This is a genomic window from Hydrogenophaga sp. (genome assembly GCF_048549895.1).
Classification (GTDB): domain Bacteria; phylum Pseudomonadota; class Gammaproteobacteria; order Burkholderiales; family Burkholderiaceae_C; genus Hydrogenophaga.
In genome coordinates, this window is the sequence record NZ_JBLYYB010000102.1 from 1 (window position 1) to 55,216 (window position 55,216).

General features: G+C 66.7%; 51 protein-coding genes, 1 pseudogene and 1 riboswitch (1 of these 53 cut by a window edge). Of the genes and pseudogenes, 37 read left to right on the plus strand and 15 right to left on the minus strand.

The genetic code is table 11. The annotated features are described in order from the left end of the window. From ACN4F8_RS10545 to ACN4F8_RS10575, 7 genes are all read left to right on the plus strand, one after another. Window positions 1–799: isocitrate dehydrogenase kinase/phosphatase-domain containing protein (locus ACN4F8_RS10545; RefSeq protein WP_419473549.1), on the plus strand; the 799-nt coding region annotated here is incomplete at its 5' end. Window positions 800–828: 29 nt separating this feature from the next. Next, on the plus strand, window positions 829–2,013 hold the full coding sequence (locus ACN4F8_RS10550; protein ID WP_419473550.1) for an acetyl-CoA C-acyltransferase: 1,185 nt from the start codon (window positions 829–831) through the stop codon (window positions 2,011–2,013). 65 nt (window positions 2,014–2,078) lie between these two features. After that, a complete protein-coding gene (locus ACN4F8_RS10555; RefSeq protein ID WP_419473551.1) occupies window positions 2,079–2,330 on the plus strand; it encodes a hypothetical protein in 252 nt (83 codons plus the stop codon). Then, window positions 2,327–2,614 carry a type II toxin-antitoxin system RelE family toxin gene (locus ACN4F8_RS10560; protein ID WP_419473552.1) on the plus strand — a complete coding sequence of 96 codons (288 nt, stop codon included), beginning with the start codon at window positions 2,327–2,329 and terminating at the stop codon, window positions 2,612–2,614. Before ACN4F8_RS10555 ends, ACN4F8_RS10560 begins: the two co-directional genes overlap by 4 nt. 32 nt (window positions 2,615–2,646) lie before the next feature. After that, the gene (locus ACN4F8_RS10565; RefSeq protein ID WP_419473553.1) at window positions 2,647–3,771 is read left to right on the plus strand and encodes an acyl-CoA dehydrogenase family protein; all 1,125 of its coding nucleotides are present in this window, start codon (window positions 2,647–2,649) and stop codon (window positions 3,769–3,771) included. Between the two features lie 255 nt (window positions 3,772–4,026). Beyond that, window positions 4,027–5,418, plus strand: coding sequence for a Trk system potassium transporter TrkA (gene trkA / locus ACN4F8_RS10570; protein WP_419473554.1), 1,392 nt, complete (start codon window positions 4,027–4,029; stop codon window positions 5,416–5,418). An 11-nt stretch (window positions 5,419–5,429) separates the two neighbouring features. Then, complete coding sequence (locus ACN4F8_RS10575) at window positions 5,430–6,890, plus strand: TrkH family potassium uptake protein (RefSeq protein ID WP_419473555.1); 1,461 nt, start codon at window positions 5,430–5,432, stop codon at window positions 6,888–6,890. Window positions 6,891–7,004: 114 nt separating this feature from the next. Here ACN4F8_RS10575 and ACN4F8_RS10580 read toward each other — a convergent pair whose 3' ends face one another. Beyond that, window positions 7,005–7,709: a glutathione S-transferase N-terminal domain-containing protein gene (locus tag ACN4F8_RS10580; protein ID WP_419473556.1), complete on the minus strand. Its 705-nt coding sequence runs from the start codon at window positions 7,707–7,709 to the stop codon at window positions 7,005–7,007. 138 nt (window positions 7,710–7,847) lie between these two features. Here ACN4F8_RS10580 and ACN4F8_RS10585 point away from each other — a divergent pair, with 138 nt between their 5' ends. Both ACN4F8_RS10585 and ACN4F8_RS10590 read left to right on the plus strand, forming a co-directional pair. Beyond that, on the plus strand, window positions 7,848–8,222 hold the full coding sequence (locus ACN4F8_RS10585; RefSeq protein WP_419473557.1) for a YchJ family protein: 375 nt from the start codon (window positions 7,848–7,850) through the stop codon (window positions 8,220–8,222). Beyond that, entirely contained in the window at window positions 8,219–8,887 is a 669-nt protein-coding gene (locus ACN4F8_RS10590) for an HAD family hydrolase (protein WP_419473558.1), read from the plus strand. The genes ACN4F8_RS10585 and ACN4F8_RS10590 overlap by 4 nt, the downstream gene beginning before the upstream one ends. Here ACN4F8_RS10590 and ACN4F8_RS10595 read toward each other — a convergent pair. Beyond that, window positions 8,861–9,913 (minus strand): AraC family transcriptional regulator, encoded by a 1,053-nt coding sequence (locus ACN4F8_RS10595; RefSeq protein WP_419473559.1) that lies wholly within the window; start codon window positions 9,911–9,913, stop codon window positions 8,861–8,863. The genes ACN4F8_RS10590 and ACN4F8_RS10595 overlap by 27 nt on opposite strands. 113 nt (window positions 9,914–10,026) lie before the next feature. On the opposite strand from ACN4F8_RS10595, the gene ACN4F8_RS10600 reads away from it, so the two are divergent. The 13 genes from ACN4F8_RS10600 to rhtB are packed head-to-tail and all read left to right on the plus strand — an operon-like array spanning window position 10,027 to window position 21,793. Next, window positions 10,027–11,649, plus strand: a complete 1,623-nt coding sequence (locus ACN4F8_RS10600) for a carboxyl transferase domain-containing protein (RefSeq protein ID WP_419473560.1) — start codon at window positions 10,027–10,029, stop codon at window positions 11,647–11,649. 42 nt (window positions 11,650–11,691) lie between these two features. Next, a complete protein-coding gene (locus ACN4F8_RS10605; protein ID WP_419473561.1) occupies window positions 11,692–11,979 on the plus strand; it encodes a type II toxin-antitoxin system VapB family antitoxin in 288 nt (95 codons plus the stop codon). After that, a complete protein-coding gene (locus tag ACN4F8_RS10610) occupies window positions 11,976–12,377 on the plus strand; it encodes a PIN domain-containing protein (protein ID WP_419473562.1) in 402 nt (133 codons plus the stop codon). The genes ACN4F8_RS10605 and ACN4F8_RS10610 overlap by 4 nt, the downstream gene beginning before the upstream one ends. Further along, the gene (locus tag ACN4F8_RS10615) at window positions 12,365–12,880 is read left to right on the plus strand and encodes a DinB family protein (RefSeq protein ID WP_419473563.1); all 516 of its coding nucleotides are present in this window, start codon (window positions 12,365–12,367) and stop codon (window positions 12,878–12,880) included. Before ACN4F8_RS10610 ends, ACN4F8_RS10615 begins: the two co-directional genes overlap by 13 nt. 31 nt (window positions 12,881–12,911) lie before the next feature. After that, window positions 12,912–14,132: an acyl-CoA dehydrogenase family protein gene (locus tag ACN4F8_RS10620; protein WP_419473564.1), complete on the plus strand. Its 1,221-nt coding sequence runs from the start codon at window positions 12,912–12,914 to the stop codon at window positions 14,130–14,132. A gap of 2 nt (window positions 14,133–14,134) precedes the next feature. Then, window positions 14,135–14,926 (plus strand): enoyl-CoA hydratase/isomerase family protein, encoded by a 792-nt coding sequence (locus tag ACN4F8_RS10625; RefSeq protein ID WP_419473565.1) that lies wholly within the window; start codon window positions 14,135–14,137, stop codon window positions 14,924–14,926. Between the two features lie 6 nt (window positions 14,927–14,932). Next, a complete protein-coding gene (locus ACN4F8_RS10630) occupies window positions 14,933–15,565 on the plus strand; it encodes a DUF4126 domain-containing protein (RefSeq protein WP_419473566.1) in 633 nt (210 codons plus the stop codon). Window positions 15,566–15,585: 20 nt separating this feature from the next. Next, window positions 15,586–16,536, plus strand: coding sequence for an AAA family ATPase (locus ACN4F8_RS10635; RefSeq protein WP_419473567.1), 951 nt, complete (start codon window positions 15,586–15,588; stop codon window positions 16,534–16,536). A 1-nt stretch (window position 16,537) separates the two neighbouring features. Then, on the plus strand, window positions 16,538–17,167 hold the full coding sequence (locus tag ACN4F8_RS10640; protein WP_419473568.1) for a DUF3226 domain-containing protein: 630 nt from the start codon (window positions 16,538–16,540) through the stop codon (window positions 17,165–17,167). Window positions 17,168–17,196: 29 nt separating this feature from the next. Then, complete coding sequence (locus ACN4F8_RS10645) at window positions 17,197–19,251, plus strand: acetyl/propionyl/methylcrotonyl-CoA carboxylase subunit alpha (protein ID WP_419473569.1); 2,055 nt, start codon at window positions 17,197–17,199, stop codon at window positions 19,249–19,251. Between the two features lie 44 nt (window positions 19,252–19,295). Next, window positions 19,296–20,216 (plus strand): 2-hydroxyacid dehydrogenase, encoded by a 921-nt coding sequence (locus tag ACN4F8_RS10650; protein ID WP_419473570.1) that lies wholly within the window; start codon window positions 19,296–19,298, stop codon window positions 20,214–20,216. Window positions 20,217–20,228: 12 nt separating this feature from the next. Further along, window positions 20,229–21,137: a hydroxymethylglutaryl-CoA lyase gene (locus ACN4F8_RS10655; protein WP_419473571.1), complete on the plus strand. Its 909-nt coding sequence runs from the start codon at window positions 20,229–20,231 to the stop codon at window positions 21,135–21,137. Window positions 21,138–21,151: 14 nt separating this feature from the next. Beyond that, a complete protein-coding gene (gene rhtB, locus ACN4F8_RS10660; protein ID WP_419473572.1) occupies window positions 21,152–21,793 on the plus strand; it encodes a homoserine/homoserine lactone efflux protein in 642 nt (213 codons plus the stop codon). Window positions 21,794–21,826: 33 nt separating this feature from the next. Here the strand turns inward: rhtB and ACN4F8_RS10665 are convergent, their stop codons facing one another. Then, window positions 21,827–23,845, minus strand: a complete 2,019-nt coding sequence (locus ACN4F8_RS10665) for a hypothetical protein (RefSeq protein WP_419473573.1) — start codon at window positions 23,843–23,845, stop codon at window positions 21,827–21,829. Between ACN4F8_RS10665 and ACN4F8_RS10670 the strand changes: the two genes are divergently transcribed. From ACN4F8_RS10670 to ACN4F8_RS10680, 3 genes are read left to right on the plus strand one after another with little or no spacing between them, the layout of a single operon-like run. Further along, window positions 23,844–24,347, plus strand: coding sequence for a YbaK/EbsC family protein (locus ACN4F8_RS10670; RefSeq protein WP_419473574.1), 504 nt, complete (start codon window positions 23,844–23,846; stop codon window positions 24,345–24,347). The genes ACN4F8_RS10665 and ACN4F8_RS10670 overlap by 2 nt on opposite strands. A gap of 13 nt (window positions 24,348–24,360) precedes the next feature. Beyond that, window positions 24,361–24,600: a DUF1289 domain-containing protein gene (locus tag ACN4F8_RS10675; protein ID WP_419473575.1), complete on the plus strand. Its 240-nt coding sequence runs from the start codon at window positions 24,361–24,363 to the stop codon at window positions 24,598–24,600. Beyond that, window positions 24,597–25,277, plus strand: a complete 681-nt coding sequence (locus tag ACN4F8_RS10680; protein WP_419473576.1) for a 2-hydroxychromene-2-carboxylate isomerase — start codon at window positions 24,597–24,599, stop codon at window positions 25,275–25,277. The genes ACN4F8_RS10675 and ACN4F8_RS10680 overlap by 4 nt, the downstream gene beginning before the upstream one ends. Before the next feature lie 78 nt (window positions 25,278–25,355). Here the strand turns inward: ACN4F8_RS10680 and ACN4F8_RS10685 are convergent, their stop codons facing one another. Beyond that, window positions 25,356–26,429, minus strand: coding sequence for a substrate-binding domain-containing protein (locus tag ACN4F8_RS10685; RefSeq protein ID WP_419473577.1), 1,074 nt, complete (start codon window positions 26,427–26,429; stop codon window positions 25,356–25,358). 67 nt (window positions 26,430–26,496) lie between these two features. Between ACN4F8_RS10685 and ACN4F8_RS10690 the strand changes: the two genes are divergently transcribed. From ACN4F8_RS10690 to ACN4F8_RS10700, 3 genes are all read left to right on the plus strand, one after another. Continuing rightward, entirely contained in the window at window positions 26,497–28,212 is a 1,716-nt protein-coding gene (locus ACN4F8_RS10690; RefSeq protein WP_419473578.1) for an NADH-ubiquinone oxidoreductase-F iron-sulfur binding region domain-containing protein, read from the plus strand. Beyond that, on the plus strand, window positions 28,209–31,187 hold the full coding sequence (locus tag ACN4F8_RS10695) for a molybdopterin-dependent oxidoreductase (RefSeq protein ID WP_419473579.1): 2,979 nt from the start codon (window positions 28,209–28,211) through the stop codon (window positions 31,185–31,187). Before ACN4F8_RS10690 ends, ACN4F8_RS10695 begins: the two co-directional genes overlap by 4 nt. 93 nt (window positions 31,188–31,280) lie before the next feature. Then, window positions 31,281–31,718: a universal stress protein gene (locus ACN4F8_RS10700; protein ID WP_419473580.1), complete on the plus strand. Its 438-nt coding sequence runs from the start codon at window positions 31,281–31,283 to the stop codon at window positions 31,716–31,718. A 2-nt stretch (window positions 31,719–31,720) separates the two neighbouring features. On the opposite strand, the gene ACN4F8_RS10705 is transcribed toward ACN4F8_RS10700, so the two are convergent. Further along, complete coding sequence (locus ACN4F8_RS10705; protein WP_419473581.1) at window positions 31,721–32,854, minus strand: ABC transporter substrate-binding protein; 1,134 nt, start codon at window positions 32,852–32,854, stop codon at window positions 31,721–31,723. 131 nt (window positions 32,855–32,985) lie between these two features. On the opposite strand from ACN4F8_RS10705, the gene ACN4F8_RS10710 reads away from it, so the two are divergent. After that, window positions 32,986–39,306, plus strand: a complete 6,321-nt coding sequence (locus ACN4F8_RS10710) for an excinuclease ABC subunit A (RefSeq protein ID WP_419473582.1) — start codon at window positions 32,986–32,988, stop codon at window positions 39,304–39,306. A gap of 3 nt (window positions 39,307–39,309) precedes the next feature. Here the strand turns inward: ACN4F8_RS10710 and ACN4F8_RS10715 are convergent, their stop codons facing one another. Next, entirely contained in the window at window positions 39,310–39,771 is a 462-nt protein-coding gene (locus ACN4F8_RS10715; protein WP_419473583.1) for an Lrp/AsnC family transcriptional regulator, read from the minus strand. A 109-nt stretch (window positions 39,772–39,880) separates the two neighbouring features. On the opposite strand from ACN4F8_RS10715, the gene mdeB reads away from it, so the two are divergent. Together mdeB and ACN4F8_RS10725 are read left to right on the plus strand one after the other, a co-directional pair. After that, a complete protein-coding gene (gene mdeB / locus ACN4F8_RS10720; RefSeq protein WP_419473584.1) occupies window positions 39,881–42,451 on the plus strand; it encodes an alpha-ketoglutarate dehydrogenase in 2,571 nt (856 codons plus the stop codon). Window positions 42,452–42,460: 9 nt separating this feature from the next. After that, window positions 42,461–42,781 (plus strand): hypothetical protein, encoded by a 321-nt coding sequence (locus ACN4F8_RS10725; protein ID WP_419473585.1) that lies wholly within the window; start codon window positions 42,461–42,463, stop codon window positions 42,779–42,781. Here ACN4F8_RS10725 and ACN4F8_RS10730 read toward each other — a convergent pair whose 3' ends face one another. The 3 genes from ACN4F8_RS10730 to ACN4F8_RS10740 are packed head-to-tail and all read right to left on the minus strand — an operon-like array spanning window position 42,782 to window position 45,299. Continuing rightward, window positions 42,782–43,165 carry a hypothetical protein gene (locus ACN4F8_RS10730; protein WP_419473586.1) on the minus strand — a complete coding sequence of 128 codons (384 nt, stop codon included), beginning with the start codon at window positions 43,163–43,165 and terminating at the stop codon, window positions 42,782–42,784. Window positions 43,166–43,218: 53 nt separating this feature from the next. Further along, window positions 43,219–44,493 carry an MFS transporter gene (locus ACN4F8_RS10735; RefSeq protein WP_419473587.1) on the minus strand — a complete coding sequence of 425 codons (1,275 nt, stop codon included), beginning with the start codon at window positions 44,491–44,493 and terminating at the stop codon, window positions 43,219–43,221. Next, on the minus strand, window positions 44,490–45,299 hold the full coding sequence (locus tag ACN4F8_RS10740; protein WP_419473588.1) for an HAD-IIB family hydrolase: 810 nt from the start codon (window positions 45,297–45,299) through the stop codon (window positions 44,490–44,492). The genes ACN4F8_RS10735 and ACN4F8_RS10740 overlap by 4 nt, the downstream gene beginning before the upstream one ends. A gap of 89 nt (window positions 45,300–45,388) precedes the next feature. Continuing rightward, window positions 45,389–45,476, plus strand: a riboswitch (S-adenosyl-L-homocysteine riboswitch). A gap of 63 nt (window positions 45,477–45,539) precedes the next feature. On the opposite strand from ACN4F8_RS10740, the gene ahcY reads away from it, so the two are divergent. The 4 genes and pseudogenes from ahcY to ACN4F8_RS10760 all read left to right on the plus strand — a co-directional run. Next, window positions 45,540–46,973, plus strand: a complete 1,434-nt coding sequence (gene ahcY / locus ACN4F8_RS10745) for an adenosylhomocysteinase (RefSeq protein ID WP_419473589.1) — start codon at window positions 45,540–45,542, stop codon at window positions 46,971–46,973. A gap of 115 nt (window positions 46,974–47,088) precedes the next feature. After that, on the plus strand, window positions 47,089–47,856 hold the full coding sequence (locus ACN4F8_RS10750; RefSeq protein ID WP_419473590.1) for a TlyA family RNA methyltransferase: 768 nt from the start codon (window positions 47,089–47,091) through the stop codon (window positions 47,854–47,856). Between the two features lie 41 nt (window positions 47,857–47,897). Next, complete coding sequence (metF, locus tag ACN4F8_RS10755) at window positions 47,898–48,728, plus strand: methylenetetrahydrofolate reductase [NAD(P)H] (protein WP_419473591.1); 831 nt, start codon at window positions 47,898–47,900, stop codon at window positions 48,726–48,728. Between the two features lie 134 nt (window positions 48,729–48,862). Further along, window positions 48,863–49,123, plus strand: a pseudogene (locus ACN4F8_RS10760) (septal ring lytic transglycosylase RlpA family protein); the annotation flags it as partial. Between the two features lie 149 nt (window positions 49,124–49,272). Here the strand turns inward: ACN4F8_RS10760 and ACN4F8_RS10765 are convergent. From ACN4F8_RS10765 to ACN4F8_RS10790, 6 genes are all read right to left on the minus strand, one after another. Further along, window positions 49,273–50,385 carry a 2Fe-2S iron-sulfur cluster-binding protein gene (locus ACN4F8_RS10765; protein ID WP_419473592.1) on the minus strand — a complete coding sequence of 371 codons (1,113 nt, stop codon included), beginning with the start codon at window positions 50,383–50,385 and terminating at the stop codon, window positions 49,273–49,275. 155 nt (window positions 50,386–50,540) lie between these two features. Further along, window positions 50,541–51,065, minus strand: coding sequence for a 1,2-phenylacetyl-CoA epoxidase subunit PaaD (gene paaD / locus ACN4F8_RS10770; RefSeq protein ID WP_419473593.1), 525 nt, complete (start codon window positions 51,063–51,065; stop codon window positions 50,541–50,543). A 5-nt stretch (window positions 51,066–51,070) separates the two neighbouring features. Further along, window positions 51,071–51,997: a 1,2-phenylacetyl-CoA epoxidase subunit PaaC gene (gene paaC / locus ACN4F8_RS10775; protein WP_419473594.1), complete on the minus strand. Its 927-nt coding sequence runs from the start codon at window positions 51,995–51,997 to the stop codon at window positions 51,071–51,073. Continuing rightward, on the minus strand, window positions 51,997–52,356 hold the full coding sequence (paaB, locus tag ACN4F8_RS10780) for a 1,2-phenylacetyl-CoA epoxidase subunit PaaB (protein ID WP_419473595.1): 360 nt from the start codon (window positions 52,354–52,356) through the stop codon (window positions 51,997–51,999). The genes paaC and paaB overlap by 1 nt, the downstream gene beginning before the upstream one ends. Next, window positions 52,353–53,366 carry a 1,2-phenylacetyl-CoA epoxidase subunit PaaA gene (gene paaA / locus ACN4F8_RS10785; RefSeq protein ID WP_419473596.1) on the minus strand — a complete coding sequence of 338 codons (1,014 nt, stop codon included), beginning with the start codon at window positions 53,364–53,366 and terminating at the stop codon, window positions 52,353–52,355. Before paaA ends, paaB begins: the two co-directional genes overlap by 4 nt. A 75-nt stretch (window positions 53,367–53,441) precedes the next feature. Continuing rightward, the gene (locus tag ACN4F8_RS10790; RefSeq protein ID WP_419473597.1) at window positions 53,442–54,359 is read right to left on the minus strand and encodes a 23S rRNA (adenine(2030)-N(6))-methyltransferase RlmJ; all 918 of its coding nucleotides are present in this window, start codon (window positions 54,357–54,359) and stop codon (window positions 53,442–53,444) included. Window positions 54,360–54,563: 204 nt separating this feature from the next. Here ACN4F8_RS10790 and rplM point away from each other — a divergent pair, with 204 nt between their 5' ends. Together rplM and rpsI are read left to right on the plus strand one after the other, a co-directional pair. After that, complete coding sequence (rplM, locus tag ACN4F8_RS10795) at window positions 54,564–54,995, plus strand: 50S ribosomal protein L13 (protein ID WP_056267763.1); 432 nt, start codon at window positions 54,564–54,566, stop codon at window positions 54,993–54,995. Between the two features lie 12 nt (window positions 54,996–55,007). Then, a protein-coding gene (gene rpsI, locus ACN4F8_RS10800; RefSeq protein WP_069047945.1) for a 30S ribosomal protein S9 crosses the window boundary here: on the plus strand, window positions 55,008–55,216 show its 5' portion. Its footprint extends 184 nt past the window's final position; 209 of the gene's 393 nt are visible here — the first part of the coding sequence; its start codon is at window positions 55,008–55,010; its stop codon lies beyond the right edge, outside the window.

Below are 55,216 nucleotides of genomic sequence, written 5' to 3' on the forward strand. Positions count from 1 at the left end.
CATGGTCATGCTGGTGTTTGACCTGCCGAGCTTTCCGTTCGTGTTCAAGGTCATCAAGGACTTCTACCCGCCGCAGAAGGACACCACGCGCGAGCAGATCCGCGGCAAGTACCTGCTGGTCAAGCAGCACGACCGCGTGGGCCGCATGGCCGACACGCTGGAGTTCTCCGAGGTGGGTTTTCCGCGTGACCGCTTCACCGACGAGCTGATCGCCGAAATCCAGAAGTTTGCGCCCAGCCAATTGGAGATCAGCGACCGCGATGGCGACGGCACGACCGAGGTGGTCTTGAAGCACTGCTACATCGAGCGCCGCATGATCCCGCTCAACATCCACCTGCAGGAAGCCTTCGACGCCGGCGCGCGCGCGCAGATCGAGCACACGGTCATCGAATACGGCAACGCGATCAAGGACCTGGTGGCGGCCAACATCTTCCCTGGCGACATGCTGTGGAAGAACTTCGGCATCACGCGCCACGGCAAGGTGGTGTTCTACGACTACGACGAGATCGAGTACATCACCGACTGCAACTTCCGCCGCGTGCCCGCGCCGCGCACCGAAGAAGACGAGATGTCGGGCGAGGTCTGGTACACGGTGCGCAAGCACGACGTGTTTCCCGAAACCTTCGGCCCGTTTCTGCTGGGCAACCCGGTGGTGCGCGAGGTGTTCATGCAGCACCACGCCGACCTGCTCGATGCCGCGTTCTGGCAATCGCACAAGGAGCGCATCGCCGCCGGCCATGTGTTCGACGTTTTTCCCTACGAACGCGATCGGCGTTTTCTGTCGCACGCGCTCGCCTGATCTTTTTCACACCCTCCAGGAGATTCACCATGTCCCAAGACGCAATCGTCATCGTCGGTGCCGCCCGCACCCCCATGGGCTCGTTCCAGAGCGACTTCGCCAGCCTCTCGGCCCACGATTTGGGTGGCGCCGCCATCAAGGCCGCCATGGAGCGCAGCGGCGTGGACCCGGCGCAGGTCGACGAGGTGCTGTTCGGCAACTGCCTGATGGCCGGCCAGGGCCAGGCGCCCGCGCGTCAGGCCGCGTTCAAGGGCGGGCTGCCGAAATCGGCCGGTGCGGTCACGCTGTCCAAGATGTGCGGCTCCGGCATGAAGGCCACCATGCTGGCGCACGACATGCTCGCCGCTGGCAGCGCCACCGTGATGGTGGCCGGCGGCATGGAGAGCATGACCAACGCGCCGTATTTGCTGCAGAAAGGCCGCGGCGGCTACCGCATGGGCCACGACAAGATCTTCGACCACATGATGCTCGACGGCCTCGAAGACGCTTATGAGGCTGGCCGCTCCATGGGCACCTTCGGCGAAGACTGCGCGGCCAAATACAGCTTCACCCGCGAGCAGCAGGACGCGTTCGCCATTGCGTCCGTCACGCGCGCCAAGGCCGCCACCGAGAGCGGTGCCTTCGCTGCAGAGATCACCCCCGTGACGGTGAAAGACCGCAGCGGCGAGCGGGTGGTGAGCACCGACGAAGGCCCGGGCAAGGTCAAGCTCGACAAGGTCACCAGCCTCAAGCCCGCGTTCAAGAAGGACGGCACCATCACCGCCGCGTCCAGCTCGTCCATCAACGACGGCGCCGCCGCGCTGGTGCTGATGCGCGAGTCCACCGCGAAGGCCCAGGGCCTCAAACCGCTGGCGCGCATCGTGGCGCACAGCACCCACGCGCAGGAACCCAACTGGTTTGCCACCGCCCCGGTGGGCGCCACGCAGAAGCTGCTGGCCAAGACCGGCTGGAGCGTGAACGAGGTGGACCTTTGGGAGATCAACGAAGCCTTCGCGGTGGTGCCGATGGCGCTCATGACCGAGCTGAGCATTCCGCACGAGAAAGTCAACGTCAACGGCGGCGCCTGCGCGCTGGGCCACCCCATCGGCGCCAGCGGCGCGCGCATCCTGGTCACGCTGATCCATGCGCTGCAGGCGCGCGGCGGCAAGAAGGGCGTGGCTACTTTGTGCATCGGCGGCGGTGAGGCCACCGCCATGGCGATCGAGTTGGTGTGAAGCGGGCCAGCGACCAACATAAAAATCCACTAAAATTCAACGAAATTTCGTCGAAAGGAAACGCCATGGACGCCTTGTTAGCCCGCACCAGTGTCGGCATCTCGGAACTTCGGGAGGCGCCCGCGCGCGTGTTCGAGCAGGCCGGGGACGAAGCCATGGTGGTGCTCAACCACAACAAGCCCGCTGGCTACATCGTCTCCAATGCCTGGATGGAGCGCGTGCTTGACCAACTGGCTGATCGCGTGGTGGCCACCAAGGCTGTTGCCCGACTCGGCTCGCTGGACAAGGCTCGCCCGATCTCGCTTGAGGACCTGTGAGCAAGCCCTACGGTCTGGCCATCCACCCGGAGGCCGAGCGCGAATGGGCAAGGCTGGATGAAAGCATCAAGAAGCGCTTCAAGCAGAAGTTGGCCAAGGAACGGCTGAACCACCCCCGGGTGGTGAAGGACGCCCTGCATGGGGCGCCCGACCTCTACAAGATCAAGATCACCACACCCCAGTACCGGCTGGCCTATCACGTCAACGACCTCACCCGGCAGCTCACCATCGTGGCCATCAGTTCGCGCGACGATGTGTATGACTTGCTGCAGGGACGTGTTTGACACACGGCCCCCACCAGGAACGCCATCTCGCCATGCTCAACCAAGACCAACTCATGATCCGCGACGCGGTGCGCAGCTTTGCTCAGGAGCAGCTTTGGCCGCACGCGGCGAAGTGGGACAAGGAGCACCACTTTCCGACCGATGTGCACAAGGGCCTGGCCGAACTCGGCGCCTACGGCATCTGCGTGCCCGAGGCGCTGGGTGGCGCGGGGCTGGACTATGTGACGCTGGCCGTGGTGCTCGAAGAAATCGCGGCCGGCGACGGCGGCACCAGCACCGCGATCTCGGTCACCAATTGCCCGGTCAACGCGATCCTGATGCGCTACGGCAATGCGCAGCAACAAGAGCAGTGGCTGCGCCCACTGGCCGCCGGCCAGATGCTGGGCGTGTTCTGCTTGACCGAACCGCACGTGGGCTCGGACGCCTCGGCGCTTCGCACCACGGCGGTGAAGGAGGGTGACGAGTACGTGCTCAACGGCGTCAAGCAGTTCATCACCAGCGGCAAGAACGGGCAGCTTGCGATCGTGATCGCGGTCACCGACAAGGGCGCGGGCAAGAAGGGCATGAGCGCGTTTGTGGTGCCCACCAGCACGCCGGGTTATGTGGTCGCGCGTCTGGAAGACAAGTTGGGCCAGCACAGCAGCGACACGGCGCAGATCAATTTCGACAACTGCCGCATTCCGGCGGAGAACCTGATCGGTGCCGAGGGCGAGGGCTACAAAATCGCACTCTCGGCGCTCGAAGGCGGACGCATCGGCATCGCTGCGCAGAGCATCGGCATGGCGCGCAGTGCGTTTGAATGTGCGCTGGCTTATTCCAAAGACCGCTCCAGTTTTGGCCAGCCGATCTTCAACCACCAGGCGGTGGGGTTTCGCCTGGCGGACATGGCGACACAGATCGAGGCGGCGCGCGCGCTCACGCACCACGCAGCGGCCTTGCGCGATGCGGGTCAGCCCTGTTTGAAAGAAGCCGCGATGGCCAAGCTGTTTGCCAGCGAAATGGCCGAGGCGGTTTGTACCGCTGCCATTCAGGTGTTTGGTGGGTACGGTTATGTGAGCGACTTTCCGGTGGAGCGCATCTACCGGGATGTGCGGGTGTGCCAGATTTATGAAGGCACGTCGGACATTCAGAAGATCATCATTTCACGAGGGTTGTGACCCCCTGCGCCGCTGACGCGGCTTCCCCCTGAAAGGGGGACGATGCCAGTGGCCCGGCAAAGCCGGTTCCTCGGCATCTCCCGGTTCAGTCACGCGCTCCGGGCCCCTGGTTGGAAGGCATGCAGCGCGGCCACTACCCTGTCCGGCGCGACACGTTTTTTGTCCAGGATGCCGTGGAACCGGCTCTGCCGGGCCACAGGCATCGCCCCCGGGGGGGTGACGCCGCAGGCGGCGCGGGGGGTACCATCCCTCACCATGAACATCATCATCCTGGGTGCCGGCCGAGTCGGCGAGAGCGTGGCGGAAAGCCTGGTCTCCGAGCAGAACGACATCACCGTCATCGACATGGACCCCGCCCGGCTGCGCAGCCTGGAAGAGCGGATTGACCTGAGAGGCGTGGTGGGCAACGGCATCCAGCCCTCGGTGTTGAGGGAAGCGGGCGCCAAAGACGCCGACATGGTGATCGCCTGCGCCGCCAACGATGAGACCAACCTCGTGGTCTGCAAGGTGGCGCACGACATCTTCAACGTGCCCAGCACCATCGCCCGGCTGCGCTCGCCCGAGTTCACGGAAGGCGACGAGCTGCTCGGCAAAAACGGCTTTGCGGTGGACCACGTGATCTGTCCCGAAGAGTCGGTCATGCGTTACCTGCACCAGCTCATCAGCTACCCCGAGGCGCTGCAGGTGCTGGAGTTCGCCGACGGCCGCGCCAGCCTGATCGCGGTGCGCGCCACGCACGGCGGCTCGCTGGTTGGCCACACCATCGGCGAGTTCCGCGACCGGTTTCCCCATGCCGAGATGCGCGTGGTGGCCCTGTACCGGCTCGACACCGAGATGGAGGCCAACAAGAACACGCGCATCCTGGCTGGCGACGAGGTGTTCGTGCTGGCCGACACGCAGAAGATCCGCTATGTGCTCGGTGCCATCCACAACATCGATGAGCCGGTCAAGCGCATCATGATCGCCGGCGGTGGCAAGGTCGGTTTGCGCCTGGCGCGCTCGCTGCAGGGTCAGTGCCAGGTGAAGATCATCGAGCGCTACAAGTCGCGCTGCGAATACCTGGCCAGCCAGTTGCCGTCGAGCATGCTCATCCTCAATGGCGACGGCGCCGACGAAGACCTGTTGCTCGAAGAAAGCGTGGGCGAGATGGACATGTTTCTCGCGCTCACCAGCGACGACGAGGACAACATCATGTCGGCCATGCTGGCCAAGCGCATGGGCGCCGGGCGCGTCATGGCGCTCATCAACCGCCGCGCCTATGCCGACATGATGCAGGGCAGCACGATCGACATCGCGATCTCGCCCTCGCAAACCGTGATCGGCGAGCTGCTCACGCACCTGCGGCGCGGCGACGTGGCCGCCGTGCACAGCCTGCGCCGCGGCGCGGCCGAAGCGCTCGAAGGGATTGCGCGCGGTGATGTGAAGACCAGCAAGCTGGTGGGCCGAAAGGTCGAGGAACTCAAACTGCCCAAGGGTGTGCGCATCGGCGCCATCGTGCGGGGTGAGGGCAACAAGTCGGAAGTGCTCATGCCGCACCACGACACCGTGATCGAGACCGACGACCACATCGTCATGTTCATCCCCAACAAGCGCCTGGTGCGCGAGGTCGAGCGGCTGTTCCAGGTCGGCGCCACTTTCTTCGGCTGAGGCCTCACGCCGTGTACAGCCTGCTGCCCGTTCTTGCCGTGTTCTCGCGCATCCTGCTGGCGTTCGCGCCCGCTTTCCTGGTGCCGCTGGCCTGGGCCTGGTTCCTGGACGAGCGCCACCATGCGCTGGTGTGGGCCTACGGCTTCGCCTTCACCACCACCTGCGGTGTGCTGCTGTGGCGCGCCACCCACCGGTTCCGCCGCGAGCTGCAGGCCAAGGACGGTTTTTTGCTGGTCAATCTGGTGTGGACCTTGTTGCCCGCGTTCGCGGCGGCGCCGCTCATGTTCACCGTGCCCGACATCGGCTGGACCAAGGCCTACTTTGAATCCATGAGCGCGCTCACCGCCACTGGGGCCACGGCGCTCTCGGGGCTGGACAATTTGCCCGTGTCGGTGAACGTGTGGCGCTGCTTCCTGCAGCTGGTGGGCGGGCTGGGCATCATGCTGCTGGTGGTGGCGGTGTTGCCGTTGCTGGGGCTGGGCGGGGTGCAGCTCTACCGGGCCGAGACGCCCGGGCCCATGAAAGACACCAAGTTCACGCCGCGCATTTCCGAGACCGCGCGCGGGCTTTGGGGGGTGTATGTGCTGTTTTCGGTGGCCTGCATGCTGGCCTACCGCTGGGCCGGCATGAGCTGGGCCGACGCTTTCATGCACATGTGCACCACCATGGGTCTGGGGGGGTTCTCGTCGCACGACGCGAGCTTCGGTTACTGGGACTCACCGAAGATCGAGGCTGTGGCCACGGTCTTCATGGTGCTCGCCGGTGTGAGCTTCATGCGCTATTTCATTGTGCTGCGCCACCGATCGCTGCGCCCCCTCACCAACGACCGCGAGATCCGCACCTATGTGAGCGTGCTGGTCGTGTCGGTGCTGCTGGTGGCCATCCTGCTCAGCGCACATGGCGTGATCCCCGACTTCCCCGAGGCCTTGCGCACCAGTGCGTTCCATGTGGTGTCGGTGGCCACCACCACCGGCTATGCATCGACCGACTACGCACAGTGGCCGGTGTTTGCGCCGGTGCTGCTCATGTTCCTGGGGTGCTTCGTGTCGTGCGCCGGCTCCACCGGTGGCGGCATCAAGCTGGTGCGCATGGTGCTGCTGATCAAGCAGGCGCGGCGCGAGCTGGTGCGCATCGTGCATCCGCGTGTGGTCAACCCGGTCACGCTGGGCGGCGCCATCATGCCCACCTCGGTCATGACCGCCGTGCTGGGCTACATGCTGATCTACGGCGCGGTCACCATGGGCCTGACCATGGTGCTGCTGTTCACCGGACTGGACATCGTGACCGCGTTTTCCGCCGTGATCGCCACCGTCAACAACATCGGCCCCGGCCTGGGTGAGGTGGGGCCATCGAGCAACTTCGGCGTGCTCAACAGCTTTCAGATCTGGGTGTGCACGTTTGCGATGCTGCTGGGCCGGCTTGAGCTGCTGACGGTATTGGTTTTGTTCACGGGTCACTTCTGGAGAAAGTAGGCTCACCCCCGCGCCGCGCTTTCAGCGCGTCACCCCCTCAAGGGGGCGATGCCTGCGGCCTGGCAAAGCCAGTTCCGCGGCATCCGTGGTTGGAGGTGGCTCACTCGTTGCGCTTCAGCTTCTAGCGGGGATGGTCAGGCCGCGTTGCACGGCAGGCCGTGCGCCAAAGGCGTCCAGCACGCGCGGCAGCTCGGCAAACTCGCTGAACCCCACCAGATCGCCCGCGCCATAGAAGCCCACCAGGTTGCGCACCCAGGGCCAGATGGCAATGTCGGCGATCGTGTACTCCTGGCCCATGATCCAGTCGCGCCCGGTCATGCGCTGGTTCAGCACACCCAGCAAGCGTTTGGTCTCGGCGGCGTAGCGGTCGCGTGGGCGTTTGTCTTCAAAGTCCTTGCCGGCGAACTTGTGGAAGAAACCGAGCTGGCCAAACATCGGGCCCACGCCCCCCATCTGGAACATCAGCCACTGCAGCGTCTCGTAGCGGGCCGCCGGATCTTTGGGCAGGAACTGCCCGGTCTTTTCGGCCAGGTAGACCAGAATGGCGCCCGACTCGAACAACGCCAGCGGCTTGCCGCCCGGCCCGTCGGGGTCGAGGATGGCCGGGATCTTGTTGTTCGGGTTGAGCGAGAGAAAGGCCGGCGACATCTGGTCGTTGGTCTCGAAGCTCACCAGGTGCGGCTCGTAGGGCAGGCCGGTTTCCTCCAGCAGGATCGAGACCTTCACACCGTTGGGCGTGGGCAGCGAATACAGCTGCAGGCGGTCGGGATGCTGTGCGGGCCACTTCTGGGTGATGGGGAAACTGTCGAGCGATGTCATGTGGGTTCCTTCGTGAGCGAGAGCCGCATTGAACACCCGGCCCGCATGACCCGGGCGCTGCAAGGACATCGATAATCGGCTGCACATGCCCACGCCCTCGCCGTTCAAACCCGCTCCCGGCACCACGTCCCCCGCTTCATGAGAGACCCCTGCCCCTGCGGCCGCAGCGCCGGCTTTCAAACCTGCTGCGCCCGCTACATCGGCACCGGTGTGGCCGCGCCCGACGCCGGATCGCTCATGCGCTCGCGCTACACCGCGTTCGTGCGTGGCGATGCAGCGCACCTGCTGGCCACCTGGCATGTGAGCACGCGCCCGGCTTCCATCGAACTGGAGGTCGGCGTGAAATGGCTGGGGCTGGCGGTGAAGCGGCACACGCCCATCGACGACTCACACGCCGAAGTGGAGTTCGTCGCGCGTTCGCGGCTGCAGGGCCGTGGACAACGCCTGCACGAGCGCAGCCGCTTCGTGCGCGAAGGCGGACATTGGTTCTATGTGGATGGAGATCTTTTGTGACGCAATTCGAGGGTGTTCTGTTTGATTGCGACGGCGTGCTGGTGGACAGCGAGCCCATCACCAACGGCGTGCTGCGCGAAGTGCTCAACGAGAGTGGCTGGGCGATCACACAGGCGGAGTGCATGCAGATCTTCATCGGCAAGGCGGTGCGCGACGAGCGTGCTCGCATCGAGGCCGAGACCGGCCAACCGCTGACCGAAGCATGGATGCGGGCGTTTTATGCCCGGCGCGATGCGCGGTTGCGCGCCGAATTGCAGCCGGTGCAGGGTGCCATCGACGTGGTGATGGCCGCGCACCGCCACACCGGTGGCCGCATCGCTTGCGCTTCAGGGGCCGACCGGCCCAAGGTCGTGATGCAGATCGAGATGGCGGGCATGCAGCCCTACTTTGGCGACCGCATCTTCAGTGGGCACGACCAGCCCCGATCCAAGCCCGCGCCCGACGTGTACCTCGCCGCTGCAGCGCACCTGGGTGCCGACCCGGCGCGCTGCCTGGTGATCGAAGACACGGGCACAGGTGCTCAGGCTGGTTTGGCGGCGGGCGCAACCGTGTGGGGCTACTGCCCGGAAGGCCACGGCCGCGCGTTCGACGGATTGCCCGTGCACCGCGTGTTCCACCGCATGCACGACCTGCTCGGTTCACTGCCCTCGCCACTCGCCGGGTGATTGCCCCGTCCAGCCCTTGAAGGCGCGGATGAAACTCTTCTCGTTCAAAAACCCCGCCGCCTCGGCCACCTGCTTGATGGGCTTGTGGCTGCGCAGCAGCAGTTCGGTGGCGAGCTGCCGGCGCACCTCGTCCTTCAGGCTCTGCAGCGACGCGCCTTCGTCTTTCAGTTGCCGGTGCAGCGTGCGCGGTGAGGTGTTGAGCAGCGCGGCCAGGTCGTTGGCGTTGTGCGCGTCTTGCGGGCGGCTGGCCAGCAACTGGCGCACACGCTGCACCAGCAGGCGGTCGCGCCGGAACGAGCGCACGGTCAGGGGCAAGGCGCGCTGCAGCAGCTGGTTCATGGCGGCCTCGTTGCGCCGCACCGGCAGGCTCAGGTAGCGCGCGTCGAAGTGAATGGCGGCGTGGTCCGCATCGAACCGGGTCGGCCCGTCGAACAACACGGCGTAGGCCTCGGCGTGGCGCGGCGCGGCGTACGCAAACTGGGCGCCGAGCAGGGCGACGCGCGAGTCCACGTACCAGCTCGCCAGACCGTGGATGTTGCGCAGCAGCGAGACCGCACAGAGTTCGGCCATGGGGCCGGGATCGCGGTGCAGGCGCATCGCGATGCTGGCCACTTCGCCATTCACCTCCACCGTCAGCGTGGCGTCGGGCGCCAGCAGGCCGTGGTGGCGGCACCAGCGCTTGAGTGCCACGCCCAGCGCTGGGCTGGAGAGCGAGGCGCGCGCCAGCAGGCCGTAGCTGCCCCAGGGCAGGGGCCGGGCGAAACAGCCCAGGCCTTCGTCGTCGAGTTCGCGCATGGCGGCGCCCGAGATCACTTCCATCTGTGTCGCGGTGATGCTGGCACCGGGTTTTTTGAGTTGCGCTGGCGTTATTTGTGCCTGCTCCAGCGCGTCTGATGGGTCCATGCCACGCGCCTCGTAGGCCAGCACCATGGCCCGGATCAATGCCATGGGCGTGAGTGCCGGACCGCCGAGCAGGCGGGCAGCGTCGGGCAGCGGAGTTGAGCGGCGAAGAGCTGCTTGGGACATACCCGGATTTTCAGGGGCGTTGGCAGCATTTGCAACCCAAGTGACCGACACGGCCCCGGTGCAATCCGCCAGAATGATCCATTCCCCACAAGACAACCTGACAGGACCGCACCATGTCGACCCTGGAGACACAACTCAACGCCCGCTCTGCCGACTTTCAGGCCAACGCCGCCGCCATGCGCGCCGTGGTGGAGGAGCTGCGGGCGCAGGTGGCCAAGTCCACCTTCGGCGGCGGCGAAGCCGCGCGCGCCAAACACACCCAACGCGGCAAGCTGCTGCCGCGCGACCGCGTGCAGATGCTGCTGGATCCGGGCACGCCGTTTCTGGAGTTGAGCCCGCTGGCCGCGCTCAACATGTACCCGGACCGCGACGGCACCGACAGCGCTCCTTGCGCCGGCGTGATCACCGGCATCGGCCGCGTCAGCGGCGTCGACTGCCTGATCGTCTGCAACGACGCCACGGTCAAGGGCGGCACCTACTACCCCATGACGGTGAAGAAACACCTGCGCGCCCAAGAAGTGGCGATGCAGAACAACCTCACCTGCATCTACCTGGTGGACTCGGGCGGCGCCAACCTGCCCAATCAAGATGATGTGTTCCCTGATCGCGACCACTTCGGCCGCATCTTCTACAACCAGGCCAACATGTCGGCCAACGGCATCGCGCAGATCGCCGTGGTCATGGGCTCGTGCACGGCCGGCGGCGCGTATGTGCCGGCCATGAGCGACGAGACCATCATCGTCAAGAACCAGGGCACCATCTTCCTCGGTGGCCCGCCGCTGGTGAAGGCGGCCATCGGCGAGATCGTGAGCGCCGAAGACCTGGGCGGTGGCGATGTGCACACGCGCCTCTCGGGTGTGGCCGACCACCTGGCGCAGAACGACGCGCACGCTCTCGCCCTGGCGCGCCAGGCCGTGGCCACGCTCAACAAACGCAAGATCGCCACGCAGGCGCTGCGCGAGCCGCGCGCACCGCTGTATCCCACCGAAGAGATTTACGGCGTGATCCCCACCGACACGCGCAAACCCTACGACGTGCGCGAGATCATTGCGCGCATCGTCGACGGCAGCGAGTTCCATGAATTCAAGGCGCGCTTCGGCGCCACGCTGGTCTGCGGCTTCGCGCACATCGAAGGCATGCCCATCGGCATCGTCGCCAACAACGGCGTGCTGTTCTCCGAGAGCGCGCAGAAGGGGGCGCACTTCATCGAGCTGTGCTGCCAGCGCAAGGTGCCGCTGCTGTTCCTGCAGAACATCACCGGCTTCATGGTCGGCAAGAAGTACGAGAGCGAGGGCATCGCGCGCCACGGCGCCAAGATGGTCACGGCCGTGGCCACCGCCAGCGTGCCCAAGTTCACCGTGATCATCGGCGGCAGCTACGGCGCCGGCAACTACGGCATGTGTGGCCGCGCCTACAGCCCGCGTTTCCTCTGGATGTGGCCCAACGCCCGCATCTGCGTCATGGGCGGCGAGCAGGCCGCCGGCGTGCTGGCCACCGTCAAGCGCGACGGTATCGAGGCCCGCGGCGGCACCTGGAGTGCCGAGGAAGAGGCGGCGTTCAAACAGCCGGTGCTCGACCAGTTCGCCCACCAGTCGCACCCCTACTACTCCAGCGCCCGCCTGTGGGACGACGGCGTGATCGACCCGGCCGACACGCGCCGCGTGCTCGGCCTGGCGCTTTCAGCCGCGCTCAACACGCCCATCGGCGAGCCGAAGTTTGGTGTTTTCCGCATGTGATGTGTATGATTTGTCGATTTCATACACATCAAGGAATTTGTCATGCGAACCAATATCGTCATTGACGACAAGCTCATGGCCGATGTCATGGCCAGCGGTGACTTCAAAACCAAGCGCGAAGCGGTTGAAGAGGGCTTGCGCATGCTCAAGCGGCGCAAAGCGTATGCGGCCATTCGCGCTGCCCGGGGCACCTTGTTCTGGGACGACTCGGACGAAGCCTGGGCCAAACACAGGGCAGAGCTTGCCGAGCAGGCCGCGGCCAACCCGGCAGCACCCACCTTGCAAGAGCCAGGGGCACCCTACAGCGCCAAGCCAGGTGAACAGCCATGACCCTGGTGGACTCCAGCGTCTGGATCGACTACTTCCGGGGCGACAAAACCGGCCAGACCGAATACCTCGATCTGCTGCTGGAACGGTCAGAAGAAGAATTGGGCGTGGCCGACCTTGTGGTGTTTGAAGTGCTGCGTGGCTTCACCAATGCCCGGGCACAGCGGGAGGCGCAAGCCTTGCTGCTCAGTACAACGGTGGTTGAAATCGGTGGGTTGGACAACGCCTTGAGCGCGGCCAGCGTGTATCGCCGGCTACGCGCCCAAGGCCGCACCGTGCGCAGCCCCATCGACGTGCTGCTCGCCAGCTACTGCATGACACACGGCCACTTGCTGTTGCACCGCGACGCCGATTTCGAATCACTCAAGGTCTTGGGAGGACTGGACACATGGCCGCATTGAGCCCCTGGCAAGCCCACTTCGTACAACTGGCCCGCTACAACGTGTGGGCCACCGAACGTTTGATCGCGGCCATCGAACCGGTCAACGAGTTCGACTACCGGCGCGATCTGCGCCTGTTCTTCAAGAGCATCCACGGCACGCTCAACCACCTGCTGGTGGGCGAGCACATGCTGTGGCAGCGGCGCTTTGCGCGGGGTGAGTCGCCAAAGTTGGAGCTGGACATGGAAGTCGAGCCCGAGCGCGACCGCCTGGGCCAGGCACTCAAGGGCGGCGCCAAGGTGTGGGAGCCGCTGATCACCAGTTGGCCCGCCGAGCGTTTTGACGGAAAGCTGGCCTACACCAACATGCGCGGTCAGGCCATGAGCCTGCCGTTCGCTGCCACGCTGGCCCACGTGTTCAACCACGGCACGCACCACCGCGGCCAGATCAGCGCAGCGCTCACCATGCTCGGGCAACCCGCACCCGAGCTGGATCTGGTGTTCTTTTTGCAGCAGAGCACCTGACCACCACAACCACAACGAACGAGACACACCCATGACCGCCACCATCTACGACAACCCCGACCACGAACTGCTGCGCGACCAGGTGGCGCGTTTTCTGGAGCGCGAGGTGGAGCCGCACGCAGCGGCCTGGGAAGAGACCGGCATGGTGCCGCGCGATGTGTTGCGCCGCATGGGCCAGGCCGGTTTGCTCGGCATCGCCTTTGAAGAGAAATATGGCGGTGCCGACGCCGACGCCATGACCAATCTGGTGTTCGCCGAAGCGCTGTCCCAAAGCACCTTCGCCGGTTTCATCATCACCGTGCTCGTGCACACCGACATGGCCGGCCCGCACCTGCACCACGCCGGCACCCCGGCGCAGAAGGCCAAGTACCTGCCCAAGGTCACAGCGGGAGAACTGATCACGGCGGTGGGCATCAGCGAGCCCGGCGCCGGCTCGGACGTGGCCGGCATGCGCACCACCGCCCGCCGAGATGGCGACGAGTGGGTCATCAACGGCACCAAGATGTTCATCACCAACGGTGTGCACGGCGACCTGTACTTCGTGGCCGCCAAGACCGGCACCGCGCGGCACGACATGTCGATGTTCATCGTCGAAAAAGGCACGCCGGGGTTCACCGTGGGCCGTGCGCTCAAGAAAACGGGCTGGCTCTCCAGCGACACGGCCGAGCTCGTGTTCGACAACGTGCGCATCCCCGCAGAGAACCTGCTGGGCGAAGAGGGCAAGGGCTTTTACTCGGTGATGAAAAATTTCCAGACCGAGCGCATTGCCCTGGGCGCCATGGCCATCGGCCATTGCACACAGGCGCTCAAGATCACGCTGGACCACGTGCGCCAGCGCCAGGCCTTCGGTGCCACGCTGTGGGACCAGCAGACCATTCGTCAGCGCCTCTCGATGCTGGACGCCAAGGTGCGCGCTGCGCGCCAGTTCATGTACCACTGCGCCTGGCGCGCCGCCGGGCAGCCCCAAGGCTCGCCAGCCCCCTCGGGGGGCAGCGGACCGCGCGAAGCGGGGGAGCGTGGGGGCTCGGGACCTTTCACGCAGGGCCACGACATCGTGCAGGAGGTCTCCATGCTCAAGGCGCTGACCGGCGAGCTGGTCAACGAGGTGGTGCAGACCTGCCAGCAGTTCCACGGCGGCATGGGCTTCATCCGCGAGACGGCGATCGAGCGCCTGTGGCGCGACGCGCGCGTGCTCGCCATCGGCGGCGGTGCCACCGAGGTGATGCTCGAAGAAGTGGCCAAGAGGTACTGACCATGAGCAACGTGCTGGATGTGACCCGCCCCAGCGCCCATGTGGCGCATGTGTGGCTCAACCGCCCCGATGTGCGCAACGCGTTCAACGACGACGTGATCGCCGCGCTGACCACCACCTTTGAAGCGCTGTCCAAAGACGAAGACCTGCGCGTGGTCGTGCTCGGCGCGCACGGCAAGGCCTTCTGCGCCGGCGCCGACCTCAACTGGATGAAGGCCATGGCCGGCTACAGCTGGGACGAGAACCGTGCCGACGCGCAGAAACTCGCCGACATGCTGTGGACGCTGGACCAGTGCCCGGTGCCGGTGGTGGGGCGCATCCAGGGAGACTGTTACGCCGGCGGCATGGGGCTGGCCGCCATCTGCGACGTGTTGGTGGCGGTGGAGGGCGCGACCTTCTGCCTGTCCGAAGCCCGGCTGGGCCTGCTGCCCGCCACCATCAGCCCCTACGTGGCACGAGCCTTGGGTGTGCAAGCCTCGCGGCGCTACATGGTCACCGCCGAGCGCTTCAGCGCGGTGCGTGCGCACGCGCTGGGCATGGTGCACGAGCTGGCCACACCTGAGACGCTGGACGCCAAGGTCGACGAGATCGTCGCCACGCTGGTGGCCAACGGGCCGAAGGCTTCGCGTGAATGCAAACGCCTGGTGCGCGATGTGAGCGGTGTGCCCATCACGGCCGAGCTGCGCAGCGAGACCGCGCGCCGCATCGCCGACATCCGCGCCAGTGACGAAGGCCGCGAAGGCCTGCAATCCTTCCTGGGCAAACGCGCGCCCGGCTGGTTGCCCCAAGGCTGATCGGCCATGACGGAAGCCCTCGCCTCCCTGGGCACCCCCGAGCTGCTGGCCCTGGCCGGCGCGCTCGGCTGGGCCAGTGGTTTCCGTCTTTACGCGGTGGTGTTTCTGGTGGGCGTGGCCGGTGCGCTGGGCTGGATGGAGCTGCCCGCCGGCCTGCAGGTGCTGCAGCACCCCGCGCTGCTCGGGGCCAGCGGCTTCATGCTGTTCATCGAGTTCTTTGCCGACAAGATTCCGGTGGTGGATTCGCTGTGGGACATGGTCAACAGCGTGGTGCGCATCCCCGCCGGTGCCGCTCTCGCGGCGGGCGTGTTCGGTGCCGACAGTGGCACGGCTGCCCTGGCCGCCGCGCTCCTGGGCGGCTCGCTCGCGGCCACCAGCCAGGCCGCCAAGACCACCACCCGCGCGGCCATCAACGCCTCGCCCGAGCCTTTCTCCAACATCGCCATGAGCCTGGTCGAAGACGGCCTGGTGGTCGGCGCCGTGTGGCTGGCCACCAACCACCCCATCGCTTTCGGCGTGTTGCTGCTCATCACCGTGGTGCTGATGTGGATCGTCACCTGGATGCTCTTCAAATTCCTGCGCGCGGTGTTTCGCCGAGCGCGCGGCCTCTTTGCTGGCTCGGCTAGAGTCGCTGACTGATTGCAATTCGGAGAAAACACATGCTTGAGTCGGTCCTGATCCAGAACTTCAAGGGGTTCAAAAACACCTTGATCAGCCCGTTCCGCAAGGTCAACTTGATCATTGGTGGGCAGAACGTCGGCAAGACATCCGTGTTGGAGGCCGTTCAGATATGCCTTGGAGGTTTTGAGGCGACTGCGTTCCGTCAAAACGAGGGCACTGACGCGCACCATTTTTCAGCCTCGGTGATGGCGAATCCTGACCTGACTTTGTATGCCAAGTATTCAGCTAGAGAGTTTGTGCTCACCAGGCGGACCCCCTTCGACCCCAGTTCAGTGAGCGCCAAATCAAAGGATTTTTATGGGCTCGGGGCGTTCAGTGGGCCGTTCGGTGTGAGCCACAGATATTCAAATGAAAGTGCGCGCCAAGACCCGACTCCACGCTGCGTTGCTATCCCATTGTTTCTGCCACCTCAGATGCATCTCGTGATGCTATTTGGCAAGGTTATCTTGACGCGCAAAAAGCGCGAACTTACAGAGCTTCTGCGAAAAGTCGAGCCACGGCTGATCAGCTTGGATGCAATTGCTCCAGATGGTGAGCAGCGCGTTTATGCCGAGCTTGAAGGCGTTGATCAGGCTTTGCCTCTTACGCAGATGGGGCACGGTTTCAGTCGCCTCGTGTATCTCTTTTCCGAGATGTTGGTGTCGGACGCCCAAATTGCGCTCATCGACGAAGTCGAAAACGGTATCCACTACAGCGCATTGCCGACGCTCTTCCAGGGCATCAAGACGGTGGCGCAAGAGCGCGATGTCCAGTCATTGATCACCACACACAGTTGGGACGGCCTTCGGGCAGCGTGCGAGGTGTTTGAAGACACGCCAGACATGTTTCAGGTGATCCGGTTGGAACGCGATGAAGACGAGGTGAAGGCTGTCTGCATCGACGGGGCCCGCATGCTGCGCCTCATGGCTGACGAACGGGAGGTCCGCTGAAATGGCCTCCCAATCTCCAAAAATTGCTGATCGACCGCTTCAATCCCCGCGCGTGATCGTTTGCGAAGGGTCTGACGAATACGACGTTCTGAATTGGATTCGGCAACGCCGCAAACTGACGGAGGAAGCTGTCGAGTTGATCAATGCCGAGGGACGGACGAAGCTGAAAACAGTTTTGGATGACTTGCGCTTTCAGTCCGGCGGATCGGCTGTGAAACTGGTTGGCGTTGTGCTGGATGCCGAGGAAAAAAGCGCGGCTGACAAAGCCTTGCTGGATGGATTGAGCAGCGTTGCCCAAGCGCATGGCTTTGGTCTTTCAGTGCACGTGCTTCCAGACAGCGATTCGGCAGGCGCCTTGGAAACGCTTGTGCGCAGACATGCTGATGTGCAAACGCCAGCTGTTGCGTGTGCCAACGCTTGGGAGTTGTGTACAGCGGAAAACGCGGAGCACAGAACCACAGCGCAAAAAGACAAGGCCTGGAGCCACGTCTGGCTTGCTGGTCAAGGCGCGTTCTATTCGCGTCTGGGCTTTGCGCTGGCGAACAACGCCGATGTGCGAGGCCGCGTCCCTGCCTTCATCGAGCACTTTGAGAAATTGCTCGATCAGGTGCTGAACACCCCTTTGAAATAACATCGCCCACCCTCGGGCGAGGAGACAACATGTTCACCAAAATCCTGATCGCCAACCGAGGCGAGATCGCCTGCCGTGTGGCCGCCACCGCCCGCCGCCTGGGCGTGCGCACCGTGGCCGTGTATTCCGACGCCGATGCCAGCGCCAAGCACGTGGCGGCTTGTGACGAGGCCGTGCACATCGGCGGTAGCGCGCCCAAGGACAGCTACCTGCAGTGGGAGCGCATCATCGAAGCCGCCAAGGCCACCGGTGCGCAGGCCATCCACCCCGGCTACGGTTTCCTCAGCGAGAACGATGCGTTTGCGAATGCCTGCGCCAACGCCGGCATCGCCTTCATCGGTCCGCCGGCCTCCGCCATCCTGGCCATGGGGCTGAAGGCCGAGTCGAAGCAGCTGATGGAAAAAGCCGGTGTGCCGCTGGTGCCCGGTTACCACGAGGCCGACCAGGACCCGGCCATGCTGCAACACGAGGCCAACCGCATCGGTTACCCGGTGCTCATCAAGGCCAGCGCGGGCGGCGGCGGCAAGGGCATGCGAGCGGTGGACAAGGCCGAAGACTTTGCGGACGCGCTGTCGAGCTGCCAGCGGGAAGCGCGCAACAGCTTCGGCAGCGACGCGGTGCTGATCGAAAAATACGTGCAGCGCCCGCGCCACATCGAGATTCAGGTGTTCGGCGACACACACGGCAACTGCGTGTACCTGTTCGAGCGCGACTGCTCGGTGCAACGCCGCCACCAGAAGGTGCTGGAAGAAGCGCCCGCGCCGGGCATGACGCCCGAGTTCCGCCAGCAGATGGGGTTGGCGGCGGTGGCCGCGGCCAAGGCGGTGAACTACGTGGGCGCCGGCACGGTGGAGTTCATCGTCGAACAACCGCCCGAGGGCGGCATGCGTTTCTTCTTCATGGAGATGAACACGCGCCTGCAGGTGGAGCATCCGGTGACCGAAGCCATCACCGGGCTGGACCTGGTGGAGTGGCAGCTGCGCGTGGCCAGCGGCGAGCCGCTGCCGCTGAAGCAGGACGAGCTGCGCATCCACGGCCACGCCATCGAGGCGCGCATCTGCGCCGAAACGCCGGACAACAACTTTCTGCCCGCCACCGGCACGCTGGCGGTCTACCGCTTGCCCGACTGCGTGGAATTCTTGCCCCCTCTCCCTCTGGGAGAGGGCGGGGGTGAGGGCTCGCGCCGCGCGGGCCAGCCGGTGCGGGTCGATGCCGGCGTGCGCGAAGGCGACTCCATCAGCCCGTTCTACGACTCCATGGTCGCCAAACTCATCGTGCATGGCGCCACGCGCGAAGAAGCGCTGGCGCGCATGGACGCGGCCCTGGCCGAAACGCGCATCGTCGGCCTCTCGACCAACGTGCAGTTCCTGCGCCATGTGGTGAACAGCGCCTCGTTCGCGCAGGCCAACCTGGACACCGCGCTGATCCCACGTGAGGCCGCGGTGCTGTTCCACCAGGACAAGGTGGGTCTTGCGATGGCGGTGGCTTCGGCCGTGGCGCAGACGCTGGTGGCCGAGCGCGCGCAGGAATCCACAGACCCCTTCGCCCGCCGCGACGGCTGGCGTCCGCACGGCCTCACCGTGCGCCGCTTCGACTTTGAATACCTGGGCGAGCCGCTGCTCGCGCACCTCACCTACCTGCACGACGGCGCCTTGCAACTGGCCTTCGGCGAGGTCAGCGGCGTGCTGCAGTTCGACACCTTGCTCACCGAGGGTGGTGCCCGCATGGACCTGCGCTTCCAGGGCCAGCGGCAGACCGTGCAGACCTGGCAGCAGGGCGAGATCGTGCACATCTTCTGCGCGCTCGGCGCCACGCAGATCACCGAGATCGACGCGCTTGCCCACGCCGGCGTGGCCGCTGCCGACGGTGGGCGGCTCACCGCACCCATGCCGGGCAAGGTGCTCTCGTTCGCGGTGAAGGCGGGCGACGTGATCAAGAAAGGCCAGGCGCTGGCCGTGATGGAAGCCATGAAGATGGAGCACACCATCGCCGCACCCGCCGACGGCACCGTGGCCGAGCTGCTGTACGCACCCGGCGACCAAGTGAACGAAGGCGCCGAGCTGCTCAAGCTCACCACCGCGTGATGCGTGCGACAGCGCGCGCAGGCTGCTTCTTTTAAGCTCGCCGCATGAACATCACCATCTGCGTTGCCCAAACCAAAGCCGCCCCCTGGGAAGAGGGCTTTCGCGCCCTGCTGCCCGATGCCCAAGTCAGCACCTGGAAAGCCGGCGATCCGCAGGCCGACTACGCCATCGTGTGGTCGCCGCCGCAAGCCTTTCTGGACGAACAACCCGGCCTCAAGGCCATGTTCAACATCGGCGCCGGTGTCGACGCCATCATGAAGCTGCGCCTGCCGCCGCAAGCCCAGGTGGTGCGGCTGGACGACGCCGGCATGTCGGTGCAGATGGCCGAGTACGTGTGCCACGCCGTGATCCGCCACTTCCGCGAGTTCGACGGTTACGAAGCCGACATCGCGGCCGGGCAATGGTCCTACCGCAAGCCGCGCAGCCGCGCCGACTGGCCGGTGGGCGTGATGGGTATGGGCGTGCTGGGCGAGCGCGTGGCGCGTGCGCTGAGCGTTTTTGAATTCCCGGTGCACGGCTGGAGCCGCACGCCCAAGGCCATCGAAGGCGTGGTGTGCCATGCAGGCACCGACCGTTTCGACACCTTCCTCTCGTCGTGCCGCGTGCTGGTCAACCTGCTGCCGCTCACGCCCGACACGCAAGACATCCTCAACCGCAAGACACTGGCGCGTCTGCAGCCCGGGGGTTATGTGATCAACGTGGCGCGCGGCGCTCACCTGGTTGAAGACGATCTGATCCAGCTGCTCGACAACGGCCATCTGGCTGGCGCCACGCTCGATGTGTTCCGCACCGAACCCCTGCCCGCCGAGCACCCCTTCTGGCAACACCCCAAGGTCACCGTGACCCCGCACACCTCGGCGCGCACCCTGCGAGACGAAAGCATTGCGCAGATCGCCGGCAAGATCGTCGCGTTGTCGCGCGGTGAGCCGATTGCGGGTGTGGTGCACCGCGACCGCGGCTACTGAAAGCGATTTCCCATGACCATCCCCACCCGAGTCAGGCTCATCGACGTCGGCCCGCGCGACGGCCTGCAGAACGAAAAGCAGCCGGTGCCCGCCGCGGCCAAGATCGAGCTGGTGCACCGCTTGCAGGCCGCCGGCTTGAAGGAGATCGAGGTCACGAGTTACGTGAGTCCCAAGTGGGTGCCGCAGATGGCGGACAACCACGAGGTGATGGCTGGCCTGTCGCGCCAGAGCGGTGTGCGTTACTCGGTGCTCACGCCCAACCTCAAGGGGTTCGATGCTGCGTTGCAGGACAGGCCCGACGAGATCGTGGTGTTCGGCGCGGCCAGCGAAGCCTTCAGCCAGAAGAACATCAACTGTTCGATCGCCGAGAGCATCGAGCGTTTTGCGCCGGTGGTCGAAGCCGCGCGCGCGGCCGGCATCGCGGTGCGTGGTGCCATGAGCTGCACCGTGGGTTGCCCGTACGAAGGGGACATCGCGCCCGAGCGTGTGGCGTATCTCGCCGGGCTCATGAAGGGCATCGGCGTGCAGCGCGTGGACGTGGCCGACACCATCGGCGTGGGCACACCACGCAAGGTGCAGGCCGCGCTGGAAGCCACCTTGCAGCACTACGGCATCGACGACATTTCCGGCCACTTCCACGACACCTACGGCCAGGCGCTGTCGAACACGCTGGCCGCGCTGGAGCTGGGTGTGTGGAACTTCCAGTCATCCGTGTCCGGCCTGGGCGGTTGCCCGTACGCCAAGGGCGCCACCGGCAACGTGGCGACCGAAGACGTGGTCTACCTGTTGCACGGCATGGGGATAGCGACCGGCATCGACCTGGATGCACTGGTCGATGCCGGGGCCTACATCAGCGAACAACTCGGCCGCCCCAGCGGCTCGCGCGTGGCGCGTGCCCTGTTGGCCAAGCGGGCGGGCTGAAGGGGCCAACGAACATGGAACTGCAAGTCTGGCTGGCGTATTTCCTGGCCTCGTGGGCCATTGCCTTGTCGCCCGGGTCGGGCGCGGTGTTGTCGATGACGCACGGCCTGGCCTACGGTGTGCAGAAAACCAGCGCCACCATCGCGGGCTTGCAGCTCGGGCTGGCGGTGATCCTGCTGGTGGCGGGGGTGGGCGTGGGCGCACTGCTGCTGGCCTCGGCCACCGCCTTCACGGTGGTCAAGTTCGCCGGAGCGGGCTACCTGATCTGGCTGGGCCTGAAGCAGTGGCGCTCGCCGGTGAGCGCCACGGTGGCCACAGGCGGTGCCGCGCCCATGCAGGCCCGTGTGCCGGCAGCGCGCGAGCGTTTCGTCACCGGCTTCTTCACCAACGTGACCAACCCCAAGGGCATCGTCTTCATGGTCGCGGTGCTGCCGCAGTTCATCGACCCGCAGCGGGTGCTGTGGTTGCAGCTGCTGGTGTTGCTGGTGACCACCATCGCCGTCGATCTCGTGGTCATGCACGGTTACGCGTTTCTGGCTTCGCGCGCCCAGCGCTGGCTGGCCACCGCCAAAGCCCGGCGCGCGCAGAACCGGGTGTTTGGCGGCGTGCTCATGGGCATGGGGGCGAGCCTCTTGCTGGTCAAGCGCGCGGCCTGAGTCACCCCGGTTCCGCAAGCGTCCAGGGCGCGTTCAGCCAGCGGACGGCACGTGCAGCACGGTGCATGGTATCCAGGTGTCGATCCAGTCTTCCGCATTCATGGGGGCGTAAGGCGTCACCGTGGTGCCTGGTGTGCCGTGCCGACCAGGCTTGCGCTGCCACAGGTGCACCGACACGTCAAATTCGTAGCCACTGAGGCTCTTGCCTGTGACGTACAGCCCCAGTGCCTGGTCGGGTTGCAGGGACTGGGGCACACCGTCGATCGTGATCCGGCCGTGCCAGGGCAGCCAGCGCCGGTTGTATTGTTCGGCCACCCAGGGCCAGTCGGTGTGATGCAGCGGACAGTTGATCACGCCGCCGTGGCGCTTGCCTTCCACCATGGCCTCCCCTGACAGGGCCATTTGCAGTTGCAGGGCAAAGCGTTGGCGGGTGCGTGCATCGATCTCCAGGACACGGATGTCCTTGCGCAACAAACCGATCGCCACCTCCGCCTGGTGCAGGAGGGCGCGGGCTTTCTGATCGTCGTATTGGGGGTCGTCCTTCAGACTTTGGAGCGGGGGCAGCAGGTTCGAGCAGGCTTGCGAGGCGGTGGAGGTGTTGTCCAGTGCCTTCACCCGGAACAGCATGTCCTCGATGTCCCCGATGAAGAACGCGGCGGTGGTGCTCAACGCGTTCTGCACCGCGAGGTCGACGTCCGCCTCGGTCAGGTCCAGGTCGGCGCGTGCGAGCTTGTCCGGCATCTTCGTTTTGACCCGAGCTTCCTGGCGAGTCGCTTTCTCCTTGGCCACAATGGCCTTGCGGTCCAGTTGCTTCGGAGCCCCTTCGCTGATGGGACCCTCGATCCACCGCAACAAGCGGTTCACGGACCACGTGTTGACCGGATCAAGATCGGGTGGACTGGATGGGTCTTCGCTCCTGGCTGGGGCCGGTGTCCGTGCCAGCTTGTTGTAGACGCGCAGTCGCAGGGGTGTCATGCGAAGAAGCTGTTGCAGCCAGACCTGACTGGCCGCCGTGATGGCAGCCTGGTTCTGCTGCTGCACCTTGGTGCCCAGGGGGACTCCCGCGCGCGTGGCGTCGACGGTGGCCTCGATGACCGCCTGGGCGCGGGCCAGGTCGGCCGCGCGGCCCATCGCCAGCTGGTTGGTCACGACATCTTCAATGGCCGTCTTCATCGACCCGTCCAATCCCGCCGCCACGCAATCCTGCAATACGTTCACCAGAATATCCCCGTCGGATGCCACCAGCAGCCCGGCGCTGAGCAGGGCCTGCTGGGTGCATTGCACGGCGACCGCGAGGCGGTGTTGGGCGGCCTGCGCCAGCAGTTCGAGAAACCCCTGCCGGTCGGCCCATGCGCGCGTGAAACCGGCGCTGGTCAGCAGAACGTCCTCTGCTGTTCTCGACTCAATGCCCAGTGTGTGGGTCAGCGCATCGAGCTGGTTCACGAAGTCCTGGCATCGGGCCTCCCAGGCCGGATGCACCATGGACACCATCTGCAGCCGGGCGGCCTGGCTGCGGACCATGATCTCCAGGAAGGCATCGGGTGCCAGTGGCGCCAGGAGTCGGATTTGCCGAAGGCCCTCGATCATGCTGGGCAATGTCGGGGTGCCGTTGAAATGGGCGTCCAGCGTCGTGGCGATGCGGGCCTCGCGCGCCTTGCGCTGCGCGTCGGGCAGTCGCAGGTGGGCCAGCGCAATGTACAGATCGGACAGCAGGTCGACCGTATCGACGGGCAAGCCCCGGGCGATCGCGCTCAGGTCGTTGAGTTGGGCAGCCGTGAGGTCGGAGACTTCATGGCGGATCTGCTTGAGCGTCTGGCCTCGTGCGGCCCCTTGAGCCGGGGTCAAGTCCGGCAATGCAAGATCCCGGCACAGGAAATAGCTGACGGTCCAGGGGGCTTCGACGTGTTCGGGTTTGTAGTCCAGTTGACCGTACATGGGGTTCCTTTGGGGGGTTGGCGGATGGGGCAGTTTGTCCGCCTGCCCATGCGTCAACCATCGCTTCGCGAGCCTATGAGAGCAGCCTCCTTCGAGGGTCGATACCATCGGGGTCATGAGCGATGTTTCCACCTCCACCACCCCGGCCGTTCAACGCGTGACCGATCACTTGCGTGCGCTCGGCCACCCGCACACCCCCCGCATGCTCGAAGACGCCGCGCGCACCGCGCAACAAGCCGCCGATGCGCTGGGTGTGGCGCTGGGCCAGATCGCCAAGAGCATCGTTTTCCGCCGCAAGACCGATGAGGTCGCGGTGCTGGTCGTCACCTCGGGCGACCTGCGTGTGGACGAGAAGAAGGTGCAGGCCATCGTCTGCGCCGAGGGCGGCAAGCTGGGCCGTGCCGATGCCGACTTCGTCAAGAGTGCCACCGGCTTTTCCATCGGTGGTGTGTCTCCATTGGCGCACGCGACCCCCGTGGTCACCCTGATCGACGCGCAGCTGTTCCGCTTTGAAACGGTGTGGGCCGCTGCGGGCCATCCGCACGCCGTGTTTCCCATCACGCCCCAACAACTCCAGACCTTGACCGGCGCGCCTGTGCACGACGTCACCGTGGTCTGAAACACCAGTTCCCATGCCATTGCCCACCCGCCCTCCCGTCACGCTCCAGGCCGCCCGCGCCAAGGCCGGCATCGCGCCCGGCGTGCCTTCGCCCTGCATCTCGGTCTGCGAGATGGACGAAGCACGATTTGCCTGCAAGGGCTGCTTTCGCACGATTCCCGAAATCTCGCAGTGGAGCCGCATGGCCGATGCCGACAAGCTCGTGGTGTGGCAACTGATCGAAGCCCGGCAGGTGCCGGTGGCCGCACCATGACCACCACCTTGCGCGAGATCGGCTTTCATTACGACCCGATCTCGCCCTACGCGCATCTGGCGTTCGAGCGGTTGCCCGAAGCGCTCATGGGCCACAGCGTGGCCGTGCGCTACAAGCCGGTGCTGTTTGGCGCGCTGCTCAAGGCGCATGGCCAACTCGGCCCGGCCGAAATTCCCGCCAAGCGCGACTGGACCTACCGCCAGGTGAGCTGGCTCGCGCACCAGCACGGTGTGCGGCTCGATCTGCCCGCAGCCCACCCGTTCAACCCGCTGCCCCTGCTGCGCCTGGGCCTGGCCTGCGCCACCGATGACGCGCCGGGCGACACCAACCGCTTTGTCACCGAACAGCTGTTCCACCACGTGTGGCACGGCGGTCTGGACGCCACCGACCCGGCGCGCCTGGCCGGGCTGCAAGCCCGTCTGCAAGACCACATGGCCCAACGCGGCAGGCCCTGGAGCCCGCCCGAGGGTGAGGTGGTGAAACAGCGCCTGCGCGCCAACACCGACGAGGCGCTCGCGCTGGGCCTGTTTGGTGTGCCGGCCATGGTGGTTGAAGGCCGCGTGTTCTGGGGGTTGGATGCCCTGCCCATGCTGCGCGCTTACCTCGATGGCGATGCCTGGTTCGAGACCCAGTGGGCGGCTGCGGCCGACCGCCCGGTGGGCGTGCGGCGACGTTAGGGCCAGCCGCCGGGCCGCTCCCAAGGCTGGCGCAACCCCCCGGGGGCGGCGACCCGTGCAGCGGCGGAGCGTGGGGCTTCAAGTTACCTGAAAGGTTTCGCTCACCGCCATCACCTGCCCGGTGCTCGCAGCCTCGTAGCCTTGCAATGCCGCCACGCGCGAGCGAAACGCCGGTGAACGCAGCACGGTGAGCACGGGGCGCAGTTCCGCGCGTTCCATGGCGTCGGGCGGCAGGGCGAAGAAGTAACGCTCTTTCAGCAGCGGGATGAAATGCAGGCCGAAGCGGTGTGCGGCGGTTTGCACGCCGATGCCCACATCGGCCATGCCGCTGGCCACATAGGCGGCCACACCGGCGTGGGTCAGCTCGGTGTTGTCAAAGCCGGTCACGGCTCGCGCATCGATGCCGTGGCGCTGCAGCAGCAGGTCGGTCAGCACGCGGGTGCCCGAGCCCTCGGGCCGGTTGACGAAGCGCAGCTCGCGCCGGGTGAGGTCGGCGAGGCCTTGAATGCCCTTTGGGTTGCCCGGCGCGCAAAACAGGCCCTGCGTGCGCACCGCCAGGTGCACCAACTGGTGCTGGTCGCGTTTGAGCCATTGCAGATAGCGCTGCGCGGCGGCGGCCTGAAATTCGCCCAGGGGCACATGAAAACCTGCCAGTTCGCAGTCGCCCTGCGCGAGCGCGGCCACGGCTTCCAGGCTGTTGCGGTAACGCAGTTCCACCGGCACCTGGCGCGCGGCCAGTTGTTCGCGCAACGCGGCCACGGCAAACCCGTGGCTGGCGTGCAGGCGTGGCACCGCGCGCTGCTTGCGTTGCACGCGCCCGAGTTCACCTTCGAGCTCCGAGGCCAGCGATTCCAGCAGCGGCTGCAGGCGCGCGCCGATGCGCGCGTCGGCCCAGATGAGTTTGTCGCCCAGCTCGGTGAGCGCCGACCCACGCCCCCGTCCGCGCACCAGCAGCGGCTGGCCAAACAGTGCTTCGGCCTGCTGCAGCAGGCCCCAGGCGTGGCGGTACGAGAGCCCCAGTTCGCGGCCCGCCTGTGAGATGCTGCCCGAGGCCTGCACGGCGGCGAGCAGCTGCAGCAAGGTGTTGGCGTCCAGCGCGGGGCCGTCGTCCTGGCTGATGTGCCATTGGGGTTGCAGGGTGATGCGCAGCATGGCGGAGCGTCCGGGTTTATGCAAAGAAGAACATATTAAAACCCGGTGGCGGTGCTAGGCTGCGCCGATGACCACCGTGATCCCCATCCGCCCCGTGGAAGCCGTGCGCCGCGGCCCGCCGCGCCACACCCCCAAGGGTCGCCAGACCTCGCCGCAGGCGCGCGAGCGCGTAGCGGTTTTGTGCGCCGGCCTGGCGCCGCGCGCCGACCTGTTGATCGAACACCTGCACCGCCTGCAAGACGGCGAGGGCGCCTTGCGCCACGGCCACCTGGCCGCACTGGCCGAACACCTCAAGCTCAGCCAAGTCGAGGTGTTCGAGGTCGCGAGCTTCTACCACCACTTCGAGATCGTGGACGACGACGCGGCCGTGCCCGCCACCGTGGTGCGCGTGTGCGACAGCCTCTCTTGCACCATGGCCGGCAGCGCGACCTTGATGAGCGATCTGCAAGCCGCCCTGGCGCACGACACATCCGTTCGCGTGCAGACCGCACCCTGCATCGGCCAATGCCACCGCGCGCCGGCCGCTTGTGTGGGGCAGCGCCAGTTGCCGCACGCCACGGTGGATGCGGTGCAGGCCTTGCTGGCCAGCGACGACACCGGCCCGCGCGACCTGCCGGTGCCCGAGGCGTCTGAACTCACGCAGTTGCAACGCCTGCTCTCGGGCGAACTCGGCGCCGAGCAGGTGCTGGTCGAACTCAAGGCCTCCAACCTGCGTGGCCTGGGTGGCGCGGGTTTTCCGGCCTGGCGCAAGTGGGAAACGGTGCGCGCACAGCCCGGCCCGCGTCACATGGTGGTGAACATCGACGAGGGTGAGGTCGGCACCTTCAAGGACGGCCATGTGCTCACCAGCGCGCAGGCCGGTGCACCGCAGGTGCTCGAAGGCCTGCTGATCGCCGCGCAGGTGGTCGGCATCGACCACGTGTGGCTGTACCTTCGCGACGAGTACCACGACGCGCGTGTGCTGCTGCAGCGGGAGCTCGACACCTTGCACGTGCGTCTGCAATCGCTGACCACGCAATACCCCGGCTACACGCCGCCCGTCATCGAACTGCGGCGCGGCGCGGGTGCCTACATCTGCGGCGAAGAGTCTGCGCTCATCGAATCGGTGGAGGGCAAGCGCGGACTGCCGCGTCTGAAGCCGCCCATCGTCGCGCTGCACGGCGTGTTCGGCCGGCCCACGCTGGCGCACAACCCCGAAACCCTGTGGTGGTTGCCGGAGATCCTGGCGCACGGCGGCGCGTGGCTGACCACACACGGCCGCGCCGGGCGCAACGGCTTGCGGCGTTTCTCGGTGTCGGGCCGCGTGAAGCAGCCGGGTGTGTATCTCGCGCCCGCCGGCATCACGCTGCGCGAACTCATTGACGAACACGCCGGCGGCATGGCCGAGGGTCACACGCTGTACGCCTACCTTCCCGGTGGCGCATCGGGCGGCATCCTGCCGGCGGCGCTGGCCGATGTGCCGCTGGACTTCGACACGCTCGCCGAACACGGTGCTTTTGTCGGCTCCATGGCGGTGGTGGTGCTGGGCCAGCACGACAAAGCACGCGACGCGGCGCTCAACCTCATGCGCTTCTTCGAACACGAATCGTGTGGCCAGTGCACGCCCTGCCGCGCCGGCACCACCAAGGCGGTGGAACTGATTCAGGCGCCGGTGTGGGACGCAGCCCTGCTGGCCCAGCTCTCGCAGGTGATGCGTGACGCCAGCATCTGCGGCCTGGGCCAGGCCGCGCCGAACCCGGTGGACAGCGTGCTGCGGTTCTTTCCTCACGAGGTGGGCGCATGAAGACGAACGACCTGCCGCGGCACGCGGCCCCGATCGCATTCACCCTCAACGGCCGCGCGGTGGAAGCCGCACCGGGCGAGACCCTGCTGAAAGCCGCACAGCGCGCCGGCGTTGAAGTGCCCCACCTGTGCCACAAGGACGGCCTGCGCAGCCCCGGCAATTGCCGCGCTTGTGTGGTGGAGATCGAGGGCGAGCGCGTGCTCGCGCCGTCGTGCTGCCGCTCTCCCACGCCCGGCATGGTGGTCACCACCGACAGCCCGCGCGCGGCCGCTGCGCAGAAGATGGTGCTGGAGTTGTTGCTGTCGGACGCACCCGACACGGCTGCGCTCAAACACGACAGCGAGCTGGCGCACTGGGCGCAAGTTGCGGGTGCGCAAACAGGGCGTTTTCCCTTGCGCACCCACTATCCCGTTCGCCCTGAGTTCCCCTCTACCGTTCGGGCTGAGCCTGTCGAAGCCCAGCGTGTACCACCCATGGAGGCCCTTCGACAAGCTCAGGGCGAACGGGTATCGGCTCAGGGCGAACGGGTATCCGCTCAGCCCGAACGGTGGGGCATGGACACCTCGCACCCCGCCATGACCGTCAACCTCGACGCCTGCATCCAGTGCACGCGCTGCATCCGCGCCTGCCGCGAGACGCAGGGCAACGACGTGCTGGGTCTGGCGTTTCGGGGTGGCCACGCGCAGATCGTGTTCGACCAGAACGACCCCATGGGTGCGAGCACCTGCGTGGCCTGCGGGGAATGTGTGCAGGCCTGCCCCACGGGCGCGATTGCGCCGGCCAACGGCGCGTACGCCAAGGTTTCGGACAAGCAGGTGGATTCGGTTTGCCCGTTCTGCGGTGTGGGCTGCCAACTCACCTACCACGTGACGGACGACAAGATCGAACACGTCGAGGGCATCAATGGCCCGGCCAACGAAGGCCGCCTGTGCGTCAAGGGCCGCTTCGGTTTCGACTACGCCCACAGCCCCGAGCGGCTCACGCGCCCGCTGATCCGCCGCGCCGATGCGCCGAAAGACCCGGAGTCGGTGATGCGCCGCAACTGGCGCGAACTCTTCCGCGAAGCCAGCTGGGACGAAGCGCTGGACGTGGCCGCCAACGGCTTCAAGCTGGTGATGGCCAGCACCACCGCGCGCGGGCGCCAGGGCCCGGTGGCCGGCTTCGGTTCGGCCAAGGGCACGAACGAAGAGGCCTACCTGTTCCAGAAGCTGATCCGCACCGCGTTCGGCACGCACAACGTGGACCACTGCACGCGCCTGTGCCACGCATCGAGTGTGGCCGCGCTCATGGAAGGCCTGGGTTCGGCCGTGGTCACCAACCCGCTGCGCGACGTGCAGCACGCCGACTTCGTGTTGTTGATCGGCGCCAACCCGGCGCAGAACCACCCGGTGGGCGCGACCTGGATCAAGAACGCGGTGAAGAACAACGGCATGAAGCTCGTGCTGGCCGATCCGCGCCGCACCGAACTCGCGCGCCACAGCTGGAAACACCTGGGCTTCCAGCCGGGCACCGACGTGGCCCTGCTCAATGCGCTCTTGCACACCATCGTGTTCGAAGGCCTCACCGACCCGGCCTACATCGAAGCCCACACGCTCGACTTCGCGCAGCTGAAACAACACCTGACCGACTTTTCGCCCGAGGCCATGGCGCCGGTCTGCGGCATTGACGCGGCCACGCTGCGCGAGGTGGCGCGCGCCTACGCCACGGCGAAGAACGCCATGATCTTGTGGGGCATGGGCATCAGCCAGCACACGCACGGCACCGACAACGCGCGCTGCCTGATCGCGCTCTCGCTCATCACCGGCCAGATCGGCCGCCCCGGCACCGGGCTGCACCCGCTGCGCGGGCAAAACAACGTGCAGGGGGCGAGCGACGCCGGGCTGATCCCCATGGTGCTGCCCGACTACCAGAAGGTGAGCGACCCGCACACCCGCGCGAAGGCCGAGCGCCTGTGGAACCTGGCTCCCGGCACGCTGGGCAGCGAGGCGGGTCTCACCGTGGTGGAGATCATCGACGCGGCCCACCGCCGCGAGATCCGCGCCATGCTGATCCAGGGCGAGAACCCGGCCATGAGCGACCCCGACGCCACCCACGCGCGCGAAGCGCTCGCCGGGCTGGACCACCTGGTGGTGCAGGACATCTTTCTGACCGAGACCGCGAGCCTGGCCGACGTGGTGCTGCCCGCCACCGCCTGGCCCGAAAAGACCGGCAGCGTGACCAACACCGACCGCTGCGTGCAGCTCGGCCGCCAGGCCGTGCGCGCGCCGGGTGAGGCCATGGCCGACGCGTGGATCACCGAACAGCTGGCCCGCCGGCTTGGGCTGGGCTGGACTTACGGCGTGGCCGCCGACGGCACGGCGACGCCGGATGCGGCCAGCGGCATCGGTGCCGTGTTTGAAGAGATGCGCGCCATGATGCCCAGCATCGCCGGCCTGTCATGGGCGCGGTTGCAGCGCGAAGGCGCGGTGACCTACCCGGTGAGCAGCGAAGACGATCCCGGCCACCCGGTGGTGTTCACCGACGGGTTTCCCACGATGAGCGGGCGCGCCACGCTGGTGGGAGCCAACGTCACGCCGCCAGCCGAGGTGCCCGATGCGTCGTTCCCCATGGTGCTCATCACCGGGCGCCAGCTGGAGCACTGGCACACCGGCAGCATGACGCGGCGCAGCGGTGTGCTCGACGCGCTGGAGCCCGGCCCGGTGGTGAGCCTGCACACCACCACCGCGCAGCGGCTGGGGCTGCAGGCGGGTGCTGTGGCTCAGGTGCGTTCGCGCCGCGGCGCCGTGGCGCTGCCCGTGCGGCTGGACGACGCGATGCCGCTGGACACCGCCTTCATCCCGTTTGCCTACGCGGAAGCCGCGGCCAACCTGCTCACCAACCCGGCGCTGGACCCGGTGGGCAAGATCGCCGAACTGAAGTACTGTGCGGTGGACGTGCGGCCCGCCGTGCCTGCGAGCGAACCGACGCCGGTTTGATCTGACGCAAGCCGGTTGCGCCGGGGCTCTCCTACGATGAAGCGGTGCCGCACGGTGCGGCCCGGTTCATCCACCCCTTCGAGGAGAGCGACCATGTTCAAGAAAATCCTGCTGCCCACCGACGGCTCCGACCTCAGTGCGTTCGCCACCCGAGCGGCCGTGGGCCTGGCCAAGAGCCAGGGCGCACAAGTCGTGGGGGTGTACGTGATCGACCCGTTCCCCTACATCGGCATCGGCGACGCGTCGGCCATCGGCCTGCAGGCCTACCTGACCGAAACCAAAGCCGCGGCCGGCGTGGCGCTGGACGCCGCGCGCATGGCCTGCGCGGCCGAGGGTGTGCCGTTCGCGGGCGACACCATCGAGCGCAACGTGGTCTACGAAGGGATCATCGAAACGGCCGACGCCGAAGGCTGCGACCTGATCGTGATGGGCTCACACGGGCGCCAGGGCGTGAAGGCGCTCATCCTGGGCAGCGTGGCGCAGAAGGTGCTGACCCACGCCAAGGTGCCGGTGCTGATCGTGAAATCCTGACCTCAGCGCATGAACTTGCCTGAGGCGTTCACGATCGAGAGGTCCGAGAAGTCCAGACCGGTGTGGTCGGTGGCGCTGTAGCTGATCTGCAGTCCGCCGATGTCGTGGTTGCGCAAACCTTCCAGCGCGTCGCGCAGCGCCACCGGCGTCGGGTTGGGGCCGGCGCGGCGCAGGCCTTCGGTGACCACCTTGGCTGCGGCAAAGCCTTCCATCATGGCGGGCGACACACCGGCGAGGCCCTTGGCCTTGGCCAGGTCCTGCGCTTCCTTGATCAGCGGGTAGGCCACCGAGCGTTCGTTGGGAAACACCTGGGTGACGATCACGCCGCGCGCGTGTTCGCCCAGCAGCTTGATGAAACCATCCGAGGCGTTGTTGGACAGCGTGACCAGCTGCGCCCGCGAGCCCGCCGCCCGGATCGCCTTCATGCCGTTGGCGGCGTTGCCGGCCGAGCCGATGACCATGACGGCCTGGGCGTTGCTCTTGGCCACGCGGGCTGCGAGCTCGGTGAAGTCGGGCTTGTCGCGCGGAAACTTTTCCTGCAGCACCGGCGTTTGTTTCACGGAGGCAAAACCCTTGAGCGCGCCGGCGGCGGAGTCGGCGCCGAAGGAGTCGTCGGTCTCCAGCAGCGCGATGCGCGTGATGCCGATGCTGGCCAGGTGTTCGATGGCCTTGGCGGCTTCGCGCTGGTAGGTGGCGCGCACATTGAACACCCAGGGGTTCACCGGTTCGTGCAGCACCATGGCGCCGGTGCTTGGCCCCACCAGCGGCACTTTGAACTCGGCCAGCATGGGCAGCAGGGCTTGCGAATGCGGCGTGCCGCGGTTCAGAAACAGGGCCAGCACCTTCTGTTCGGTGATCAGCTGGCGCGAGACCTCCACCGTCACCTTGGGATCGAATTTGTCGTCCACCGAGACCAGTTCGATCTTCTGGCCGTTGACGCCGCCGCGCGCGTTCACCGCGTCGAAGTACAGCTGGGCGCCGTCGATGTTTTCCTTGACACCGGCCGCCACCGAACCGGTGATGCCCGAGGGGTTGCCGATGCGCAACTGTGACCAGGCGGGCAGGGCGAAGGTGATGAGGCCTGCAAGGGCGAGGGTGGCGAGGTTCCTGGGCGAGGATGTGGTGTTGTTTTTCATGGGGCTTGTCTCAAGAGGTGGGCTCAGTCTAGGCAGGCGGCGCGGGTCGGAAATTGTGGTTATGACGTACACCGCAGGGGGTATGTCACATGGCTCCGTAGAATCTTTGCGTCCCCCTCTGGAGCCCCTGCATGTCCGATGCCTTTTTGCCCGACGAGCTGCCTGCGGGCGCGATTCAACCTGCGTCCGACGGCGGAGCACGCGACCGCCCGACGGAAGGGGGCACCGGCCTGATCCGCATTCGCGGTGCGCGCCAGCACAACCTGAAAAACATCGACCTGGACATCCGCACCGGCGAGCTCACGGTGGTCACCGGGCCCAGCGGATCGGGCAAATCGAGCCTGGTGTTCGACACCTTGTTTGCCGAAGGCCAGCGCCGGTACGTGGAAACCTTCAGCGCCTACGCGCGCCAGTTCCTCGACCGCATGGACAAACCCGCGGTGGACCGCGTGGAAGGTGTGCCGCCGGCCATTGCGATCGACCAGACCAACCCGGTGCGCAGCTCACGCTCCACGGTCGGCACCATGACCGAGCTCAACGACCACCTCAAACTGTTGTTTGCACGAGGCGCCGAGCTGTTCGACCGCGACACCGCGGCGCTGGTGCGGCACGACTCGCCGGAGTCGATCTACGCGGAACTGAGTGCGCGCGCCGCGGCACAGGGTGACCCGCGACTCGTGGTCACCTTCCCGGTGGAGCTGCCCGCCAGCACCACGCCCGAGGAAATCGAACAGTGGCTTTCCGCCAGTGGCTACACGCGCGTGCAGGCCGAGCGCATCGTGCACCGCGCCGCACCCGCTGTGGATGAGAAAGCCAAGACCAAAGGCAAGGCCAAGGCCGCGCCCATGGAAGCCATCAAGGTGCTCGACGTGGTGGCCGACCGCTTCCGCATCGGCACCACCGAACCCGCGCGGGTGATGGAGGCCATCGAGGTGGGCCTGAAGCGCGGTGGCGGCAAGCTCATGGTGTATGCCCTGAAATTGGAATCTGACCCCCAATTGGGAGCCGAGCCGGGTCCCGGCGCCGGGCCGCCCCAAGCCGGGGCAGCCCCCTCGGGGGGCAGCGAACCACGCGTAGCGGGGAGCGTGGGGGCGGCTGACATTTGGCGTTTTTCGACCGGCCTGCATTGCCCCGAGAGCGACATCCGCTACAGCGAACCGACGCCGTCGATGTTTTCGTTCAACTCGGCGGTGGGGGCCTGCGAGGCCTGCCGGGGGTTCGGGCGGGTGATCGGGGTGGACTACGGGCTGGTGATCCCGAACGACAAGCTCACGCTGCGTGCCGGTGCGATCAAGGTGTTCCAGACGCCGGCCTGGAAAGAGGCGCAGGACGACATGATGCGGCACGCCGAGGCGGCGGGCATCCCGCGCGACACGCCCTGGGCCAAGCTCACCGACGAGCAGAAACACTGGGTGCGGGCGGGCTCGCCGCAGTGGAACGGCAAGTGGAACCAGCACTGGTACGGCGTGGACCGCTTCTTTGAATACCTGGAGAGCAAGGCCTACAAGATGCACATCCGTGTGCTCTTGTCCAAGTACCGGAGCTACACCGAATGCCCGAGTTGCGGCGGTGCGCGTTTGAAGACGGACAGCCTGCTCTGGCGGCTGGGCACGAAGGTGCAGGCGGATGCGGTGTTGCCCGTGGCGAAGCGCTATTTGCCGAAAGGCGTGAAGTGGAGCCGTGCGCAGGTGGAGGCTTTGCCGGGGCTGTGCCTGCACGATTTGATGTTGTTGCCGCTGGACCGGTTGCGGGTGTTTTTTGCGAGCCTGGAGCCCTCACCCCCCTTCGACAAGCTCAGGGCAGGCCAAGCCTCTCCCGCGAGCGGGAGAGGGGGCAAGACACGCAGCTCCGGCAACGAGGGGGAGTCACTCCCTCTCCCGCTCGCGGGAGAGGGCCGGGGTGAGGGCCAGCGCCAAGCCCTCAAACTCCTCCTGGACGAAATCAACACCCGCATCCGCTACCTCTGCGAGGTTGGCATCGGCTACCTCACGCTCGACCGCCAGAGCCGCACGCTCAGCGGCGGCGAGGTGCAGCGCATCAACCTCACCACGGCCCTGGGCACGTCGCTGGTGAACACGCTGTTCGTGCTCGACGAGCCCAGTATCGGCCTGCACCCGCGCGACATGGCCCGCATCAACGACGCCATGCTGCGCCTGCGCGACGCCGGCAACACGCTGGTGGTGGTGGAGCACGACCCGGCCGTGATGCTGGCCGCCGACCGCCTGATCGACATGGGCCCCGGCCCGGGTGAGCGCGGCGGGCAGATCGTGTTCGACGGCACGCCCGAGGCGATTCGCAGCGCGGACACGCTGACCGGCGCGTACCTCGGCGCGCGCAAGACCATCGGCATGGGCTTCAAGCGCGCGGTGACCGACAGCACGCCGCGCCTGATCCTGGAAGGCGCTCGCGAGCACAACCTGCAGGACGTGTCGGTCGAGTTCCCGCTGCAGCGCCTGGTGGTGGTCACCGGCGTGTCGGGTTCGGGCAAGTCGAGCCTGATTCAAGATGTGTTGGCCCCCGCGCTGTTGCGCCACTTCGGCAAATCCACCGACACACCCGGCGCACACGACCGGCTCCTGGGCGCCGAGCAACTCGGTGAGGTCGTCTTCGTCGACCAGTCGCCCATCGGCAAGACCGCGCGCTCCAACCCGGTGAGTTACGTGGGTGCGTGGGACGCCATCCGCGCGCTGTTCGCCGACGCACCGCTCTCGCGCCAGCGCAGCTACACGCCCGCCAAGTTCAGCTTCAACAGCGGCGACGGGCGCTGCCCCACCTGCGGCGGCTCGGGCTTCGAGCACGTGGAGATGCAGTTCCTGAGCGACGTCTATTTGCGCTGCCCGGACTGCGACGGCAAGCGGTACCGGCCGGAGATTCTGGAGGTGAAGATCGAACGACTTTGGCCCGCACACCTCCCCGTTCGCCCTGAGCTTGTCGAAGGGCTCACCCAGGTGTTGGCGGGGACTTCGACAGGCTCAGCCCGAACGGTGGTTTTGAACGTGGCCGACGTGCTCGACCTCACGGTGAGTGAAGCCGCCGAGCTCTTCAAGGCCGACCGGGAAGTCATCCGCGTGCTGCAACCCATCGTCGACGTGGGCCTCGAATACGTGAAGCTCGGCCAGCCCGTGCCCACGCTCTCGGGCGGCGAAGCCCAGCGCCTCAAGCTCGCGGGTTTCCTGGCCGAGGCGTCCAAGAGCGCCAGCGCCAGCCGCCAGCCGCTCTCGCGCAAAGGCACGCTGTTCCTGTTCGACGAGCCCACCACCGGCCTGCACTTCGACGACATCGCCAAGCTCATGCGCAGCTTGCGCAAGTTGCTCGACGCTGGTCATTCGCTGGTGGTGATCGAGCACAACCTCGACGTGATCCGCTCGGCCGACTGGCTGATCGACCTCGGCCCCGAGGGCGGTGACGCGGGTGGACTCGTGGTGGCCGAAGGCCCGCCCGAGCAGGTGCGCGAACACGCGAGCAGCCACACGGCCAAGGCGCTGCGCGAGTACGCGCTGTCCATGGGCGAGGTGCACGCGGTCTCTGACTCCCTCCCCTCCTGGGGGAGGGCGGGGGTTGGGGCACGCACGCGGGGATTGGCCGCCGCGCGCCCCCACCCCCCTTCGACAAGCTCAGGACAGGCCAAGCCTCCCCCAGCGGGAGAGGGAGCGAACTGCATCCGCATCGTCAACGCCAAGGAACACAACCTCAAGAACCTGAGCGTGAACATCCCGCGCGGCCAGTTCAACGTGATCTCCGGCGTGAGCGGCTCGGGCAAGTCCACGCTGGCTTTCGACATCCTGTTCAACGAAGGCCAGCGCCGCTACCTGGAGAGCCTGAACGCCTACGCGCGCAGCATCGTGCAGCCCGCGGGCCGGCCCGAGGTGGACGCGGTCTACGGCATCCCGCCCACGGTGGCGATCGAGCAGCGGCTCTCGCGCGGCGGGCGCAAAAGCACGGTGGGCACCACCACCGAAGTCTGGCATTTCCTGCGCCTGCTCTATGTGAAGCTGGGCACGCAGCACTGCGTGCACGACGGCGCGGCGGTGATGCCGCAGAGCGCCGACAGCATTGCCGCGGCCATTCTCAAGCGCTACGCGGGCCAACACATCGGCCTGCTCGCGCCGCTGGTGGTGAACCGCAAGGGCGTCTACACCGAGCTGGCCGACTGGGCGCGCCCGCGCGGCCACACGCACCTGCGCGTGGACGGCGAGTTTTTGCCCACCACCGGTTTCCCGCGCATCGACCGCTTCAAGGAGCACACCATCGAGCTGCCGGTGGCCGACTTCGTGGTGAGCGCCGACCAGGAGGCCACGTTGCGCAGCCAGCTCACCAAGGCGCTGGAGATCGGCAAGGGCGTGGTGCACGTGCTGCACCCGCTCGACGGCCTGGCGCGGGCGCTGGAAGAGGGCACGTCGACGCGCGAGCTGGGCCAGCTGGAGGTGTTTTCCACCACCCGCGCCTGCCCGGTCTGCGCCACCAGCTACCCCGAACTCGACCCGCGCCTGTTTTCGTACAACAGCAAACACGGCTGGTGCCCCGACTGCGTGGGCACGGGCCTCAAACTCTCGCGCGACCAGCGCAGCGTGCTTGACGATTCGGTGCGCGACGACAAGGAACGCGGGCGCGAACAGAGCTTTGCCGAGCCCGAGGTGGAAGACCTGGTGGACGAGGTCTGCCCGGGTTGCGAAGGCACCCGCCTGAACGCCCAGGCCCGGGCGGTGAAGTTCAGCGCGGTGGGCATCACCGACGTGGCGCGCTTGTCGGTGCGTGAGGTGAGGCAATGGGTGCAGGGGTTGATCAACAATGCCGTTCGCCCTGAGCCTGTCGAAGGGCATCCAAGCACGAAGGGGCTTCGACAAGCTCAGCCCGAACGGGGTTTTGTGATGAGCGTCCGCGAAACCGGCATCGCACGCGACCTCCTGCCCGAAATCGAAAGCCGCCTGGCGTTTCTGGAAGAGGTGGGTCTGAACTACCTCACGCTGGACCGGGGCGCGCCCACGCTCAGCGGTGGCGAGGCGCAGCGCATCCGCCTGGCCGCGCAACTCGGCAGCAACCTGCAGGGCGTGTGTTACGTGCTCGACGAGCCCACCATCGGCCTGCACGCGCGCGACAACGCGATATTGCTCAACGCGCTGCACAAGCTCGGCGACATGGGCAACACGCTGGTGGTGGTGGAGCACGACGAAGACACCATCCGCCGCGCCGATCACATCATCGACATCGGCCCGAGCGCGGGCAAACGCGGTGGGCGTGTGGTGGCGCAGGGCTCGGTGGACGACCTCTCAGCCAACCCCGACTCGGTGACCGGTCGGTATCTGCTGCATGCGATGAAGCATCCGTTGCAGGCGCGAAGGGCTGTTTTGCTCCCTCTCCCGCTGGCGGGAGAGGGCGGGGGTGAGGGTCCCCCGTGGCTCCACGTCCACCGCGCCCAACTCCACAACCTCAACCAGCTCGACGCCGCCGTGCCCCTGCAGCGTCTGGTCGTCATCACCGGCGTCTCCGGCTCCGGCAAATCCACACTGGCGCGCGACGTGTTGCTGACCAACGTGGCCGCCGCCGTGGCCCAGCGCAGCACCAAGGCCGGCCGCGACGCGATGGACAAGGGCCAGTACCCGGCGTGGTCGGGCTGCGCCAGCGTGAGCGGCTTCGAGACCGTGGACCGCGTGCTCGAAGTCGACCAGACACCGATCGGCAAAACACCGCGATCCTGCCCGGCCACCTACATCGGCTTCTGGGACACGGTGCGCAAGCTGTACGCCGACACGCTCGAAGCCAAGGCGCGCGGCTACGGCCCGGGCCGCTTCAGCTTCAACACCGGCGAAGGCCGCTGCCCGGGCTGCGAAGGCCAGGGCATGCGCACCATCGAGATGAGCTTTTTGCCCGACGTGAAGGTGCCGTGCGAGGTCTGCCACGGTGCGCGTTTCAATCCCGAGACGCTGGCTGTGACCTGGAAGGGCAAGAGCATCGGCGACGTGCTGCAGATGGAGGTGGACGAGGCGGTTGATTTCTTCGCTGCCATGCCCAGCATCGGCCACCCGCTGCAGTTGCTCAAAGACGTGGGCCTGGGTTACCTCACGCTGGGCCAGCCCAGCCCCACGCTCAGTGGCGGCGAGGCGCAGCGCATCAAGCTCGTGACCGAGCTCAGCAAGGTGCGCGACGACATCACGCGCCGCGGCCAGAAGCCACCGCACACGCTGTATGTACTGGACGAACCCACGGTCGGCCTGCACATGGCCGACGTGGAAAAACTCATCCGCGTGCTGCACCGCCTGGTGGACGGCGGCCACAGCGTGGTGGTGATCGAGCACGATCTGGACGTGATGGCCGAAGCCGACTGGATCATCGACCTCGGCCCCGAGGGCGGGGGTGGCGGTGGCCTCATCGTGGCGGCGGCACCGCCCGACGAGGTGGTGCGGCTGGACACGCACACCGGGCGGGTGCTGGGGCCGGTGCTGGCGCGGGTGTGAACCTCAGCCGCGCGGCAGCGGCAGCGCGGTCTTGTAACGCACCTGCTTGAGCGTGAAGCTGGAGCGGATCTTCTCCACCTCGGGAATGGGCGCCAGCCGGTCCAGGATGAAGCGCTCCAGCGCCGCCATGTCGGCCACCACCACGCGGATCAGGTAGTCCGAGTCACCGGTCATGAGGTAACACTCCATCACCTCGTCGTGGTCGGCGATGCGCTCCTCGAAGCGCGCCAGCGCCTCCTTGCGCTGGGTTTTCAGGCTGATGTTGATGAAGACGTTCAGCCCCAGGCCCAGCCGCGTGGCGTCGGCCAGCGCCACGTACTGGCGGATCAGGCCCGACGCCTCCAGCGCCTTGACCCGTGCCAGACACGGCGAGGGGGACAGACCCACGCGCCGGGCCAACGCCACGTTGGACAAGGAGCCGTCGTGTTGCAGTTCTTCAAGAATGCGTCGGTCGATCTGATCCATGGCCTGTTGTTTTGAAAGTTGATGAGAATGCGGCAGATTGTGCTGCCAAGTGTTGGTGTGGGCAGTTGTTTGGCAGCACATGCCGGCGCGTCGCCGCTACAGTGGGCGCATGAATGCCCGCCCCGACACCGACCACGATCCCGACCCCCACGAAACCGCCGAATGGCGCGAGGCCTTCCTGGCCTTGTTGCAAAGCCAGGGCCCGCAACGCGCGCGCCAGATGCTCGACGAACTCGCGCGCCTGGCCGGCACGCAGCGCGTGGGCTGGCAGCCCGAGCGCAACACGCCCTACCTGAACACCATCGCGGCCGACGACCAGCCGGTGTTTCCGGGCGATCTTGCGGTCGAGGAGCGCCTGGCGTCGTTGATGCGCTGGAACGCGCTGGCCATGGTGGCGCGGGCCAACCAGGCCTACGGCGAACTCGGTGGCCACATCGCCAGCTACGCCAGCGCCGCCGACCTGTTCGAGACCGGCTTCAACCACTTTTTCCGCGCGGGGCGCGATGGCGACCTGGTGTTCTTCCAGCCGCACAGCGCGCCTGGCGTGTACGCCCGTGCCTTCCTCGAAGGCCGCCTGGGCGAGGCCGACCTGCTGCACTACCGCCAGGAAATCACCGCGCCGGCGGCCGGTGCGCGTGGCCTCTCCAGCTACCCGCACCCCTGGCTCATGCCCGACTTCTGGCAGTTCCCCACCGGCTCCATGGGCATCGGCCCGATCAGCTCGATCTACCACGCACGCTTCATGCACTACCTGGGCCACCGCGGCCTGCTGGACACGGCGCACCGCAAGGTCTGGGGCGTGTTCGGCGACGGCGAGATGGACGAGCCCGAGAGCATGAGCGCACTCACCCTGGCCGCGCGCGAGAAGCTCGACAACCTGGTGTGGGTCGTCAACTGCAACCTGCAGCGCCTGGACGGCCCGGTGCGCGGCAACGGCCGCATCATCGACGAGCTCGAACGCCTGTTTGCCGGTGCGGGCTGGAACGTGGTCAAGCTGGTCTGGGGCAGCGACTGGGACGGCCTGTTCGCGCGCGACACCAACGGCGCGCTGGTCCGCGCCCTGGGCGACACGGTGGACGGCCAGATGCAGACCTTCGCGGCGAAAGACGGCCGCTTCAACCGCGACAACTTCTTCGGCCAGAACCCCGAGCTGGCCGCGCTGGCGCAAGGCATGACGGATGAGCAGATCGACCGCTTGAAGCGCGGCGGCCACGACCTGGTGAAGATCCACGCGGCCTACGCAGCCGCTGCCGCCCACCGGGGCCAGCCCACCGTGATCCTGGCCCACACCAAGAAGGGTTACGGCATGGGCAGCGCCGGGCAGGGCAAGATGACCACGCACAGCCAGAAGAAGCTCGACGGCGACGAGCTCATCGAGTACCGCAACCGCTTCAACCTGCCGCTGAGCGACGAGCAGGCGCGTGGCATGGCCTTCTACAAACCGGCCGAGGACAGCGCCGAGATGCGCTATCTGCGCGAGCACCGCGAACGGCTGGGCGGCCCGATGCCGCGCCGCGAGACCGCGTGCGCCGTGGTGCCGGTGCCCGCCCTCGACGCCTATGCCACCTTTGCGCTCAAGGCCGACGGCAAGGTCATGAGCACCACCATGGCCTTCGTGCGCATGCTGGGCAACCTGCTCAAGGACCCGCAACTCGGCCCGCGCGTGGTGCCCATCGTGGCCGACGAGGCGCGCACCTTCGGCATGGCCAACCTGTTCAAGCAGGTCGGCATCTACAGCAGCGTGGGCCAGCGCTACGCACCCGAAGACATCGGCTCGGTGCTCAGCTACCGCGAGGCACTCGACGGCCAGATTCTGGAAGAAGGCATCAGCGAAGCCGGCGCCCTGGCGAGCTGGACGGCGGCGGCCACCAGCTACAGCGTGCACGGCCTGGCCATGCTGCCGTTCTACATCTACTACTCCATGTTCGGCTTCCAGCGCGTGGGCGACGCGATTTGGGCCGCGGCCGACCAGCGCTCGCGCGGCTTCCTGCTCGGCGCCACATCCGGGCGCACCACCCTGGGCGGTGAAGGCCTGCAGCACCAGGACGGCAGCAGCCACCTGGTGGCCGCGACCATCCCCAACTGCAAGGCGTATGACCCGGCGTTCGCGGGCGAACTCGCGGTGATCATCGACGCCGGCATGCGCGAGATGCTGGTGGAGCAGAAAGACGTGTTTTATTACGTGACGCTCATGAACGAGAACGTGGCCATGCCCGACCTGCCCATGGGCGCCGAAGCCGGCGTGCTGCGCGGCGGCTACCGCTTCGCCAGCCACGGCCCGGCGCAGGGCCCGCGCGTCACGCTGCTGGGCTCGGGCGCGATCCTGGGCGAGGTGATTCGCGCCGCCGAGGCGCTGGCGGCCGAGGGCATCGGCGCCGACGTGCTCAGCATCACCAGCTGGAGCGAACTCGCGCGCAACGGCCAGGCCTGCGTCGCCGGAGAGCTGCCCTACCTGGGCGAACTGCTGGCCGGCACGCGCGGCCCCATCGTCATGGCCAGCGACTATGTGCGTGCCCTGCCCGACAGCGTGCGCCCGTGGCTGCCGCCCGGCCGCGCCTGCGCGACGCTGGGCACCGACGGCTTCGGCCGCAGCGACACCCGCGCCGCCTTGCGCGCCTACTTCCAGGTGGACGCCGCCAGCATCGCCGCGCGCGCCCGGCAGGCGCTGGCCGAGGGTTAAGCTGCGCCGGTGCAGCACCAGGTCATCCACATCCACCCGTCCGCCCCGGCGCAGCCCGCGCTGGGCGCGCCGTGCAATGGCTGTGGCGTGTGCTGCCTGGCCGAGCCTTGTCCGCTGGGGCAGGTGATTTCACGCAAGCGCAGCGGGGCGTGTGATGCGCTGCGTTGGGACGGCGAGCAGGCGGTCTACCGCTGCGGCGCCATCACCGATGCCGCCGGTGTGCTGGGCCCGCGCTGGCGCTGGGCCGCACCGGTGTTGCGGAGGTTGGCTGGGCGGTGGATTGCCGCGGGTGTGGGGTGTGACGCCCACCTGACCAGCGACCGGGGCTGATCAGCGCGCGAACAGCACCACCACGCCGACCACCAGCGCGGCGATGACGAACATGAACACGCGCGTGCGCACGCGCAGCAACTCCACGGCCGCCACCAGGCGCGCGTTCTGCTCGGCGAGTTCGGCCAGGGTCTGCGCCATCTGGGTCTGTGTCTGCGTCTGCTGATCGATCAATTGCCGCGCTTCGATCACCCGGTTGCGCAACTCACCCAGGCTGGGCGGTGTGTCGGACACCAGGTCCATGGGCGCGGCGGTGACGGGCGCTGTCTCGGGCGACTTCTGCCGGTCCATCAGCTTGCGGGCGGCGTTGAGCACCTTGGGCGCGTGTTCGATCACGTCGCCCCAGGGGATCACTTTGAGGGCGAGCAGCCAGGGGATGGCCATGGGCAGGGTCCTTTCGCGGGGCGGGAAATACGGGGCGCACCCTTGGGAGCAGCTTAAACCCGTGGGGTTCCCGCAGATGGGGACGTTGCCGCCCGTCTCAACAGCCACCAGCCCAGCCCGGCCACCGACAGCAGCAGCGCCGGGAAGCCCACCGTGGGCGCCCACTGCAACGCGGCAGCGCCGAGCGCGGGCGCCAGCACACCGCCCAGCGTGTACGACAGCACCAGCACCGCGGTGCTGTTGACCAGCGTGATGCCCTCTTCGCGCGAGCCGATGTCGATCATCGCCAGCGTGTAGAGGCTGCCACCCGCGCCGCCCCAGAGAAACGCCACCGGCGCCGCCAGCCAGGGTGTGCCGGCCACGAAGGGAATGACCAGCGTGGCCAGCAGCGTGATCAATGCACACAGCCGCATGATCTTCAGGCGGGTGTCGCGCGCGTTGCCCCAGCGCTGCGTGGGGTGGTGGGCCAGGCGGTCGGCCAGCAGGCCGGCGGGCAGCATCATGATGGCGCTGCCCAGTCCGCTGGCCGAGACCAGCAGGGCAGCTGCGGTGGCGCCCAGGCCCAGCGCCAGGCCATACAGCGGCAGGATGGACGTGAGACCGCTTTCAAAGAAGCCGCCGACAAACCCCACCGTCATGATCAGGGGGTGCGCGTGCAGCGCGTGCCACACGCCCGAGAGACCCACCTTGGCGTTGTGCGCATCGGCGGCGGCCGGCAGGCGCGGAATGAGCAGGCTCCAGCCCAGGCCGAGCACGGTGAGTGTGAGCGCCAGCCAGAGCGCGGCATCGCTCTGCGCGCCGAACCAGGCCAGCACCAGCGGGCCGAGCACGAAGGTGGTGCCGACCATGGTCTCGAAAATGCCGACGTTGCGTCCTCGCTGTGTGGGCGGTGAAAACTCGGCCACGATGGCTTCGGCCAACACCCAACGCAGGCCGGCGGCCATGCCTTCGATGAGGATGCAGACGAACCACAGCACCAGTGAGTTGCTGAACAGGAAGCCGGTGATGGCCACCACCGGCACGAAGGCCGCGAGCCAGAGCGAGGGCCGCCGGCCCAGGCGCTGCGTGATGGCCGAGGCAAACGGCGTCATGGCGAACACGCCGAGCCAGCCGGTGGCCACGAACACGCCCGCCAAGGCGGTGGACACGCCGTCGCCCTTGAGCCGCAGCAAGAGCAGCGGCATGAGCATGAAGTAGCCCACCAGCTGAAAGAAGGTGGAGCCGAAGATGGCCACCAGGCCGAGCCGGGCTTGTGCAGGCACGAGCGCGGGCGGCGCGGTGCCGGTGAGGGCCTGGCTGTGCTGGGGTGGCAGCGGGTGTTCGGTCAAGCCCTGGCCTCCAGCACTGCGTTGGCGACCTCGGCAAAACCTGCGCCGCGTTCGCCCCGTGCCACAAAGCGCGGGTGGTGGCTGAGCGCGGCCCAGAAGCGCGCCACGTTGGCCACGCCCACGCTGTGCGGGAAGTGGCCGAACATGCGCGCGTCGTTGGTGGAGTCGCCCACGTAGACCCAGTGGTCGAGCTCGGCATCAAGGTCGCGACCCAGGCGCGTGCGCACGATCCAGCGCGCGCCGGCGAGCTTGTCGTGGTCGCCGATCCAGCCGTTGATGTGGATCGAGCTCACGGTGGCGTTCAGGCCGTCGCGGCGCATGAGGGCCACCACCTGCGCGATCTCGGCTTCATTCAAGTGCGCGAACTCGCTGTGGTCGATGGCGATGTCGGTCTCGCGCCCGGGGCTGTCGGTGGCCAGGCGGGTGTGCGGCAACTCGCGCAGCACGCGCTGCGCCGTGTTCTGGAGTCGGACGAAGTTGTTGGTTCGTGTGGCCGCGTTCTGCAAATAGTCCCGGCAAAGCTGCCCATCATCCCCGCGCCACAGCGCCACAGCGCCGTTCTCCGCCACGATCGCGTCCACCGGCCACGCCAGGGCAAAGGCCTCGCTCCAGCCGGCCGGCCGCCCGGTGATGGCCAGCACCGGCAGACCCGCAGCACGCAGGCGGTGCAGGGCGTCGAGTGCGTCGGGCGTGATCGCGCCGTCGGTCGTCAGGGTGTCGTCGATGTCGGTCAGCACGCCGTGGACTCGACTGCGCTCCGAGTTGGGCCACAGGGCGAGCGGGGAGGGCGTGGGGAGGGTCGGCATGGGGCCGGCAGTGTCGCACAGCCTTACCAGCGGTCGGGTATCCCGCACCACAGGCCACACCCCCAAGGGCATGCTGGGCTAAAATCCGGCATCCGAGGAGCGTTGCAGCGCCCCCACTGACCAGTTCAGCAGCGGGGCGTGAGGCTCGGACCATCCATGCAACGACGCTCATCCACATCCCGTGCGATGAGCTTTTTTTCGCCCGCCGATGTGGTTCATCCATCCCTACCGGAGCGAACCATGAATGCACGTCTGAACAACCCCACCTTCACCGATTGCGCGATCGCCGACATTGCCCTGGCCGATTGGGGCCGCAAGGAAGTCAAGATCGCCGAGACCGAAATGCCCGGCCTGATGGCCATCCGCGAAGAGTTTGCCAAGGCGCAGCCGCTCAAGGGCGCGCGCATCACCGGCAGCATCCACATGACGATCCAGACCGCCGTGCTGGTCGAGACCCTGCAGGCGCTGGGTGCCAGCGTGCGCTGGGCGTCGTGCAACATCTTCTCCACGCAAGACCACGCCGCCGCCGCGCTGGTGGCCAACGGCACGCCCGTGTTTGCGCACAAGGGCGAGTCGCTGGACGAGTACTGGGACTTCACCCACCGCATCTTTGAATTCGGCGCCGCCGGCACCGAAGGCGAAGGCCCCAACATGATCCTGGACGACGGCGGCGACGCCACCCTGCTCATGCACCTGGGCCAGCGCGCCGAGAAGGACGCGTCTGTGTTGAACAACCCCCAGAGCGAAGAAGAGATCTGCCTGTTCAACGCCATCAAGGCCAAACTGGCCGAAGACAAGACCTGGTACACCCGCAAGGCCGCCCAGATCATCGGTGTGACCGAAGAGACCACCACCGGCGTGCTGCGCCTGAACGAGATGTCGGCCAAGGGAACGCTGCAGTTCCGCGCGATCAACGTCAACGACAGCGTGACCAAGAGCAAGTTCGACAACCTGTACGGCTGCCGCGAGTCGCTGGTCGACTCCATCAAGCGCGCCACCGACGTGATGATCGCCGGCAAGGTCTGCGTGGTCGCCGGCTACGGTGACGTGGGCAAAGGCTCGGCCCAGGCCCTGCGCGCCCTGAGCGCCCAGGTGTGGGTGACCGAGATCGACCCCATCAACGCCCTGCAGGCCGCGATGGAAGGCTTCAAGGTCGTGACCATGGAATACGCCGCCGACAAGTGCGACATCTTCGTGTCCGCCACCGGCAACAAGAACGTGATCCGCTACGAGCACATGGCCGCCATGAAGGACGAGGCCATCGTCTGCAACATCGGTCACTTCGACAACGAGATCGATGTCGCGTCGCTCGAAAAGTGTGTGTGGGACGAGATCAAGCCCCAGGTCGACCACATCACCTTCCCCGACGGCAAGAAGATCACCCTGCTGGCCAAAGGCCGCCTGGTGAACCTGGGCTGCGCCACCGGCCACCCCAGCTTCGTGATGTCGTCGAGCTTCGCCAACCAGACCATCGCGCAGATCGAGCTGTTCACCAAGCAGGACCAGTACGAAGCCGGCAAGGTGTATGTGTTGCCCAAGCACCTGGACGAGAAGGTCGCGCGTCTGCACCTGAAGAAAGTCGGCGCCATGCTGACCGAACTGAGCGACGAGCAGGCCGCGTACATCGGTGTGAGCAAAGCCGGCCCGTACAAGGCCGACACGTACAGGTATTGAACGCACCCCCGCCGCGCTGCGCGCGACCCCCTCAAGGGGGCGATGCCTGCGGCTCGGCAAAGCCGGTTCCGCGGCATCTCTGGATGGCGGGTTTGCATTCGTGGCGTGACCATTGATGAGAGCTGATCAACTTCTTGTTGAACGTGGCTTGGCGGCGTCCAAGTCGCAAGCGCAACGCCTGATCGCATCGGGCGTGCGCTGGCGGCTGCTGCCGGGCGACTGGACAACCGTCTCGAAGAACGGCCAGGAGCTGCGCGAGACGGTCGAGCTGCAGGCGGTGGACAACGCCGAGACGCGGTTCGTTTCGCGCGGCGGCCTCAAGCTCGACGGTGCGCTGCAACGCGTGGCGCTCGACGTGCGCGGTCTGCGCTGCCTCGATGCGGGTCAGAGCAGCGGCGGTTTCACCGACTGCCTGCTGCAGCGTGGCGCACAGCAGGTGGTGGGCGTGGATGTGGGCCAGGGCCAGTTGCATCCTCGGCTGCGCGGTGACGCGCGGGTGGTGTGCATCGAGCGCTGCAATGCGCGCGATCTCACATCCGATGCGTTGACGGATGCTGGCGGCGAATCGGCCGCCGCACCCTTTGACCTGATCGTGGGCGACCTGTCGTTCATCTCGCAGACGCTGGTGTGGCCGGCGCTCGTGCCCCTGCTCAAAGCGGGCGGCCATGTGCTGATGCTGGTCAAGCCGCAGTTTGAACTGCAGCCCGAGCACATCGGCAAAGGCGGCCTCGTCAAGAGCGAAGCGAGTTACCCGCTGGTGCGCGAGCGCATCGGGCAGGTGGTCCAGGACAGCGGCCTGGTGATGCTCGACTATTTCGAAAGCCCGATCACCGGGGGTGACGGCAACCGCGAATTTCTGGTGTTCGCCCGCCGCCCGGTTTGAGGCTGCTGGCTGGGCATCCCCCTACATCTTTGGAGAACCCCATGGGTCTGCCCGTGAGTTTTGAATTCTTTCCGCCCAAGACACCCGAAGGCGTGGAAAAGCTGCGCGCGGTGCGCCAGCAGCTGTATCCCTTGAAGCCCGAGTTCTGCTCTGTTACCTACGGCGCCGGTGGCTCCACCCAGGAAGGCACCTTCAACACGGTGCGCGACATCCTCGCCGAGTCGGTGCCGGCGGCCTCGCATTTCTCGTGCATTGGCGCCACCAAGGCCTCGGTGCGCGAACAGCTCGCCACGCTCAAGGCCATGGGCGTCAAACGCCTGGTGGCGCTGCGCGGTGATTTGCCCAGCGGCTACGGCGCGGGCGGTGAGTTTCACTACGCGAGCGACCTGGTGGCCTTCATCCGCAGCGAGACCGGTGACGATTTCCACATCGAGGTGGCGGCCTACCCCGAGGTGCACCCGCAGGCGAAATCACCCGAGTCGGATCTGCAGGCCTATGTGACCAAGGTGCGCGCCGGTGCGCATTCGGCCATCACCCAGTACTTCTACAACAGCGACGCCTACTTCCGCTTCGTGGACGACGCCTACAAGCTCGGCGCCGACGTGCCGGTGGTGCCCGGCATCATGCCCATCACCAGCTCCACGCAGCTCATGCGTTTTTCGGACGCGAGCGGTGCCGAGATCCCGCGCTGGATCCGCCTGCGCCTGCAGGCCTTTGGCGATGACACGGTGTCCATCAAGGCCTTCGGCCTGGACGTGGTCACAGACCTGTGCGACCAGCTGCGCAACGGCGGCGTGCCGGCGCTGCACTTCTACACCATGAACCAGAGCGTGGCCACGCTGGAAATCGCCAAGCGGCTGCAGTTGTCATGAGCTTCAAGTCCGCGTTCACGCTCGCCCTGGCCACCGTGTTGTGGCTGGGCGGGTGTGCGACGCGGGTGCCTTCGGGGCCACCCACGATCGATGAGGACGCGCAGGCCGGTGCGCGGGATGCGCGCGAAATCGAGCGTGGCCGGGCCTCGTGGTACGGCGAGCAGTTCCACGGCCGCCGCACCGCCAGCGGCGAGGTCTTCAACATGAACGAACTCACCGCCGCCCACAAGACGCTGCCGTTCGGCACGCAGGTGCGCGTGCGCCACGCGAGCACGGGCCGGGAGGTGGTGGTGCGCATCAACGACCGCGGTCCGTTCATCAAGGGCCGCGTGATCGATCTGAGCCGGGCAGCGGCCGAACAAATTGGCTTGATCAGGGCCGGCGAGGCACCGGTGGTGTTGCTCGCGCACTGATCACCGCGCGCCCGAAGCAACGCCAACCCAGGGACACCGAGGGTCCGGCTCTGCCGGCCCCAGGTGTCGCTCACCTCCCGCCGAAGGCGAGAGAGGGGGGAGGCGCCGAAGGCGACGCGGGGGGTGCCTCTCTACCTTTCGTCAAAGCTGACCACGAGCACCTCGCTCGTGGGACGCGCCTGGCAGCTCAGCACAAAACCCTTGTCGGTTTCCCAAGGCTCCAGCGTGTAGTTTTTGTCCATCGCCACCGAGCCCTGCATCACCTTGGCGCGGCAGGTGCAGCACACGCCGCCCCGGCACGACCAAGGCAAATCGAGCCCGGCGTTGAGGGCCACGTCGAGCACGCGCTCGTCGCGGTTCATGCGCAGCGTGTGCGGCTTGCCGTCGAGCAGCACGGTGAGGGCCACCTCGCCGTCGGCGCGCACGGCCGCGTCGGCGTGGCCCAGCACCACCGCCTTGCGCGCCTCGGTGGGCAAGGCTTCCAGCGTGGGCGAGGTGAAGCGTTCGGTGTGCACGCGGTCGGGCCTCACGCCGGCGTCAAGCAAGGCCTTCTCGGTCGCGTCGATCATGGCCGCGGGGCCGCAGACGAACACCTCGTCCATGCTGGCCACCGGCAGCAGCGTGGCGATGAGCGCGCGCACCTTGTCGCCGTCGATGCGACCTTCGAGCAGCGGCACCTCTTGCGCCTGGCGCGAGAGGATGTGGATCAGCGTGAGCCGCCCGGCGTGTTTGTCTTTCAGATCCTGCAGCGCTTCGTTGAACATCACGCTGTCCATGCGGCGGTTGCCGTAGACCAGGGTGAATTTCGACGTGGGCGACTCTTCGAGTGTGCTGGCCATGAGCGAGAGGATGGGCGTGATGCCCGAGCCCGCCGCAAAGCCCACGCGGTGCAGCGCGCGCGGCTTGTGCACGGTGAAGCGGCCATCGGGCGGCATCACTCTGAGTGTGTCGCCGGCCTTCAGTTCGCTGGCCGCCCAGTTGGAAAACACACCGCCCTCCACCGGCCGGATGCCCAGCGTGAGCTCACCCTGTTGCGTGAGCAGGCTGCGCGGGCTGCTGATGGAATAACTGCGCCGCACGTCCTGCCCGGCGATGGTGGCGCGCACGGTGAGGAACTGGCCCGGCTCGAACGCAAACGCCGTGCGCTGCTCGGGCGGGATGGCCAGGGTGATGGCCACCGCGCCCGCGGCCTCGGGGCTGATGCGCGCGATGGGCAGCTCGTGGAAGCGAGAGACAGCGGTCATGATGATTTCTCGGTCTTTGGTGTGGCTGGACACAGGTCACGCATCGAGCGACGTGCCTTCAACCAGCAAACACCGCGGAACCGGCTTTGCCGGGTCGCAGGTGTTGCCCCCTTGAGGGGGTGACGGCCTGAAAGGCCGGCGCGGGGGTGTTCCATCTAATAGGGTTTGAAGTAGTCGAAGGGCTCAAGGCAGTCGAGGCATCGGTACATGGCCTTGCAGGCGGTGGAGCCGAAGGGCGATGTTTCGGTGGTGTGGGTCGAGCCGCATTGGGGGCAGGGCACCACCTCGCGTTGCAAGGCCTGGCGCGAAAACTTCAGCACATTGGCGCCGGCGTTCGCGCTGCTGCCGCACTGCGGCGGCGCAATGCCGTAGGCGCGCAGCTTCTCACGCGCGGCTTCGCTCATCCAGTCGGTGGTCCAGGCGGGGGCGAGTTGTGTGACCACGCGGGCGCGGATGCCCGCGCTTGCCAGGGTGGCGCGCACATCGTCCTCGATCTGTCCCATGGCCGGGCAGCCGCTGTAGGTGGGCGTGATCACCACCTCGGGCATGCCGTCGGCGCCGGTGCGCACCTCGCGCAGGATGCCGAGTTCGCTCAGGCTGACCACGGGGATTTCGGGGTCGCTCAGGTCGGCGAGCGCGGCCCAGGTGGCGGCGTGCTCGTGGACGGCGGCGATGGTCATGGCGATCACCACGCCGCTTGTGGGTGCGTGCGCGCCAGGCTCTGCATCTCGGCGAGCAGGAAACCCATGTGCTCCGAATGCACACCCAGCTTGCCCTGCGGTACGTAACCCTGCACCGCCGGGCGCTTGAGTGTGGCCTCTTGCACCGTGTCGTCCACCAGCGCATCCCAGGTGGCTTTGAGGCCGGACAGGTCGACGCCGGTGCCGCTCTGCACCGCTTGTGTTTCGGCTTCGCTGCCGATCCAGAACTCCTGGCAGTAGGGCAGCAGGTGGTTGAGCGCGGCTTGCGCGCGGGCGTGTGACTCAATGGTGCCGTCACCGAAACGCACCAGCCAGTCGCTGGCGTGGCGCAGGTGGTAACGCACTTCCTTCAACGACTTGGCCGCGATGGCTGCGAGCTGCGCATCGGCGGAGGTCTGCAGACGGTCCCACACCAGCACCATGAGCGCGCTGTAGAGGAAGTTGCGGGTGATGGTGGTGGCGTAGTCGCGGTCGCCCGAGGCCGTGCTGGCCAGTGGCCCGCTGTGCGGCAACTCCAGCAGCGTGAGGTTGCGGAACTCGTGCGTGTCGCGGAAATAGGCCAGGGTGTCTTCGGTCACGCGGCCGTCGGTGCGTGCGCCCTGGAGGTGTTTGAAACGCTGGGCCAGGTCGGCGTCGTCGTTGATGAGCGCTGCAGCGTGCTGGTAGAGCATGCGGGCCTGGCCCAGCAAATCCAGGCTGTTGTTGGCCAGGGCCAGGTCTTCCTCCAGCGCTGGGCCGTGGCCGCACCACTCGGCGTTGCGCTGGCCGAGCACCAAGGCGTTGTCGGCGAGGTGCAACAAATAGGAGATGGGAGCCCCCACGCTTCCCACTTCGTGTGGTGCGCTGCCCCCCGAGGGGGTGCTCGCTGGCTTGGGGCGGCCCTGCGCGGCGCTCGGGTGCTCTTTGTCCATCACATGTGCCCCACTTTGTCGGGGATCTCGTAGAAGGTCGGGTGGCGGTACACCTTGTCGGCCGCCGGGTCGAAGAAGCTGTCCTTGCTGTCGGGTTCGCTGGCCGTGATGCTGTTGGACGGCACCACCCAGATGCTCACGCCTTCCTGGCGGCGCGTGTACACGTCGCGCGCCATCTGCAGTGCGTGGGGTGCGTCGCTGGCGTGCAGGCTGCCACAGTGCTTGTGTTCAAGACCCTGCTTGCTGCGAACGAACACTTCCCAAAGCGGCCATTCCTTGAGGGCTTTTGCTCCCTCTCCCTCTGGGGGAGGCTTGGCCTGTCCTGAGCTTGTCGAAGGGGGGTGAGGGCTCGTGTTCATGCGGCCTCCTTCATGGCGCGTGCCTGTTGTTTGGCCGCATGAGCCAAAGCCGCTTCGCGCACCCAGGCGCCGTCGTTCCAGGCCTTCACCCGCGTGGCCAGGCGCTCTTTGTTGCAAGGGCCGTCGCCGTTGACCACGGCCCAGAACTCGTCCCAGTCGATTTGGCCGTAGTCGTGGTGGCCGCGCGCCTCGTTCCATTTCAGGTCGGGATCGGGCAGCGTGACGCCCAGCACCTCGGCCTGCGGCACGGTCGCGTCCACAAACTTCTGGCGCAGGTCGTCGTTGGAAATGCGCTTGATGCCCCAGCGCATGCCCTGCACGCTGTTGGGGCTGTCGGCGTCGGGCGGGCCGAACATGGCCAGGCACTTCCACCACCAGCGGTTCACCGCGTCCTGCACCATGGCCTTTTGTTCGGCAGTGCCCTGCATCATGGTCATGAGCGACTCGAAGCCCTGGCGCTGGTGGAAGCTCTCTTCCTTGCACACACGGATCATGGCGCGCGCATACGGCCCGAAGCTGCAGCGGCACAGCGGGATCTGGTTCATGATCGCCGCGCCGTCCACCAACCAGCCGACCACGCCGACATCGGCCCAGGTCAGCGTGGGGTAGTTGAAGATCGAGCTGTACTTGGCCTTGCCCGAGTGCAGGGCGTCAAACATCTGGTCGCGGCTGGTGCCCAGGGTCTCGGCCGCGCTGTAGAGGTAGAGCCCATGACCGGCTTCGTCCTGCACCTTGGCCACCAGGATCGTTTTGCGTTTGAGGCTCGGCGCGCGGCTGATCCAGTTGCCCTCGGGCAGCATGCCCACGATCTCGCTGTGCGCGTGCTGGCTGATCTGGCGCACCAACGTCTTGCGGTAGGCGTCGGGCATCCAGTCGCGCGGTTCGATCTTGCCGTCTGCGTCGATCACGGCGTCAAAGCGGGCTTGCAGGGCGGTGTCGTGGGGCACCGCTTTCAGCGGCGTGCCGGGCTTGGCGTCGGCGTCGGGAACGTTGAACGACTGGGTATACATGCGCGTCTCCTGCGCCGCTGACCGGGCGCGTGAACCGCAGTATAGCCAGTTAACCGACCGAGCGGTCGGCTAATTTCAACCGCCCGATTCGAGCGCCTGGGATTTGCCCCGGCCGCGCCCGAGGTGGGTGAGCAGCTGAGGCAGCGCCTGTTGCAGCACACCCTTGAGTGTGTGCGGCGGGTTGACCACAAACATGCCGCTGGCCGTCAACCCGGGCCTATCTTCGGGACCGTGTGTCGGGTCCTGGCCAATGGCGAGCGTGGCGTTGAGCCAGGGCTTCTGCGCCTGGTTGCACAGGGTTTTGAGTCGGCGCGGCAGGTCGTGCGCCTCGGGCCGCGGAATCACCGGGTACCAGACCAGGTAGGTGCCGGTGGGAAAGCGCTTGATGGCCTCTTGTATGCAGGCACTCACTTTGCCGTAATCGCTCTTGATTTCATAACTTGGGTCGATCAACACCACAGCACGCTTGGAGCCGGTGGCCGAGGGCGGCGGCGGCAGCAGCGGGCGCAGACCTTCGAAGCCGTCTTCGCGCGCCACCGCGATCTGGCGCCCAGCGTCGAGCTGGGCGATGTTCGCGGAGAGGGTTTTGCTGTCGGTGGGGTGCAGTTCGAACAGTTTGAGCCGGTCGCGCGATTCGGTGCGCATGAGCTGCTGCATCACAAACGGCGAGCCGGGGTAGACGCGCAGCGCGCCCGACGGGTTGAAGCTGGCGATGGTGTCGAGGTAGTCGTCGATCGCGGGCGACACGTCCTTCACCGGCGGCTGGTCGGCCGCGCGCAAGGCCGCCATCAGCTTGACCACGCCGTCCTTGGCCTCGCCCCCGGTTTCTGTGTAGTCCCCGTCCAGGCGGTACAAACCGGCACCGGCGTGGGTGTCGACCAGGGTGATGCCGGCCTCTTTCTGCATCAGATGACGCAGCGTGGCAATGAGGGTGGTGTGCTTGAGCACGTCAGCGTGGTTGCCGGCGTGGAAGGCGTGTCGGTAGCTGAACATCTGTCGATGGTAGCGGTTTGACCACGCCGGGCGGGCTTGCAAAACCGAAATTTGCCACCCACCCCCGCAATTTCGTACAATCGAGGGCTTCGCAGCGAACTGCTGGCTCCGCGGCGAAGCATTCAAACCCACCTAAGAGCGTTCCGTCAGAGAACGACCGACCGTGGAAAAGAGCCGCCAAACCACCTCTTCAAGAGAAAACTCATGACCAAAACGTTCAGCGCAAAACCCGCTGACGTGACGCACGAGTGGTTTGTGATTGACGCGACCGACAAGGTCCTCGGACGAGTTGCCAGTGAAGTGGCTCTCCGTTTGCGCGGCAAACACAAGGCCATTTACACGCCTCACGTCGATACCGGTGACTTCATCGTCATCATCAACGCAGCCAAGATCCGCGTCACGGGCAACAAAGCCCTCGACAAGGTCTACTACCGTCATTCGGGTTACCCCGGCGGTATCTACGGCACCAACTTCCGCGACATGCAGGCCAAGCACCCCGGCCGCGCGCTCGAAAAGGCTGTCAAGGGCATGCTGCCCAAGGGCCCACTCGGCTACGCCATGATCAAGAAGCTCAAGGTGTACGGCGGTGCAGAGCACCCGCACACCGCCCAACAGCCGCAAGTGCTGGAACTCTAAAGGAGCCTTGAGATGATTGGTGAATGGAACAATGGAACCGGCCGTCGCAAATCCAGCGTCGCCCGGGTTTTCCTGAAAAAAGGCTCTGGCCAGATCGTGGTCAATGGCAAGGACATTCAGGCCTACTTCGGCCGTGAAACCTCCATCATGATCTGCAAGCAACCCCTGCTGCTGACCAACCACGCCGATACTTTCGACGTGATGGTCAACGTGCACGGCGG

What these genes read in the sequence shown, in the direction of transcription:
- ACN4F8_RS10550 (WP_419473550.1), top strand. Translation starts at nt 829, where the DNA reads ATGTCCCAAGACGCAATCGTCATCGTCGGTGCCGCCCGCACCCCCATG.
- ACN4F8_RS10555 (WP_419473551.1), top strand. Translation starts at nt 2,079, where the DNA reads ATGGACGCCTTGTTAGCCCGCACCAGTGTCGGCATCTCGGAACTTCGG.
- ACN4F8_RS10565 (WP_419473553.1), top strand. Translation starts at nt 2,647, where the DNA reads ATGCTCAACCAAGACCAACTCATGATCCGCGACGCGGTGCGCAGCTTT.
- trkA (WP_419473554.1), top strand. Translation starts at nt 4,027, where the DNA reads ATGAACATCATCATCCTGGGTGCCGGCCGAGTCGGCGAGAGCGTGGCG.
- ACN4F8_RS10580 (WP_419473556.1), bottom strand. Translation starts at nt 7,709, where the DNA reads ATGACATCGCTCGACAGTTTCCCCATCACCCAGAAGTGGCCCGCACAG.
- ACN4F8_RS10585 (WP_419473557.1), top strand. Translation starts at nt 7,848, where the DNA reads ATGAGAGACCCCTGCCCCTGCGGCCGCAGCGCCGGCTTTCAAACCTGC.
- ACN4F8_RS10595 (WP_419473559.1), bottom strand. Translation starts at nt 9,913, where the DNA reads ATGTCCCAAGCAGCTCTTCGCCGCTCAACTCCGCTGCCCGACGCTGCC.
- ACN4F8_RS10600 (WP_419473560.1), top strand. Translation starts at nt 10,027, where the DNA reads ATGTCGACCCTGGAGACACAACTCAACGCCCGCTCTGCCGACTTTCAG.
- ACN4F8_RS10605 (WP_419473561.1), top strand. Translation starts at nt 11,692, where the DNA reads ATGCGAACCAATATCGTCATTGACGACAAGCTCATGGCCGATGTCATG.
- ACN4F8_RS10610 (WP_419473562.1), top strand. Translation starts at nt 11,976, where the DNA reads ATGACCCTGGTGGACTCCAGCGTCTGGATCGACTACTTCCGGGGCGAC.
- ACN4F8_RS10615 (WP_419473563.1), top strand. Translation starts at nt 12,365, where the DNA reads ATGGCCGCATTGAGCCCCTGGCAAGCCCACTTCGTACAACTGGCCCGC.
- ACN4F8_RS10620 (WP_419473564.1), top strand. Translation starts at nt 12,912, where the DNA reads ATGACCGCCACCATCTACGACAACCCCGACCACGAACTGCTGCGCGAC.
- ACN4F8_RS10625 (WP_419473565.1), top strand. Translation starts at nt 14,135, where the DNA reads ATGAGCAACGTGCTGGATGTGACCCGCCCCAGCGCCCATGTGGCGCAT.
- ACN4F8_RS10630 (WP_419473566.1), top strand. Translation starts at nt 14,933, where the DNA reads ATGACGGAAGCCCTCGCCTCCCTGGGCACCCCCGAGCTGCTGGCCCTG.
- ACN4F8_RS10635 (WP_419473567.1), top strand. Translation starts at nt 15,586, where the DNA reads ATGCTTGAGTCGGTCCTGATCCAGAACTTCAAGGGGTTCAAAAACACC.
- ACN4F8_RS10640 (WP_419473568.1), top strand. Translation starts at nt 16,538, where the DNA reads ATGGCCTCCCAATCTCCAAAAATTGCTGATCGACCGCTTCAATCCCCG.
- ACN4F8_RS10645 (WP_419473569.1), top strand. Translation starts at nt 17,197, where the DNA reads ATGTTCACCAAAATCCTGATCGCCAACCGAGGCGAGATCGCCTGCCGT.
- ACN4F8_RS10650 (WP_419473570.1), top strand. Translation starts at nt 19,296, where the DNA reads ATGAACATCACCATCTGCGTTGCCCAAACCAAAGCCGCCCCCTGGGAA.
- ACN4F8_RS10655 (WP_419473571.1), top strand. Translation starts at nt 20,229, where the DNA reads ATGACCATCCCCACCCGAGTCAGGCTCATCGACGTCGGCCCGCGCGAC.
- rhtB (WP_419473572.1), top strand. Translation starts at nt 21,152, where the DNA reads ATGGAACTGCAAGTCTGGCTGGCGTATTTCCTGGCCTCGTGGGCCATT.
- ACN4F8_RS10670 (WP_419473574.1), top strand. Translation starts at nt 23,844, where the DNA reads ATGAGCGATGTTTCCACCTCCACCACCCCGGCCGTTCAACGCGTGACC.
- ACN4F8_RS10665 (WP_419473573.1), bottom strand. Translation starts at nt 23,845, where the DNA reads ATGACCCCGATGGTATCGACCCTCGAAGGAGGCTGCTCTCATAGGCTC.
- ACN4F8_RS10675 (WP_419473575.1), top strand. Translation starts at nt 24,361, where the DNA reads ATGCCATTGCCCACCCGCCCTCCCGTCACGCTCCAGGCCGCCCGCGCC.
- ACN4F8_RS10680 (WP_419473576.1), top strand. Translation starts at nt 24,597, where the DNA reads ATGACCACCACCTTGCGCGAGATCGGCTTTCATTACGACCCGATCTCG.
- ACN4F8_RS10685 (WP_419473577.1), bottom strand. Translation starts at nt 26,429, where the DNA reads ATGCTGCGCATCACCCTGCAACCCCAATGGCACATCAGCCAGGACGAC.
- ACN4F8_RS10690 (WP_419473578.1), top strand. Translation starts at nt 26,497, where the DNA reads ATGACCACCGTGATCCCCATCCGCCCCGTGGAAGCCGTGCGCCGCGGC.
- ACN4F8_RS10695 (WP_419473579.1), top strand. Translation starts at nt 28,209, where the DNA reads ATGAAGACGAACGACCTGCCGCGGCACGCGGCCCCGATCGCATTCACC.
- ACN4F8_RS10700 (WP_419473580.1), top strand. Translation starts at nt 31,281, where the DNA reads ATGTTCAAGAAAATCCTGCTGCCCACCGACGGCTCCGACCTCAGTGCG.
- ACN4F8_RS10705 (WP_419473581.1), bottom strand. Translation starts at nt 32,854, where the DNA reads ATGAAAAACAACACCACATCCTCGCCCAGGAACCTCGCCACCCTCGCC.
- ACN4F8_RS10710 (WP_419473582.1), top strand. Translation starts at nt 32,986, where the DNA reads ATGTCCGATGCCTTTTTGCCCGACGAGCTGCCTGCGGGCGCGATTCAA.
- ACN4F8_RS10715 (WP_419473583.1), bottom strand. Translation starts at nt 39,771, where the DNA reads ATGGATCAGATCGACCGACGCATTCTTGAAGAACTGCAACACGACGGC.
- mdeB (WP_419473584.1), top strand. Translation starts at nt 39,881, where the DNA reads ATGAATGCCCGCCCCGACACCGACCACGATCCCGACCCCCACGAAACC.
- ACN4F8_RS10730 (WP_419473586.1), bottom strand. Translation starts at nt 43,165, where the DNA reads ATGGCCATCCCCTGGCTGCTCGCCCTCAAAGTGATCCCCTGGGGCGAC.
- ACN4F8_RS10740 (WP_419473588.1), bottom strand. Translation starts at nt 45,299, where the DNA reads ATGCCGACCCTCCCCACGCCCTCCCCGCTCGCCCTGTGGCCCAACTCG.
- ahcY (WP_419473589.1), top strand. Translation starts at nt 45,540, where the DNA reads ATGAATGCACGTCTGAACAACCCCACCTTCACCGATTGCGCGATCGCC.
- ACN4F8_RS10750 (WP_419473590.1), top strand. Translation starts at nt 47,089, where the DNA reads ATGAGAGCTGATCAACTTCTTGTTGAACGTGGCTTGGCGGCGTCCAAG.
- metF (WP_419473591.1), top strand. Translation starts at nt 47,898, where the DNA reads ATGGGTCTGCCCGTGAGTTTTGAATTCTTTCCGCCCAAGACACCCGAA.
- ACN4F8_RS10765 (WP_419473592.1), bottom strand. Translation starts at nt 50,385, where the DNA reads ATGACCGCTGTCTCTCGCTTCCACGAGCTGCCCATCGCGCGCATCAGC.
- paaD (WP_419473593.1), bottom strand. Translation starts at nt 51,065, where the DNA reads ATGACCATCGCCGCCGTCCACGAGCACGCCGCCACCTGGGCCGCGCTC.
- paaC (WP_419473594.1), bottom strand. Translation starts at nt 51,997, where the DNA reads ATGGACAAAGAGCACCCGAGCGCCGCGCAGGGCCGCCCCAAGCCAGCG.
- paaB (WP_419473595.1), bottom strand. Translation starts at nt 52,356, where the DNA reads ATGAACACGAGCCCTCACCCCCCTTCGACAAGCTCAGGACAGGCCAAG.
- paaA (WP_419473596.1), bottom strand. Translation starts at nt 53,366, where the DNA reads ATGTATACCCAGTCGTTCAACGTTCCCGACGCCGACGCCAAGCCCGGC.
- ACN4F8_RS10790 (WP_419473597.1), bottom strand. Translation starts at nt 54,359, where the DNA reads ATGTTCAGCTACCGACACGCCTTCCACGCCGGCAACCACGCTGACGTG.
- rplM (WP_056267763.1), top strand. Translation starts at nt 54,564, where the DNA reads ATGACCAAAACGTTCAGCGCAAAACCCGCTGACGTGACGCACGAGTGG.